Below are 57671 nucleotides of genomic sequence, written 5' to 3'. Positions count from 1 at the left end.
CAGCCGCACCCGCTGCTGCGTGATCGACGAGCCGAAGGTGTCGGCGTAGAAGGTCTGCTCCTTCATCGCGTGCAGCCCGGCCGAGACGTAGTCGACGCCGTCGGCGGCCATCAGCCGCCCGGAGTACTCGCCGAGCACCGCGATCTTGTCCGACGCCGCGACCGCGAACGGGTCGATGCGGTAGTCCGAAACCCAGCTGACGTCGGAGTACACCGGCTCGGGGGCCAGCTCGATGTGCTCGGCGTTCAACGGCTTCAGCGTCGCCGCCACGTGCACGGCCCGGCGGGCGGTCTCGGCGGCCGTGGCGGGGTCCAACGCGGCGTGGGAGGCGAAACCCCACGTGCCGTCGACGATCACCCGCACCGCCAGGCCGATCTCGCGGTTGACGACAGCGGCCTCCAGCTCGATGTCGCGCAGCTGGATGTGTTCGGTCGTGATCGCGTGAATTCGCAGGTCGGCGTAGCTCGCTCCGGCGGCCGTCGCCGCGGACAGTGCCGCATCGGCCAGCTCATGGCGCGGCAGCTCGAGGAAGTCGGCGTCGACTCGGCGTTGCGCTGTCACGCCACCACCGTAATAGCGGCCGTATCGACCCGCTTCAACGACTCAGGTCGTGACGGCGCTGGTACCCAGGATCGTGAGCTCCAGTGCGAGTGCGCCGCCACACACCGCGATCACGATCACGAACGCCCACAGGTCGATCATTCCCGGGCGTGACGGTGACGCCGAGATCTGACCCGCACCACCGCGGGCGGTGATGGCGTCGCCCATCTCGTCGGCCCTGCGCAACGCGACGGTGATCGCCGCCGCAAGCAGGTCGACGATTTCGAGCCAGACGCTGCGAAAGCGCCCGCGCCTGGTGATCGCCACGTCCTTCGGCCTCAGCCTGCGCGCCGCGTACAAGACACGGAACTCGTCGATCAGCATCGGGAAGGCGCGCAACGCCAATGCCAGGGCCACCGCCCATTCGTCGACCGGTATCCGCAGCACACGCAGCGGCCGCCCCAATTTGGCTACGGCGGGCGCGATTTCGGCGACGTTGGTCGTCCACGACACCATGGCGCCGAGGCCGAGCAGGACGATCGACAGCAAGGTGATCCGCAGGAAGTTGAAAAGACCTCCGAGGCCGATCTGGATCGAGCCGACGTCGATGACGGGGCTACCGCCCGCAAAGGTGGCGGTGAGGCCGCCGAAGAACGCCAGAATCCAGAGCCAGCCCGGAATCGAGGGCAGCGTGCCCCGCGGGATCCGCGCGATCCACGCGGCCACCAGGACCAGGAGGCCAACCGCTGCGATGGGAACCCAACCCGGATAGAAGGTCATCAGGACGCCGATGCCCGCCACCATAAGGAGTTTCGAGCCTGCCCACATGCGATGGACCACGCTGTCGCCGGGTACGGGCCGCAGCAGCACGACCGGCCTCCGTTGCCGCCGGTTCGCGGTCGGGGCGGTCACGACCTGCCTCCCGCCGTGGTCGGTATCGGTGCCAGTACCCCGTCCTGAAGATGCAGGATGCGGGGACACACCTCCTCGAGACCCGAGAAGTCGTGGGAGATCATGACCAGCGTCAGTCCGGCGTTGCTGCGCAATTCCGCCAGAAGTCGCAGCAGCCCACGCTGACTCGCCGCGTCCAGTCCGGCGAGCGGCTCGTCGAGGATGAGCGCGCGCGGCGAACGGGCCAGCAGCCCGGCGAGCACCACGCGGCGCATCTGTCCGCCGCTCAGTTGATCGATACGTCGCTTCGCCAGCGCCGAATCCAGGCCGACCATGGCCAGCGCTTCAGCGATCCGCCGACGGTCATGATGTGAGAACCCGGCCGCCGAGGCGATCTCCAGGTCGACGCGGCCGCGCATCAGCTGCAGCCGCGCAGCCTGGAACGAGATCGCCACGGCGCCAACCTGATCCGAGACCGGCGTGCCGTCGAGTAGGCAGCTGCCCGCGGTCGGGACGGTGAGTCCCGCCATGATCCACGCCAGTGTCGACTTTCCGGATCCGTTGAGTCCGTGGATCAGCAAGCCATCGCCCTCGTTGACGGTGAAGGTGATATCGCGCAGAGCCGTTGCGGCCCAGGGTGTCCCGCTGGCGTAATTGTGGTTGACGTTGTTCAGTTGCAGGACCGGCGTGTCGGAGTGGTGACCGTGCACCACTGTCGCCGCGGGCGCCGAGGCGGTCTCCACCATCTCCATGTTGTCGGCCGCGCCACCGTTGCCGGTGAGATTCACGGTGCGGTCGGCGGCGTCCGCCTCGTCGTTGTAGTGGGTGATGTGCACCAGCGACATGCTGTGATGCTGCGTCAGCCCGGACAGCACCGACATCAATGCGCCACGACCGTCCTGGTCGACCATGCTGGTGACCTCGTCGGCGATCAGCAGGGACGGCTCACGGGCCAGCGCCCCCGCCACCGCGAGGCGCTGCAGCTCACCACCGGACAGGCCGCCGGTGTCGCGCTCGGCCAGCCCGTCCAGGCCGACCTCACCGAGCAGCTTGTGGATGTCGGTGGTCGTGCCGGGCGGCAGACCCCACACCACGTCGTCGGCCACCCGCGTTCCCAGCACCTGACTCTCGGGATGCTGCATGACGACCGCCGTGCCACCCAGCCGGCCCAGCCCTGCGGCACCGGGCCGTTCGACAGTGCCTGCGGTGGGTTCGCGACCGGCGAGCATCAGCATCAGCGTCGTTTTGCCCGAGCCGTTCGCGCCGGTGATGGCGAGGTGCTCGCCAGGCTCGACGGTGAGCGACACCGGGCCCACCGCATCGTGATCGGCGCTGGGATAGCGGAAGCGGACGTCGTGCAGACGCATCGGGACGGGGGCGATCGTTCCCGTGTCGGCCGAGGAATCGAGCTTGTGCACATCGGGAATGCCGGCCAGTCGCGACAGCACACGCGACAACGCCCACCAGCCGATGAGGGTGACGATCGCGATCGTCACCGTCGAGTACGTGAAGAACAGATAGGGCCAGTAGTCGAGAGCGGTGGCGAAGTCGCGCTTGAGTTTTTCGGCAAGATGTTCCGCGTTGGGTATTCGCGCGATGATCGCGGCGAGTCCGTTGACGTTGGCGGTCACCGACTCGAAGATCAGGTGGCGCAGCCGCGACAGGCCGGCCAGCGCCCCCACGAACACCGCGCCCAGCAGCGCGCCAGCGACGAGCGAACTGAAGAAGACGGTGGTCGTACCACGTCCGCGGCGCTTCACGATGCCGGTCAGTCCACCGATGTAGGCACAGTTGATGACGACCATGAAGCCGCCGAGGCCGGCGATCAGAAACGCGATGATCGCGCTGGCCACCGTCGCGGTGAACAGCACGCGCACTCGGTAGCGGTAGGCCAGCAGGCCCATCGGAACCGTGCCGAGCAGCGAAAGAGCGCCGGCAAACGGGACGACGACGGAGATGATCGCCGTGGCGGCCGACATCGCCGCGATGACCGAGGCGTGGGCGAGTTCGGCCGGACTCAGCGAACCCGAACGCCGAGACATGCTCGAGTCCCCGGTCACGGTCATTGCACGATTCTGCCAGGCGCATCCTAAGAGGATTCTTTGCCTCGCTGCTACCAGCGAACAGTTTGAACTGCATAGTAAAACTATGTAATCTTGTGCCTATGACACAGACCCTCGGAGCTGACCTGCTGTCTGTGGTCGCCCGGATCAATCGACTCGCCACACAGCGCGCCCGGCTACCACTGCCGTTCGCCCAGGCTCGGCTGCTGTCAACCATCGAGGACGAGGGGGCCACCCGGATATCCGATCTCGCCGCGCTCGATCACTGCTCTCAGCCGACGATGACGACGCAGGTCCGCCGACTCGAAGACGCCGGTTACGTATCGCGCGCCGTCGACCCGGGCGATGCGCGGGCCGTCCTGATCCAGATCACGCCCAAGGGAGTCGAAACGCTGAGGCAGGTGCGAGTGGACCGTCGCGCCGCCGTCGACCCCTATCTCGAACGTCTTGACGAAGCGGATCGGCAGACACTCAGCGATGCCGTCCGTGTGCTGCGCGGCCTCCTCGCCGACGCCGCCGCTGCCCCCCGAGTGTGATTTCGGCGTGCTGAGTACCGCTGAGCGTGACTTTGCACGCCGAAACCACCGCAACAAGTAAAGGAGCACTCGCCCATATGTGGCGCCAACCCAAAGCTGTCTGGGCCGTTGCCTTCGCGTCTGTCGTCGCGTTCATGGGTATTGGTCTTGTCGACCCGATCCTCAAGCCGATAGCCGATAACCTCGACGCGACGCCGTCGCAGGTGTCGCTGCTGTTCACCAGCTATATGGCGGTGATGGGCGTGGCCATGCTCATCACCGGTGTGGTGGCGAGCCGGATCGGCCCGAAGCGGACGTTGCTGCTGGGCCTGGTGGTGATCATCGCCGGTGCGGCGCTGGCCGGCATGTCGGAGACCGTGTCGGAAATCGTTGGCTGGCGCGCACTTTGGGGATTGGGCAATGCGCTGTTCATCGCGACGGCGTTGGCGACCATCGTCAACTCGGCGCGCGGCTCGGTGGCACAGGCGATCATCCTGTACGAGGCCGCGCTGGGGCTGGGCATCGCCGTCGGTCCGCTGGTCGGTGGCGTTCTCGGGTCGATCTCGTGGCGGGGCCCGTTCTTCGGCGTGTCGGTACTGATGGCCGTGGCGGTCGTCGTCACCGCCTTCCTGCTGCCGTCCACCCCTCCCGCCGGGCGGGCCACCACGTTGGCCGATCCGTTCCGGGCGCTGCGACACCGCGGACTGCTGGGCGTGGCGATCACCGCGCTGCTGTACAACTTCGGCTTCTTCACGCTGCTGGCGTTCACGCCGTTTCCGTTGGACATGAGCGCGCACCAGATCGGGCTGATCTTCTTCGGCTGGGGTATCGCGCTGGCGTTTACCTCGGTGGTCGTCGCGCCACGACTGCAGCACCGCTTCGGCACGGTGCCAACGCTTTTGGTGAACCTTCTGGCGATGACGGCGACGCTGGTGGTGATGGCCGTCGGCACGGAGAACAAAGCCGTGCTCGCGACGTGTGTGGTGCTGGCCGGCCTGTTCATCGGCATCAACAACACGCTGATCACCGAGACCGTGATGAAGGCGGCACCGGTCGAAAGAGGTGTGGCCTCAGCGGCTTACAGCTTCGTCCGGTTCTCCGGTGCGGCGTTGGCGCCGTGGCTGGCCGGTGTGCTCGGCGAGCGGATCAATGTGCACGTCCCGTATTGGGTCGGCGCGGCGGCCGTGCTGCTGGCAACCGCTGTCCTGGCGCTCACTCGCTCGCACCTGACGGGCATCGACGATGAGGAAGAGGCCGACGAACTCAGCGAGGCGACGGCGATCACCGTCGGCAGCGACAGCTAGGGGGCGATTTCGGCGTGCTGGGTACCGCTGAGCGAGACTTGGCACGCCGAAATCACTAGATAGCGAACGCGTAGAACTGCGTCACCTGCTCCGCCGAGAAATTGTCATCGGTGACCAGCACCACGACCTGCCTGCCGTCCGGCAGCTTGGGGCCCAACGTGATTCCCTCGACGTTGTCCAGATGCTGCACCTCGGGCATCGTCGACAGGTCGGCGACCAGGCTCTTGGTCATCGCCGCAGGCGCCGCACCACTTAGCGACGGTCGGCCCAGCACATTATCGGCTCCTGCCGTGCTCGCCCGGTAGATGCGCGCGACATTGCGGGTACCGTGCGAGCGTTCGACCACCAGGAAGGTGTCGTCGTCGAGTGCCACCAGATCCGACAGCCCGTTCGCGCCGCCATTCGGCGCGGTGATCGGGTCGAGCGGGTAGGCGTACTGCGCAGTCGGCTTGCCCGTCGACACGTCGAACCGGGTGACGCGGGTGACGGCGCCGATGTCGGCCGTCGGCAGGCTGCCGTCGTTGAGGCCGGGGTCCTCCATACCTGCGAACAGAAAGCTGCCGCTCGGCGTCAACGTGAGACCTTCGAGAGCCTCGTTGGTCCGGGGCCCGGTGTCCCGCTGCGACATCGACAGCCCGGGCGGCAGCTCGAATTGGGCGCGGAACGCACCGTCGAGCCCCGCGACGCGGACCCACGGATCCGACAGCAGCGGCCGCTTCGGGTTCTTGACGTTCCGCTCACCCTCGCTGGACCAGTACAGCTGTTGACGGCGCTCGTCGAAGGCGATGCCCTCTGGATCCGGCGGTATCACCGGAGGTGTCGCGTCGGGCGACAGCGGCGGGAACGGCGCGCCGGTCCGATCCAGCAGTGAGGTGGTGTCGAGCCACTCGATACCGATAAGTCTGTTGTCTCCGAACGTGATTCGGACGGTGTAGAACCGTGCCGGGTTCTTCGCCGAGCGGTCGTCGCTGATCACGTAGTAGACCTGACGCCCCGGGTCGTAGCTGATCGCCGAAAGGCCGCCGACCGCAGTGTCATCGAAGACGTAGGTGGTCGGAAACTCGATCTGCCCCAGGTACGCCAGGTCCGTCGACTGGGTGGGCGCGGGACTGCAGGCGGCAATCAACAAAGCGGCGGCGAACAGGGTGCGCCGCAGTTTCACGTGATGACTGTATCGATCAACGTTCCGACTGCGTAGGTGGCGGCGATGGCGATGGCTCCGAATGTCAGCTGCCGCAACGCTGCAAACCAGATCGACCGCCTCGTGAAACGAGCGGCGATACCGCCTGCGACGAGCAGGCCGATACCGCCGCACAGCAGTCCGGCCCACAACGATTCGAATCCGAGCAGGTACGGGACCAGGGGGACGATCGCGCCGATCGTGAACATCAGGAACGACGATCCCGCCGCGACCCACGGCGAGGGCTTCTCGCGTGGGTCGACGCCGAGCTCCTGAATGAGGTGGAAGTTCAGCGCGCGACTCTCGTCACGGTGGACCTCTTCGGTGGCCTTGGTCGCGGTGTCGCGGGTCATCCCCATGTCCATCAGCATCGCCACCAGCTCGCTGCGCTCCGCCTGTGGATGCTTGCGGAAGGCGCGCTCCTCGACGAGGACCTCGGATTCGATCTGCTCGTTGGCGGTCTTCACCGACGTGTACTCCCCCAACGCCATCGAGAACGCGCCCGCCAACATCCCGGCCACACCGCTGACCAAGACCGTATGCGCACTGGCCGCTGCCGCGACACCGGCGATGAGGGCGGTGTTGCTGACGAGGCCGTCCATCGCCCCGAAGGTCGCCGCCCGCAGCCACCCGCCCGTCACGTCGGCGTGCCGATGACCGGCGGTGTGGGGCACACCGGTGGGTGCCGTCGATTTGGCCATGCCCGACTCTGTCACAGGGTCGATTCAACGTCACAGATATCGGCTGGTCTAGCTAGGTTTGGCTACGTTTGGCACATCACAGTTTCGACGAGCCTTCGAAAGGCTACGGTCGAGTTATGACCACCACTGCGGAGCATCTACGCAACACTCTTGACGGCCGTTGGCGCGACGTAAAGAACCGGATGCGGGAAGAACTCTCCAGCGAGGTGTTTCGTCCGCACTACACGCCCAACACCGTCATCGCCAGGACCAAGGTGGCCGAGCAGCTGAAGATCATGGCGTCTCAGGGGGCGGCTGAGGACGGCTTCAAGAAGGAGCACGGCGGCAACGGCGACGTCGGCGCGGCGGTCACCCAGATCGAGATGCTGGCGATGTCGGACCTTTCGCTGATGGTCAAGGCCGGCGTGCAGTGGGGGCTGTTCGGCGGCGCGATCGAGAACCTGGGCACCGAACGCCACCACGAGGCGTACGTCCAGAAGATCATCAACCTCGAGCTGCTCGGCTGCTTCGCCATGACCGAGACCGGCCATGGCAGCGACGTGCAGTCCCTCGAGACCACCGCGACCTACGATCCCGCGGCGCAGGAGTTCGTCATCGACTCCCCCACCCGTACGTCACGCAAGGACTACATCGGTGGCGCCGCCGAAACCGCGCGGGTGGCAGCCGTATTCGCACAGCTGATCACGCCCGACGGGGAGGGCCACGGCGTGCACTGCTTCGTCGTGCCGATCCGCGACCACGAGGGCAACGACCTCCCGGGCGTGACGACCACGGATTGTCATTACAAGGGTGGGTTGCCCGGCGTCGACAATGGGCGCATCCAGTTCGATCACGTGCGCGTCCCGCGCGAGAACCTGCTGAACAAGTACGCCGACGTCGCCGAGGACGGTACGTACTCCTCGCCCATCGAGAACCCCGGTCGCCGGTTCTTCACGATGCTTGGCACCCTGATCCGCGGCCGCGTCACCGTCGGAGGTAGCGCCGGCGGGGCCACGCGGGTGGCTCTCGACATCGCGACCCGGTATGCGTTGGAGCGCAGGCAGTTTGAGGCGCCCGGCGACGACAGCGAAGTGCTGATCATGGACTACCTGGTGCACCAGCGCCGGTTGTTCCCACTGATCGCGCAGTCTTATGCGCTGCAATTCGCGCAGAACGAGCTCGTCGCCAAGTGCCACGAGCTGCAGACATCGGAGAACCCCGACGTCGAGGAACAACGCGAGTTGGAGTCCCGCGCAGCGGGTCTCAAGGCGGCCAACACCTGGCATGCGACCCGCGCGATCCAGGAGGCACGCGAAGCCTGCGGTGGTGCGGGCTATCTCGCCGAGAACCGGCTCATCGCGCTGAAGGCCGACACCGATGTGTTCACCACGTTCGAAGGTGACAACCACGTGCTCACACAGTTGGTGGCCAAGGAGCTGCTGACCGCCTACGCCGACGACATCAAGGGCATGAGCCCCGTCGAGTGGGTGCGGTTCGCCGCCAACTTCGCAGGCGAGCGGGTGCTGAAACGCACTGCGGCGCAGACGATCATGCAGACGATCATCGACACCCGCCAGGACAACGAGGAAGAGGGCAGCCTCTTCAACCGCGGCACCCAGGTCAAGATGTTCGAGGACCGCGAGGAGTACATCGTTGCGTCGGTCGCGCGGCGGCTGCAGGGCAAGTCCAAGGAGATGTCGCCGTTCGATGCGTTCAACGCGGTGCAGGACCATGTGCTGCACGCCGCGCGCGCACATATCGAGCGGATCATCCTCGAGGCGTTCGTCGCGGGAATCGATTCCTGCGAGGACGACGAGGCCCGCGAGATCCTCAACATGGTCTGCGATCTGTACGCGTTGTCGATGATGGAGCAGGACCGCGCCTGGTTCATGGAACACCGCTTCCTGTCCACCGAGCGCGCCAAGGCCGTCACCCGCGGAATCAACGAACGCTGCCGCAATCTGCGGCCCCACGCCTTGACGCTTGTCGAGGGGTTCGGGGTTCCTGAGCAGCTGCGTTATGCCGAGATGCTGCACCCGGAGCACATCGTCGACACGTAAATGGTGCAGCTCGGCACAATCTGCCCGTTTATTAGCCCAGGATGGCCTAACCCTGACAAAATGCTGTGCGTTGAGTCCACGCAGACTTGCCAGGTTCGAAGGGGTAGTCGATGTCTCGCCGTCCCAAAGTAAATCTCTCGGCCGTCGCCGTGATCGCCGTCATCGCCGCAGTCGTGGGTGCGTTTGCCCCGCCGGCTGACGCGCTCCAGGTCCAGAACCACGATCGCATCACTCGCGATGCGCTCACACCGCTCGGCGTCGATCAGACGGCGATCGGGCAGATCCTGGTCGGTCCCCCACCGGGCGCAGGAGCGGTCGGCAGCGACGCGTTCTTCGCCGATGACTTCCGCCACATCGACAACGCCAACACCCCGGTCGCAATCTGCGATCTGACCCAGCAGGCGTGGAATTTCTTCACCCCGCTGATCCTTGCCGGTGCCCAACCTTCGGGTCCCGGTGGCAGCGACCTGGTCGACGGTCCGGGCGCGCGCGCCGCGTTCGGCGGGCTCGCACACGCTCTGCAGGACTTCTACTCTCACTCCAACTGGGTCGAAGACAGCATCGCGATCAATCAGCCCGACCGCATGCCGCCGCCGCTGATGCCCACCTGCGACCCGGCGACCTTCCCGCCGGGCCTGCACACCGGATTCTTCGAAGTCAGTGCCCACCACGACGATCCGCTGGCGGGCTGCCCTCCCGGAGGGCCGCCGCCGGGGTTCATCGAGTGCCATTCGACGTTGAACAAGGACAACTGGAACACGCCACGCGGCGGCATCATGGTGCCGTTCTCCAACCCGCCGATCAACAATTTCGAACTCGCCGCGCAGCTGGCCACCAGGGCCACCACCGATCTCTATTGGCAGATCCACGAGCTGGTGGCCGCCGATGCGGGACCGTGCGCCGCGGACAACCTGTTCCAAGCCGACCGGCATCAAGGCTGCTGGTAAGTCAGCTCACTAGTTGGGCGGTGGCATGCGCCACCGGCAGCGTCTCCCATGCGTCGAGGTCGGGTTCGAAGGCGTCGGCCAGCATTTCGACCATCGCCGTGAAGTAAGCGCTTGCGTCGGCCAGCGCGGTACCGAGGATTCCGGGTGAAGTGCGTCGTATCAACATGCGCTGAGACTCGGATATGGGCCTTGGAGATTGCTTGGAAGTGGTCATTCGGCGCTCCTTTCGGGCTTGGCCTCGGCCTTGTCGGAGACGGGCTTCGGCTGGGGCGCCGGTCGAGGTGCCTTGCGCTCTGCGGGAGCCTTGACGACGGCGTGGTCCGCAGGGCTCACCGTCTCTGCGGCGACCAGCGGTGTGGTGAGCCCCAGCGCACCGATCGCCAAAGCGCCTACGACGAACCCCCGAACGAGGTGACGATTTCGGGTCGATGCGGTCATGGTGTTCTCTCCTTCGTGCGGCGTGTTGAGAGAAATGATGCCGATCCACCAGGAGCGTCCGTAATCGCCCAGTAGCCAGATTCCGCCAATGATGCGATAGAAATTCCTATCCACCAGGCAAGGGTTCGGAGCACGGCTCGATAGCCCTGCGAACTGATGCGGAAGACCCTCTATATATGGCCGAAATGTGAGAACACTTGCTCCCCCGGCTGGACTCGAACCAGCAACCCTTCGGTTAACAGCCGAATGCTCTGCCAGTTGAGCTACAGGGGACGGCTCGCCCGCGATGTCATGTCAGCGCGGACCGAGGGATGACTTTAGCGCACCATCTGCTCGCGCCGCCAATGCACCGCCACCCCGCGCGCACCCAGGCAAGTGAGGCAGGATGGACAGGTATTGCACCGTCGTCCGGGAGGGGCCTTGTGATCCGGTATCTCGCCGTTTTGGGTGTCGGCTACGTGTTGGGCACGAAGGCGGGCCGACGCCGATACGAACAGATCGCGGGAACCTACAAGGCGGTCACCGAGAGTCCGGCGGCCAAAGGGTTGATCGACGCAGGCCGCCGCAAGATCGCCGATCGGGTATCGCCGGATCCGCCGATGGTCACGCTGACAGAAATCGACAACGGTACCGCTGTCGTCGGCCCTGAGGCCGCGCAGGAGAGCCGTCCGCGCTAGCCGATTCCGCGGTTGATGGTCGAGCCGGGCAGCATCGGCCCGGTGGTGACTCCGATGCCGCCGCCGGGCATGCTGCCGGAGTTCGGACCGTAGATGCCGACCGCAGGCGTTCCCATGTTGACGCCGTTGCCCTGGGAGTAGCCGAGGCAGTGGCCATCTTCCTGGTTGCCGAACCACGCCAGGCATCCCGGGGGAAGCGCCACGGCTTCAGAACCGGCGGAGGTGGTCAGGGCAGATGCAGCGAACGGCGCCGCGACTGCGGCGACTGCAAACGCGCCTGCGGCAATGAACCGCCGCGCCTGGTTCTTAGTCGATGTCACGAAGTTGCCTTTCCTACCGTTCCCCGACGGTTGATCGCGGACCTACCCTATCGCGTTACGCGTGTTCACGCAGTGAGGTCGTCGCCGCTGGCTTGTTCCAGCAGGCTGCGGCGATACGCCTCCATCGCGACAAGATCACCGAACAGTGCGTGGTACTCGTCGCCTTGTTCCACGGGTGACATTCGCTGCAGTTTCGACTTCACCTCGGCGATCTGCCGTCCGACCCACACTTCCTGCAGCCGGGCCAGCACACCGGCGATGTAGCGCGGCATCCTGTCGTCGTCGTCGACGTTGATGGCCTCCACGCCGAGCTCCATGACCAGGCCCGCGCCTGCCTCGGATGCCGCCTGCCCCCGCACCGCATCGATCCACTGGCCGCCCGAGTGGCCCGCGGCCGCACCGCCTGCCGCGCCGATCGCCGCCCGAACCGCGGCGTAGCCGGGATGGGTGAAACTCTCAACCGTCAGCGAGTCGAACACCGGCCCCGCCAGCGCCGGATACTGCAGAGCAGATTTCAGCGCTTCTCGTTGCGGCCACAGCGTCGGGTCGGCGGGATCGGGGCGGACGGTTTTGGGCGCGGCGGCCCGCGCCTGGCGCGGCGCACCGTGTTCTGCCGCCGCGGCGCGACGCCTACCGCCGCGCTCTGGCATGCCGCGCTTCTGCGCTTCCTCTCGCACCCTGGCGATCACCTGCGCGACGTCGGCCCAGCCGACCCAGCCCGCCACGCGGCGGGCGTACTCGTCGCGCAGCATGCTGTCCTTGATCCCGGCGACCATCGGCACGCACTGCCGCAAGGCGTTCACACGGCCTTCCGCGCTGTCGAGGTCATGTTCGGCGAGCGCCGTGCGAATGGCGAATTCGAACAGCGGGGTTCGTCGCGCCACCAGGTCCCGCAGCGCCCCGTCGCCGGACTTCAGCCGCAGATCGCACGGGTCCATCCCGTCGTCGGCCACCGCGACGAAGGACTGCCCCGCGAGGTTCTGTTCACCCTCGAAGGCCTTGACGGCCGCCGCGCGTCCGGCTGCGTCGCCGTCGAAGACGTAGATCAATTCTCCGCGAAAGAAGTTGTCGTCCATCATGAGTCGTCGCAGCATCGACAGGTGCTCGTCACCGAATGCGGTGCCGCAGGAGGCGACGGCGGTGGTCACCCCGGAAAGGTGCATCGCCATCACATCGGTGTAGCCCTCGACCACGACCGCCTGATGCCCCTTGGCGATGTCACGCTTGGCCAGGTCGAGGCCGAACAGCACCGACGACTTCTTGTACAGCACGGTCTCGGGCGTGTTGATGTACTTGGCTTCCATCTGGTCGTCGTCGAAGATGCGTCGCGCCCCGAAGCCGATGATTTCGCCGCCTGCGGCCCGGATCGGCCACAGCAACCGGCGGTGGAAGCGATCCATCGGTCCACGACGGCCCTCGCGCGACAGACCCGCGGCTTCGAGCTCCTTGAACTCAAACCCCTTGCGCAGCAGATGCTTTGTCAGCGTCTCCCACCCAGACGGGGCGAATCCGCAACCGAACCTCGCGGCAGCCTCTGCGTCGAAGTTGCGCGTGGTCAGGTACTCACGCGCCGGGGCGGCTTCGTCGGTTTTCAGCGCCTCTGCATAGAACTCCTGGGCGGCGGCGTTGGCCGCAAGCAGCCTGCTGCGGCTCCCTCGATCGCGCTGCACGTTCGTCGTCGAACCGCCCGTATAGGTGACGGTGTAACCCACACGGTCGGCCAGCAGCTCGACCGCCTCGACGAAGCTGACGTGCTCGATCTTCTGGAGGAACGCGTAGACGTCGCCGCCCTCGCCGCAGCCGAAGCAGTGGAAGTGGCCGTGGTTGGGCCGCACGTGAAACGACGGGGACTTCTCGTCGTGGAACGGGCAGAGGCCCTTCAGCGAGTCGGCGCCCGCCCGGCGCAATTGCACATAGTCGCCGACGATCTCCTCGATGCGAACGCGTTCACGTATGGCCGCGATGTCACGATCGGGGATGCGGCCGGCCACCGGGCCAGTCTAGAGCGCCCGGCGTTGGGCGCGGTCACACTGAAGCCGGTTCCAATCGCTCCAATCGCCCCTCTGTGAATGACGCGACCTGGTCGATGACGACCCGCAACCGGGCGCCGTCGGTGGCAGCGGCGTTGAACGACGGGACGAAGATCGGATCGAGTGTGGCGGGTGCGCCTGCGAGGGTCCACTCCACGACGCGGTGGACGCGGTCGCGCTGTTGCGCCTGAAGGTCCAGGTGTCGCGGGTCGGACATGATGAACTGCAGCGCGAGGATCTTCAGCACCGCCACTTCGGCCCGAACCAATTCGGGCACTCGAAGCTCGGTCCGGTAGCGCACCAGCGGACCGGTTCCGGCGACCTCCCGGGTCGCAGCGATGGCCGCGGACGCGAATCGCCCGACCAATTCACTGGTCAGCCGCTTGAGCGCGACGGACGCGGCGAGCGTGGCGTCGTACTTGCCGACGGCGGCGACGACGGGCAGGTCCGACAGCCGGCCCGCGGCGGCGACCAGATCGTCGGCGCACAATCCTGCGCCCATCCCGCTCGACTCGCCGAGCCGTCCCAGCTCGGCGGCCGCGTCGTCGTCGGCCAGCACGCGCATGTCGATCCGGCCGGAGACCACACCGTCCTCGACGTCGTGCACCGAATAGGCGACGTCGTCGGCCCAGTCCATGACCTGGGCCTCCAGGCACGGCCGCTCGGCGGGGGCACCGGACCGGACCCAGTCCGCGGCGACGGCGTCATCCTCGTAGAAGCCGAACTTGCGCTGTCGCTCACCCCGGCGCCAGGGGTACTTGGTCACCGCATCCAGCCCGGCGCGGGTGAGGTTCAGCCCGGCACTGTGTCCTTGGGGGTCAAGGACTTTGGGCTCCAGACGGGTCAAGATGCGGAAGTTCTGCGCGTTGCCCTCGAAGCCACCGTGGTCGGCGGCGACCTCGTCGAGCGCACGCTCGCCGTTGTGGCCGTACGGCGGATGCCCGATGTCGTGGGCCAGCCCGGCCATATCGACCAGGTCGGGATCGCAGCCGAGGCCGATCGCCATGCCACGTCCGATCTGGGCGACCTCCAGCGAATGGGTCAGCCGGGTGCGCGGGGTATCGCCCTGCCGGGGCCCGACGACCTGGGTCTTGTCGGCCAACCTGCGCAGCGCGGCGCAGTGCAGCACTCTGGCCCGGTCACGGGCGAAGTCGGTGCGGTGCTCGGTGTCGGTTCCCGGCAAAGCGGCACCCTTGCGCGGTTCGACCACCAGCCGCTCTCGGTCGAACTCGCTATACGGATCCTGATTCGCTGCCACCGCCGCACAGTCTGCCAGTACTAGATTGGCCAGCATGCGCATCGCCCGCTTGCTCAGCGTCGTGCTCGCAATGCTGGCCGCCGGCCTCCTGCTGGCTCCGGTCACGGCGGCCGAACCACCCTTCCGGGTGCCCGACTACGTGACCGACAGGGCCAATGTGCTGTCGCAGAGCCAGCTTGCACAGGTCGAGAGCGCCGTCGATGACTTGTACAACGAGAAGCGCGTTCGACTGTGGGTCGTCTACGTCGACAGCTTCGACCAGGATCCCGTCGGCTGGGCGCGCGTCACGATGCAGATCAGCAACTTCGGCGACTACGACGCGCTGTTGGCGGTTGCCACCGGTGAACGGTCATATGCATTCCTCGTGCCGACGGATGTGGCCAGCCAGTCCGAGGCGAGCGCTCTGCAGCGCGACACCATCGAACCCGCCCTGCGCCAGCGTGATTGGGCGGGGGCGGCCGTCGCCGCAGCTCAGGGTTTGGAAACACCCAGCGCGGCGGGCTCGTCGTCGGGCTCGGGCATCACCTGGTACGGCCTGCTGGCCGCACTGGCGGTTTTCGCCCTGATCATTCTGGGACTGTGGCTGTGGGCGCGGCGACGGCGTCACAAACGGCGCGAAGCCGAGTTCGCCGCGGCGAAGCGGGTGGATCCCGCCGACCCCAACGCGTTGGCCGCCGTCCCGATCGACGCGCTCGACGATCTCTCCAAGATGATGGTCGTCGATGTCGACAACGCGGTGCGGACCAGTGAAAGCGAATTGGCCTTGGCGGTCGACGAATTCGGCGCCACGCAGACCGAACCCTTCAGCAGGGCCCTCGGCAACGCCAAGACGACGCTGGCGCAGGCGTTCAACGTCCGTCAGATCCTCGATGACGCCGTACCCGAGACAATGCAGCAGCGCCGCGACCTGCTCACCCGCGTCGTGGTCGCCGCGGCCAAGGCCGACCGGGAGCTGGACGCGCAGTCGGAGGCCTTCGACAAATTGCGTGACCTCGTGATCAACGCGCCCACCCGGTTGGACAGCCTGACCCAGCAGATGGTCGACCTCACCGCCCGCCTCGGCCCGTCGGAGCAATCGCTGGCGGCACTGCACAGCCAATTCGACGCTGCCGCACTGACTTCGGTCGCCGAGAATGTCAACACCGCCAAACAGCGGTTGGGTTTCGCGGATCAGAACATCACCACCGCTCGTACGAGCGTCGCCCGCCCGGTCGGCCAGCAGATGGGTCTGGTCGACTCGATCCGCGCCGCGGAATCGTCGCTTGGGCAGGCCCGTTCGCTGCTCGATGCCGTCGACAGCGCGGGCGCCGACATCAATCGCGCCGTCGCGGCGTTGCCCGAGGCGATCGCCGACCTCCAGAACGGCGTCAATCAGGCCAATGGTCAACTGCAGCAGGGCAAGACGCCCCATCAGAGCGAACTCACCGCGGCTCGCGATCAGGCCGCGGCCGCCATCGCCGACGCCCAGAAGAACGGCAGCGCGGACCCGCTCGGGACCTTCACCCGCCTGACCAAGGCCGACGCGGACCTGGATCGACTGCTGGCCAGCGTGACCGAGGAACGCCAGGCCGCCGAACGCCTGAGCCGGGCGTTCGACCAGGCACTGTTCTCGGCGCAATCCCGCGTCCGGGGCGTCTCGGACTTCATCGACACCCGCCGCGGCAGTGTCGGGCCGGAAGCCCGCACCAGGCTCGCCGAAGCCGTCCGCCAACTGCAGGCCGCGCAGGACATCAGGGCGACGAACCTCAGCGAGGCGATCGCGCACGCCAACGGCGCCGACATGCTGGCCGGCCAGGCGCAATCGCTGGCCAGCAGCGATGTCCAGGCGGCGCAGCGGTCCTACACGTCCGGCTGGGGCGGGGGCGGCAGCGGATCCGACATGGGCGGGGTGATCGGCGGCATCATCATCGGCAACATCCTCAGCGGTGCATTGCGCGGCGGGTTCAGCGGCGGTGGCTTCGGCGGTGGCTTCGGCGGTGGGATGGGGATGGGCCGGACGACGTCGTTCGGCGGCTCGTCGCGTTCGTCGGGGCGCAGCTACAGCGGCGGCGGCGGCCGCTTCTAGGCGCCCTTGAGTCGGGCGGCCAGATAGTCGCTGACGGCGTCGAGCGCGACGCGATCCTGCGTCATCGCGTCCCGCTCGCGGATCGTCACCGCCTGGTCCTCCAGCGAATCGAAATCGACCGTGACACAGAACGGCGTGCCGATCTCGTCCTGGCGGCGGTAGCGCCTTCCGATGGCGCCCGCGTCGTCGAACTCGATGTTCCAGAACTTGCGCAGTTCGGCGGCGAGGTCGCGCGCTTTCGGTGACAGGGCCTCATTGCGCGACAACGGCAGCACCGCGGCCTTGACCGGAGACAACCGCGGATCGAGCCGCAGCACCGTGCGCTTGTCCACGCCGCCCTTGGCGTTCGGCGCCTCGTCTTCGTGATAGGCGTCGACCAGGAACGCCATCAGCGACCGGGTGAGGCCGGCTGCGGGTTCGATGACGTACGGCACGTAGCGCGTATCGGTCGCCTGGTCGTAGAACGACAGGTCGACACCGGAAGCCTTCGTGTGGTTGGTCAGGTCGAAGTCAGTGCGGTTGGCCACGCCCTCGAGCTCACCCCACGGGTTGCCCTGGAAGCCGAACTTGTACTCGATATCGACCGTGCGGGTGCTGTAGTGGGACAGCTTCTCCTTCGGATGCTCGAAGAGTCGAAGGTTGTCGCGGTCAATGCCGAGATCGACGTACCACTGCAGCCGGGTGTCGATCCAGTACTGGTGCCATTCGGCCGCCGTCGACGGCTCGACAAAGAACTCCATCTCCATCTGCTCGAACTCACGGGTGCGGAAGATGAAGTTGCCCGGCGTGATCTCGTTGCGGAAGCTCTTGCCCGTCTGGGCAATTCCGAACGGGGGCTTCTTGCGCGCCGTCGTCACCACGTTGGCGAAGTTGACGAAGATGCCCTGCGCCGTCTCCGGCCGCAGGTAGTGCATGCCCTCCTCGGTCTCGATCGGACCGAGGTAGGTCTTGAGCATCATGTTGAAGTCGCGCGGCTCGGTCCACTGGCCCTTGGTGCCGCAGTCCGGGCACACGATCTCGGTCATCGGCACCGAGTCGGGGTCGTCGAGTCCTTTCTTCTCGGCGTACGCCTCCTGCATGTGATCCTGCCGGTGGCGCTTGTGGCAGTTCAGGCACTCGACGAGCGGGTCGTTGAAGGTCTTGACGTGTTCGGAGGCAACCCACACCTCACGCGGCAGGATGACCGCGCTGTCCAGGCCGACGACGTCGTCGCGGCCGGTGACCACCGAGCGCCACCACTGGCGCTTGATGTTCTCCTTGAGTTCCACCCCGAGCGGGCCGTAATCCCACGCCGACTTCGTGCCGCCGTAGATCTCGCCGGACTGGAAGACGAGACCGCGACGCTTGGCGAGGTTGGCGATGGTGTCGATGATGGAAGCCACGACGAAACAGCCTAGCGACCTGCCGCACCGCATTGACATGCGGAAGTCTGCATGTATTCTGGCGCCATAATGAAAACGGTTTCCACTTTCGCCGGTAACGCGGGCTCTCCCGACGAGCATCAGGTTCCCGCCGAGGACGGACACGACCACAGCGGTGAGCCGTTTCCGGAGCTACCACCCCGCGACGTGCTCGACACCTCCGGCGACCTGCTCCGCGCGCTGGCCGCTCCGGTGCGCATCGCGATCGTCCTGCAACTGCGCGAATCGGCGCGCTGCGTCCACGAACTCGTCGACGCGCTCGCGGTCCCCCAACCGTTGGTCAGCCAGCACCTGCGGATCCTCAAGTCCGCCGGTGTCGTGGCGGGCGAGCGGTCCGGCCGCGAAGTGATGTACCGCCTTGTCGACCATCACCTTTCCGACATCGTCGTCTCGGCCGTCACTCACGCGGAGGAGGGCCACGCGTGACACCCCCCGCCACAGGCGTCCGCTCGACCCGGCAACGTGCCGCGGTCTCCGCGCTGCTGGACAAGCTCGACGACTTCCGGTCCGCCCAGGAGCTGCACGACGAATTGCGCAGGCGCGGTGAAGGGATCGGGCTGACGACCGTGTACCGCACACTGCAGCAGATGGCGGCGGCCGGTGTGGTCGACACACTGCGCACCGACACCGGCGAAGCGGTGTACCGGAGATGCTCCGACGATCATCATCACCACTTGGTGTGCCGTGCGTGCGGATCGACCGTCGAGGTGCAGGGCGGTCAGGTCGAGACGTGGGCAGCCGAAATCGCGCGCGAGCACGGGTTCTCCGATGTCAGCCACACCATCGAGATCTTCGGTCTCTGTGGCGCGTGCACGACAAGCTGACACGCTGTCAGGTCAGGGCGCGCCGCACATCAGAACCGGTGGCCAGCACCATCAGGATGAGCGTGCGTAACGCATCGTCGCTCAGCCCCGCAGCCGGAAAGTTGTAGCGCAGCAACACGTCCGCGGCCTTCTTCGAATTGCGCTTCGCCCCGGCTGCAACCTCCTTGTGGCCACTCTTCGCAGCAAGGGACACCGTGCCCAGCAGCGTGTTGTGCGCATGATCGGCCACCGCCGCTCGCAGTTTGGCGTCCAGCGGCAGATCCCAGGCAATGATTTGGGTGAGCGACACCAACTCCAGTCCCTCGGCGATGTCGACCACCCGCAGCGACGCGATGGTGCCGTCGTGGTGCACCGTGATCGCGCCGTCGTCTTCCCGCTTCAGCGGCAGAACCTCACCGAGAACCTCCGCCAGCCGCTCCTGCAGCGTCATCTAGGACCGACCGCTCAGGCACATCATTCGGCTCTGCCGAATCTGCGGTTGCGCTGTACATACTCCTCGCACGCCGCCCACAGGTCGCGGCGGTCGTAGTCGGGCCACAGCTTGTCCTGAAACACGAACTCGGCGTAGGCCGCCTGCCACAACAGGAAGTTGCTCGCCCGCTGCTCCCCTGACGTCCGGATGAACAGGTCGACGTCGGGAATGTCGGAGCGGTGCAGGTGCTTGGCGAACGCCGCCTCGCTGATCCGGGCCGGGTTGATCTTGCCGTCCACCGCCTGCTGCGCAAGCTCTCGCGTCGCCTCGACGATCTCGGTGCGGCCCCCGTAGTTCACGCAGTAGTTGATCGTGATGACGTCATTGTCGACGGTCATCTGCTCGGCGATGTCGAATTCCTTGATGACGCTGCGCCACATGCGGGGTCGCGATCCGACCCAGCGCATCCGCACGCCCATGTCGTTGAGGTTCTCGCGGCGCCGACGGACCACCTCGCGGTTGAACCCCATCAGGAAGCGCACCTCCTCGGTGCTGCGTTTCCAGTTCTCGGTCGAGAAGGCGTACACCGTCAGGTGCTTGATCCCGATTTCGATTGCTCCGCAGGTGATGTCGATGAGTACGGCCTCACCCATCCTGTGTCCTTCAGTGCGGTGCAGCCCGCGCTGGGTGGCCCACCGTCCGTTGCCGTCCATCACCACGGCGACGTGGCTGGGCACCTGGCCGGCCGGGATCTTCGGCGCGGCGGCCTTCGACGTGTGTTGGGGCGGCCGGGCGAACTTGCCGTTGCTGCGCGGTGTGAGCTCGGGGAAGACGACGGGCCAGCTCGACTTGTCCGGAAAGGTGGGATAGTCCTCAGGCGCCGGGGGCAGCTGCGGGTACCTCTCCTTGCCCCTCTTGGTAGCCATGGGCCACATCCTGCCCGACCAGCGACACTCTTAGGTCAGCGACTGTCTGATCGACCCGGTACATCCGCTCGACCAGCGGCAACGTCCGCAGCTGACGTTCCAGGTGCCACTGCAGATGTGCGGCGACCAGACCACTGGCCTGGCTGCGATGCGACGACGTCGACGTCTGCGCGTGCTCCCAGTCCCCGTCGTACAGCGCAGCCATCAGATCCAACACCGGCTGCGGCGGCGTCGCCGACCCCGACGGCCTGCAATGCACGCACACACTGCCCCCGGCCGCAACGTGGAACGCCCGGTGCGGACCCGGCGCCGCGCAGCGGGCGCATTCGGTCAGCGCCGGCGCCCAACCGGCGATTCCCATGGCGCGCAACAGGTAAGCATCCAGCACGAGTTCGCGGGGTCGGCTGCCGTCGGCCACCGCCCGCAACGCGGCGACGGTCAGCCGGTGCAGCGCGGGCATCGGCGCCCGTTCCTCACTCGCCAAGCGCTCGGCCGTCTCCAGGACCGCGCATGCACAGGTGTAGCGGCCGTAGTCGCTGACGATGTCGATGGCGAACGCATCGATGGCCTGGACCTGGGTGACGATGTCGAGGTTCCGGCCGGGATGCAGCTGAACATCGATGTGCGCGAACGGCTCCAGCCTGGCCCCGAACTTGCTGCGGGTGCGCCGCACACCCTTGGCCACCGCGCGCACCAGCCCATGATCGCGGGTGAGCAAGGTCACGATCCGGTCGGCCTCGCCGAGCTTGTGCTGACGCAGCACCACCGCTCGATCCCGGTACAGCCGCATCACAACAGTCTCCCATTGCGATCCGACAGATTCCGGTATGCAGCGCCGATATTCTTGTACGTGATGGCCCAACCTTTCCGATTCCCGACACTCACTCAGCAGCTCTTTCAGCTGGCGAGTGGTTCCGTCACGTCCGATGACCTGGTGCGTCGATCGCTCGACGCGATCGCGGCCAGTCAGCCCACGCTCAACGCGTTCCGGGTGGTGCTGGCCGACCAGGCGCTGGCCGCCGCCGCCGAGGCGGACCGCAAACGTGCAGCGGGTGAACAACTTCCGCTGCTCGGCATCCCCATCGCGGTGAAGGACGATGTCGATATAAAGGGCGTGCCCACCAGATTCGGCGCAGGCGGCCCGGGCCGGCCGGCCACTGCCGACGCCGAGGTCGTTCGGCGACTGAAGGCGGCGGGCGCGGTCATCGTCGGCAAGACCAACACCTGCGAGTTGGGTCAGTGGCCGTTCACCAGCGGGCCCGCCTTCGGTCACACCCGCAACCCGTGGTCGCGCGAGCACACACCGGGCGGATCGTCCGGCGGCAGCGCCGCGGCGGTGGCGGCCGGCCTGGTGGCCGCGGCGATCGGATCGGACGGCGCGGGCAGCGTCCGCATCGCTGCGGCGTGGACGCACCTGGTCGGCATCAAACCGCAGCGCGGCAGGATCTCCACCTGGCCATTGCCCGAAGCGTTCAACGGCATCACCGTCAACGGCGTGCTCGCCCGCACGGTCACCGACGCGGCGATCGTGCTCGACGCGGCATCGGGCAACGCTCCCGGTGATCTGCACAAGCCGCCGCCGGTACAGGTGTCGGACTACGTCGGTCAGGCGCCCGGTCCCCTGCGAATCGCGCTGTCCACCAAGTTCCCCTACACCGTGTTCCGGGCCAAGCTGCATCCCGAGATCCGCGCCTCACTCGAAGCCACGGCGGCGCAGCTCGAAGAGCTCGGGCACACAATCGTGTCCGCCGATCCCGGCTACAACCTGGCGATGTCGTGGAGCTTCCTGTCGCGGTCGACGTCGGGACTGATCGAGTGGGCCGACCGTCTCGGCAGCGATGTCGAACTGGACAAGCGCACGCGGGCCAATATCCGCACGGGCTGGCTGTTGTCGCAGAACACGCTGCGCAAGGCCCGCGCCCGTGAGGCCGCGTCACACCGTCGCATCGGGTGGATCTTCAATATCGCCGACGTCGTACTGGCGCCGACGACCGCGCAGCCGGCCCCGGAAGTGCACGATTTCGACACCCTCGGCGGCCTGGCCACCGACCGCGCCATGATCCGGGCCTGCCCCGTCACCTGGCCCTGGAACCTGCTGGGATGGCCGTCGATCAATGTGCCCGCCGGCTTCACCTCCGACGGCCTGCCGATCGGCGTGCAGTTGATGGGCCCGGCCAACAGCGAGCCGCTGTTGATCTCACTCGCCGCCGCGCTCGAGGCGATCAACGGTTGGTCGAACAAGCAGCCGCAGGTCTGGTGGACGCAGTCGATGGCACCGGATCCGGAGCCGACCGGCCCTCAAGACCAGCCCATTGAGGAGATCACGCCCGGCGAAGTGGCGTAATGTCATCGACCATGTCAGCGCGGAACTGGGCTTATGCTCTCCCGGCACTGGCCGTGGTGGGCGGCGGCATCGCCGCAATGCCGACGGCTCACGCCGATAACAAGCGCCTCAACGACGGCGTCGTCGCCAACGTCTACACGATGCAGCATCAGGCCGGGTGTACGACCGACATCAAGATCAACCCGAAACTACGGCTGGCCGCTCAATGGCACACCAACGATGTGCTCAACAACCGCGCCCTTAACGGCGACATCGGTTCGGACGGGTCCACGGTCGCCGATCGGGCGCGCAACGCCGGCTACGCCGGGGTGGTCGCCGAGACGACGGCGATCAATCCGGCGCTGGCCATCAGCGGCATCGAACTGATCAATCAGTGGTATCACCGGCCTGACTACAACGCGATCATGTCAAACTGCGCCAACGTTGACATCGGTGTGTGGTCAGCAAACTTGATCGACCGCACCGTCGTGGTCGCGGTCTACGGCACGGGTGATGGCGCACCTCCGGTGCAATCGCCAGGCAGGCCGTTCGGACAGCCCGGCGCCGGCGCTCCCGGCTAACTTCGGCGTTGCGCCGAAATCTTTGCCATCACGACGAAGAATGGGAAGTCCCTATTTAAATTCATGTCCTGCGGGGCTATCGTCGACTTGTCGTCGGGGCGTCGAATTTTTATTACCTGGGAGGACTAATGCGTACTACTTTCACGAGGGCCGTCGCACCGGCGTTGGCCGTTGCGGGCCTGCTGGCGGGCGTCAGCATGCCGACCGCATCGGCTCAGTCACGCGAAGTCGTGTTCGAGGTCACCGGATCGGGCACCGTGTACTCGATCGACCTCGACCCGGGCGGCCGCGTCCCGGAGGACACCGCGGCACCGTTCACTGCGACCCAGTCGATCGGCCCTGACGTGTCGCTGCTCCAGGTGGTCGTGGTCACCAAGAGCGGAAGCCAGGGGTGCCGCATCACGCTCGACGGCGTAGTGGTGGCCGAAGAGGCGCCGGGCGACGCCGCCCACTGCATCGCGTACCTGTAACCGGTCGCCGAGACTGCGTACAGATCGCGCGATCGCGAAATTTCGCGATCTGTCCGCAGTTTCGAACTCAACGGCGCTGAATTGCTCTTCGCGCAAGCGCTCAGAACCCCAGCCGGCCGAGCTGTTTGGGGTCGCGCTGCCAGTTCTTGGCGATCTTCACCCGTAGGTCGAGATAAACCTTTGTGCCCAAGAGCTTTTCGATCTGTGTGCGTGCGGCGGTGCCGACCTCACGCAGCCTCGCGCCGCCCTTGCCGATCACGATGCCCTTCTGGCTGTCGCGCTCGACGTAGAGGATGGCGTGGACGTCGATCAACTCGCCTTGTTCAGGTGTGCGTCCTTCGCGTGGCTCGACCTCTTCGATCACCACCGCCAGCGAGTGGGGCAGCTCGTCGCGCACACCTTCCAGTGCGGCCTCGCGGATCAGCTCGGCCATCAGCACTTCCTCGGGCTCGTCGGTGAGTTCGCCGTCTGGGTAGAACGCCGGCCCCGGCGGTAGCTGGGCGGCCAGCACGTCGGTCAGCACGTCGAGGTTCTCGCCCGTGGTCGCCGACACAGGAACGATCTCGGCGTCCGGACCGACCAGCTCGCTCACCGCCATCAGTTGGGCGGCAACGCGATCCCTTGGCACCTTGTCGGTCTTGGTGACGATCGCGACCAGCGTCGTCCTGGGCGCGATGGCCCGCACCTGTTCGAGGATCCACCGGTCCCCCGGGCCGATCCGCTCGTCGGCGGGAATGCACACCCCGATCACGTCGACCTCGGAGTAGGTGTCCTTCACGAGCTCGTTGAGCCGCTGCCCCAGCAGGGTTCGCGGCCGGTGCAGGCCCGGGGTGTCGATCAGGATGATCTGAAAGTTGTCGCGATGCACGATGCCGCGGATGGTGTGGCGCGTGGTCTGCGGCCGGTTGGACGTGATCGCCACCTTGGTACCGACCAGGGCGTTGGTCAACGTCGACTTGCCCGTGTTGGGCCGACCGATGAAGCAGACGAAGCCCGAACGGAACTCGCTCACTGCGGGTTGCCCGCCCGATCGGTGACGATCACCGTCGCATCCGCCGACAGTTCGCGCACCGCGGCGACGCCCGCATCGTCGACGGTGCCACCGACCAGAACGGCGGCCTCCAGTCCTGCCGCACCGCTGGACACCGCCGCGGCGACCGCCGCCTGAAGCGCGGTCAGCGCCAGCGAGTCCAGCGCCACGGGCGCGCCTGCGTAGGTACGCCCGTCGAGGTCGCGCACCGCCGCGCCACTGGATGCCTCGGCCCGCCCCATCGCGCCGCGCGCCAGCGTGACCAGCTTTGCGTCCTCGGCATCGAGCTCACTCATCGTCACCATCCAGGGGCTCGGTCGGACTCACAAGAACGGTGCCGACGCGGACACGCCCGCGGTGATCCCGCCCGCCCTCGGCGCGCAATCGCAGTCCGTCCCAAGTCACCTCGGCCCCCGGCAGCGGGACGCGACCCAGTTCGAAAGCGACAAGGCCGCCGACCGTGTCGACGTCGAAGTCCTCATCGAACTCGATGTCGTACAGCTCGCCGAGATCCTCGATCGGCAGGCGTGCCGACACCCGGTACCGCTGCTCGCCCAGCTCTTCCACCGGAGCGACTTCGTCGGTGTCGTACTCGTCGGCGATCTCGCCGACGATCTCCTCGAGCACGTCCTCGATCGTGACCAGCCCTGCGATCGCGCCGTATTCGTCGACCAGCAGCACCATGTGGACACGGTCGAGCTGCATCTCCCGCAACAGGGCGTCCAACGGTTTGGAGTCCGGCACGAACGCCGCGGGCCGCATCACGTCGGACACCTTGGTGTCGCTTCCACCGTTGTTCGAGGTATACGTCCGCTGGACAAGGTCTTTCAGATACACGACACCGACGACGTCGTCGACGTTCTCGCCGATCACCGGAATGCGCGAATGTCCGCTGCGCACTGCCAGCGACGTCGCCTGACCCGCGGTCTTGTCGCTTTCTATCCACACCATTTCGGTGCGGGGCACCATCACTTCACGGGCCGGGGTGTCGCCCAGTTCGAACACCGACTGGATCATCCGCCGCTCGTCGTCGGCGACCACACCCCGCTGCTGGGCCATGTCGACGACCTCACGAAGTTCGATCTCGGACGAGAACGGTCCGTTCCGGAAACCGCGGCCCGGCGTCAGCGCGTTACCGATCAACACCAGCAGCCGGCTCACCGGGGTGAGCACCACCGAAATGGCTTGCAGCGGAAGCGCGGCCAACAACGAGATGGTGTAGGCGTTCTGCCTGCCGATCGTCCTGGGACCGACACCGATCGCGACGAAGCTGACCACCGTCATGATCGCCGCCGCCGAGATGAGTCCCCAGCTGACCCCGGTGTAGTCGTCGAGGTAGGCCGCCAGCAGCACGGTCGCGCTAACCTCGCACGCGATTCTGAGCAGCACACAGAGGTTGATGAAGCGTGGCCGCTCGGCCATCACCCTGGCGAGTCGCACGGCACCGGGACGTTCGTCGCGCACGAGTTCCTCGACCCGGGCGATGGAGACCGTGCTGATGGCCGCATCGGTTGCCGCGAACAGACCGGCCACACCGACCAGGACGATCGCGCTGATCAACTGTCCGAGATTGTTCACTGTTCGTCGAAGAATCGGGACTTGTCCACCAACCGCCGGTCCTTCTCGGACTGACGATCCTGGTGATACGCCTCGACCTGATCGGCGACCCACTCCTCGAGCAGTTCTTTCTGCAGCGCGAACATCTCCTTTTCCTCATCGGGTTCGGCGTGGTCGTACCCCAGCAGGTGCAGTACCCCGTGCACCGTCAGCAACGCGAGTTCCTGTCCGAGCGAATGGCCCGCCGCGGCCGCCTGATCGGCGGCGAAGGGCGGGCACAGCACGATGTCGCCGAGCATCGACGGCCCTGGCTCCGGCGCGTCCGGCCGGCCACCGGGCTCGAGTTCGTCCATCGGGAAGCTCATCACGTCGGTGGGACCCGGCAGGTCCATCCACCGCATGTGCAGATCCGCCATCGCCGAGGTGTCGAGCAACACCATCGAGAGTTCGGCGGCGGGATTCACCTTCATCTTGCGGATGACGAATCGGGCGATGCTGATCAGTTCCTCTTCGGAAACGTCGATGCCCGATTCGTTGGACACCTCAATGCTCATCGTCGGATTCCGTTACCGCCGCGGCCGACTACCGGAAGCACGCCGTTGCGCCCGGTTCATCAGATCGGGCTCGTCGGACTTCGCGTACGCATCGACGATGTCGGCGACCAGCCGGTGCCGGACGACGTCGGCGCTGGTGAGCTCGGCGAAGTGGATGTCGTTGATGCCGTCGAGAATTCGCATAGCCGCATGCAGGCCCGACGTTGCGCCACCGGGCAGGTCCAGCTGGGTGATGTCGCCGGTGACGACGATCTTCGAGCCGAAGCCGAGCCGCGTCAGGAACATCTTCATCTGCTCGCCGGTGGTGTTCTGCGCCTCGTCGAGAATGATGAACGCATCCGAAAGGGTACGGCCGCGCATATATGCCAGGGGTGCGACCTCAATGATGCCCGCGTTCATCAACTTTGGGATCGACTCGGGATCCATCATGTCGTGGAGCGCGTCGTACAGCGGCCGCAGATACGGGTCGATCTTCTCGCTCAGCGTGCCGGGCAGGAAGCCGAGGCGTTCGCCGGCCTCCACCGCGGGGCGGGTCAGGATGATCCTGTTGACCTTCTTCGACTGTAATGCGTTGACGGCCTTGGCCATTGCCAGATAGGTCTTGCCGGTACCCGCGGGACCGATGCCGAACACGATGGTGTGCGCGTCGATGGCATCGACGTAGCGCTTCTGGTTCAGCGTCTTCGGGCGGATGGTCTTGCCGCGGCGCGACAGAATGTCGAGCGTCAGTACCTCCGCCGGTGATTCGTTGCCGCTTCCGGTGAGCATGGCCACGCTGTGCTTGACGGCATCAGTGGTGAGCCGCTGGCCGCTGGCCACGATCGCGATGAGTTCGGAGAACACCCGCTCGGCGAGGGCCACATCGGCGGGCTCCCCGGACAGGGTGAGCGCGTTGCCGCGGACGTGGATATCCGCCGCCAGGATGCGTTCGAGCGCGCGCAGATTTTCGTCGGCGGATCCAAGCAGGCCCATGACGAGGTCGGGCGGAACATCGATGCTGCTGCGAACGGTCGCGTCGGAGTCAGCGTTCGTCTCGCTGGGCGTCACGTGCGGTTTTCTGCCTGCTTTCTGGGTCCTGGCCTGGTTCTCGGCCTACAAGCCACCAGTTTACCGCTGGCCACCGTCGCGGCCCAACAGTTGACGCCTGAGCCCCTCAGCTGCGCTGGGCGGCGAATACGTACTGGTCCAGCAGCGACAGTGGATGTTCGGCGCTCGGCAGGGTCTGTACCGGCGTGAAGCCGCTCGCGGCGAGCTCGTGATGCCACTCGTCCTGGGTCAGGAAGATTCGGTCAGTGCCGGCCCGGACGTCGGTCAGACCCACCTGCGGCCGGTCCGGTGGCGGCGACATCAGGAAATACACCGAGGTCATGAACGAGCAGTGCGCCTTGCACACCTCGATGAACACGACCGCGCCGCCGGGGCGCAGCAGGTCATGGATCTCCCCCAGTGTCCGCCGGACGTCGTGGGCGTTGTGGACGACGTTGGACGCGACGACGATGTCGCACGGCGGCTGACGGCGCAGGTCCGCGTTCAGGTCGATGATGCCGAACCGCATCCACGGATGCTGCGCGAAACGTTTCTGCGCGGCCGTGAGGAAGAACGTCGAGACATCGGTGAAGTGGTAGTCGACAGGCAGACCGGTCAGCCCCGCGACGATGTCATCGGTCATGCCGCCGACGCCGGCACCCAGTTCCAGAATGCGCACGGGCGACCTGTCGACCGCCAGCCGCCGCACGGTGTCGGCGACGGCCGTGCGGGCGCCGAGATTCAGATAGCGGCTGATGGCGTTGTCGCGATAGAACGCGTCGGCGGTCGCCGTCGATCCGTTCGGGAACAGCAGCTCCTGCACGCTGACGCGGTCGGCAACCAGATCCGCCAGATGTCTGTTGCAGTCGTCGAGGAACTGACCGAAGGGCGGGAGGTAGCCGAGGTCCGTGCACACCGCGGTCAGGTCGGATCGGGCGGGGGGCAGCAGCTCTCGCGCCTTGCGGTATCCGCCGTCGTGGTCGATGAACGCGCGCGACGTCAATTCGGTCAGCCACTGTCGCAGCACCCAGCGGTGCCGTTCCGCGAATTGCAGGCCCTCGGCGATCTCATCGACCGTGTGGGCCTCTCCGTCGCCGAGCACGGGCGCGAGCAGACGCCAGATGGCGCCCAGCCCGAACAGATCCAGATCATCACGCGCGGAAGGGATCCTGCTCATGTCGAAGTCGGTTCGGACGGCGGCTTTCGGCGGTGGGATGCTCCCACCTGCCGACTCGTTCGCCCCGCTCTTCACCATCGCCACGACGTCACTCAGCGTGGCTCCGCTCAGCAGATCGGAAACCGCCACCTCACAACTGAACTCGGTCTTGACGCGGCGCCGCAGTTGCAGAGCGGTCAGCGAGTCCAAACCCAGCGCCACCAACGGCACAGTCGTATCCAACGCGTGGACGTCGTCGACTCCGATCACGTCGGCCAGCATCGCAAGCAGAACCTGTTCGACGCCCTCACCGGACGGGCGGCTGCGGGTGCCGAGCTCCGGGCCCGACTGCAACGTCGTCACCACCTCATCGATCGACATCCCGCCGAGCAGATCGGAAACTGCTACCTCACAATGGAACTCGGTCTTGATCCGCCTGCGCAGTTGCAGAGCGGTCAGCGAGTCCAGACCCAACGCGACCAACGCCGCGGTGGTATCGAGTGCCTGAGGATCGTCCGCGCCGACCACGTCGGCGAGCAGTTGCAGCACCCGCTGCGGGAGATTCGACGTCTGGGCCGGTATGACGACCGTTGGTCTGGTTGCCAGCTGTGAGAGCGTGGGGCCGTAGCCCAGCGTTCCGAGGACCGCGCGGGCCCGGTCCCAGTCGAACGCCGCCACCGCCGCGTTGACCGGTAACCCGCTGAGCCCCAGCGTGATCGCGTCTTCGGACCGCATCGGGACGTAGCCAACCGCCGAAAGGTTGGCGATGTCGGCGTCATCCTGACCCTGGTAGACCGTCCACTGGCCCCACTGAACCGACACACAGTCGCGGCCTTGGGCGCGCAGCTGCCGGGCGTGGGCGTCGAGCATCCGGTTGATCGCCGCGTACACGATCTTGCCGCGGCCTCCGAGCACCGATGCCGTCGACGAGCACATCAGCACGCGGCAGTCGTCGGCGAGGGCGATGGCGTCCAGGACGTGCGAGATGCCGACGACCTTGCCCGCCAGCGCCCTGCCGAAAGTCGCCTCGGTCAGGTCGGCGAGTTCCATGTCGGCGGCGCCGGCACCGTCCAGTGCGGCGTGGACGACGACGTCGACCCGGTCGATGTCGCCGGCCAATCGCCTGACATCGTCGGCGTCTGAGATGTCGCAGGCGATCACCCGGATATCGGTTGTGCCAGAAGCGATGAGGGGCCGCAGCCGCTCGGCGGTGGCGGGTGTCTCCCCCGACCGGTTCACCAGCGTGATCCGGCGAGCCCCGTCGTGTGCGGCGTACTCGCAGAACTCCATGCCGACGTTTCCGGTGCCGCCGGTGATCAGCACGTGGCGGCCCGTCAACGGCGATGCGGCGGGATTCGTGTCGGTGTCGACGAGACGTTTCGCGTACAGCCCGCCGTCGCGCAATGCCAGTTCGGGTTCCTCGGCGGTGTGCAGCGCCGCGATGATCGCCGCGACCGATTCTGGGCGCGCATGGTCGGGTGACAGATCGAGGTGGCGGAACGCGGTGTCCGGGTATTCGCCGCCGATGCACCGGAATCCAGCGCTGACCGCGGCGGCGACCGGATGCGGTGGGCCATCGGCGGGTACCGCTGGCTCACCGCCCACGGTGATCAGCCAGTACTCCTTCAGCGGTGTCTCCGGTGCGAACCACCACTGCCGGTCGGCGAAGAACCTCGTCACGTGCCGGGCAGCCTCGGCCTGGCTCATGGCGTCGAGTCCGGCCAGCACGACAACGAGGGATTCGACGCCAGCGGTCTCGTCACCCACACCGATCAATCGTGCGGACAGATCCTGGCTTTCGGCGTGCGCACACAATGCCGCGGCGAGGTCGTCGCCACCCGTGTGGCCGATGAAGCCGAGACGCCGCGGCGCAACCATCGAGCGTCGGGTCAGTGCGTGCCATTCCTCGACGATGACCTGGGGCCGTGGGGCGGCCGGCACGGGCGGCGCCACTACCGGCGCAGCGACCGGTGATGCGGAGCCGTGGTAGGGCAACCACAACGAGGTCTCGTTCATCTGCGTGTTCGGAAAGTCCAGCAGCGGAAGCGGTTTGGCTCCGACCGACTCCGTGCGCAGGACGTCCCATCGGTAGTCGATGTCGTTGACCGCCAGCACGGCGAGATTGCGGGTGAACTCGGTCAGGTCGCTCGCCTGTTTCGCGGACGTGCCGACCACCGTCGCGGACTGTGCGCCCAGCACGTCGAGATTCTCCTGCAGTGCGAAATGCAGCGTCGGATGCTCGGCAAGCTCGACGAAGGAGTCGACCCGACCCCTTACGGCCGCCGCCACGGCGCGGTCGAACCGTACGGTGTTGCGCAGGTTCCAGAACCAGTACTCCGCGACGCCGACGTCAGGTGTGACGGACTCTCCGAGAGTCGACCCGATGCAGTCGACATCACTGTCGAGGAACCGTGGGTTGCGTACGCGACCACGCACCGCCGTTTCGATCTGGTCGCGAAACTGGTTGACCATGCTGGTGTGCGCCGGATAGCGAACCGGGATGATGCGGGTGAACCTGCCACCCGCGTCGAGCACGTCCACCGTCGCCACCACGGTGGCGCGGTCCCCGGAAATACCCACCAGCCGTGGCGAATTGATCACCGACACCTGCGCCCACCCGGACTGGCGAGCGAGCACACTCTCGCACTCGTCGCGGTCGGCGGCCACGACCGCCATCGCGTAATCGTCAGAGGAGATGTTCTCGACCGCGCGCGCCCGGGTGCCGACGATCAGCACCGCATCGTCGAGGGTCATCTTTGCCGACAGGTACGCGCCGGCAATCTCGCCTTGACTGTGACCGACGACGGCGTCGGCGTCGACACCGACCGAACGCCACATCGCCCCGAGCGCAACCATCTGCATGAACAGCGCCGACTGCACCACCGTGGTGCCGTCGCCGATGTCACCGGTGCCCAGCAGGTAGCCCAGCGGCGATTCGCCGAACAGTTCTTCGAACAGCAGGTGGCAGCGGTCGGCCTCGGCTCGGAAGGCCGGAGCCGACTCGTAGAAGACGGCGCCCATCCCCGGCCGCTGCCCGCCTTGGCCCGGCAGGACGTACGCGAGACGGCGCGCCGCGGCGGCGCCGTCGCCACGGACCACCGCGGTGTGCTCGCGGCCGTCGGCCACCGATCGCAGGGCGGGCGCGAGGCCGTCACCGTCGGTCACCATCGACAGCGCGCGGTATCGTCTCGCCACGCGGGTCCGAAACAGCATGTCGGCCAGGCGTTCCGGCGGGACGGCAGGGTGATCGGCCAGGTATGTCAACAGGGCGGCGGCCTCGGCGCGCAGGAGATTCGGGGTGTCCGCCGACAGCAGCACCGGAACGGTCCCGTCGGGCAGCCGGTACTCAGAAATCGTCGTGCTCCTCTCGGACCGGCATGCTGATGATGGTGTGGGCGTTGACTCCATCCGCGCCGTACGACGACACCGCGCCGTATCGGTTTCCGCCCTTCGGCTGGAAGGGATGCAATTTGGTGGCCAAGCGCAGATTCGACGAGTCCCAGTCGACCTGTGTAGTGGGGTTGTCGGCGAACAGCGACGCCGGGACATGGCCGTGCCACCCGGCGAGCAGCACCTTGATCAGGCCGAGCATTCCGCCTGCCGCCTGCGCGTGGCCCAGGTTCGACTTCGCCGACCCCACGAACGCGGCGGAACCGGCTGCGCCGTACGTGTTCAGCAGCGCGGTGAGCTCGGCGCGGTCACCGGCTCTGGTCGCGGTGCCGTGTCCCTCGATCATTCCGACGTCCGCGGCGGCGATGCCCGACGTGTCGATGACGCGGCGGATCAGTTTCTCCTGCGCCTCCGAACGCGGCGTCAGGATCGGCTTGCCCCTGCCGTTGTGGTTGTAGTGGCTGGCCAGGATGCGGCCGAAGACGCGATGGCCGAGCCGCCGCGCCCTGGACTCGCGCTCGATCACGACGAATCCGGCGCCCTCGCCCCACAGCGTCCCGCTGGAGTCGTCGGCGTAGACGCGGCAGTGCCCGTCGACGGCCAGTTCGTTCTGTCTGGCGAAGTCGTAGATGATCGCCGGGGATCCCATCACGCAGACACCGCCTGCCAGCGCCCAGTCGCATTCGCCGTTGCGGACCGACGACGCGGCCATGTGCAGCGCGGTCAACGACGACGCGCAGCCGGTGTTCACGGTCGCGGACGGGCCGGCGAAGCCCAGACAGTGCGAGACCCGCCCCGCGATGCCTTCGGTGATGCGGCCGACGGTGCGATAGCCGGAGTACTCGTCGGCCTGACCCCCGGCGGGACCGTATTCGGTCGGATACGCGCCGACGAAGCAGCCCGCTTCTTCCTCGTCGAGCGCGGCGGGATTGATCCCGGTGTTCTCCAGCGCTTTCCACGCCACCCGCATGGCGAGGCGGATCTGCGGACTGGTGACGGCCGCCTCGCGCTGGCTGATCTTGAAGAAGACGGGATCGAACGCGCCGGGGTTCTGCAGAAACCCTCCGACATCGCACGCGTCGGCCCATCCTTCGAGCCGGGACAAGGACAACATGTCGTCGACCGGCCATCCGCGATCGCGCGGGAGCGGGCTGATCAGCTCGCGTGACTCACTCAACGCGGTCCAGTACTCGGATGGAGTGCGCACACCGCCGGGCGCCTCCACCGACATTCCCGATATGACGATCGGGTCGGTGTCGGGCATCGAGGACACCATCAATGAGGTCCGTTTTCGGACAACAGCTCTCTGATGCCATCGAACTGATCGAGCAGGAAGAAGTGGCCGCCGTCGAACATCGTCACGTCGACGTCATCGCTGTGCTCGCGCCACCCGTTCAGATCCGCCATCGAGACGATCGGGTCCTGGTCGCCACCGATCACCTGGATCCTGGCGGCGATGCGTGCGCTTCGGTCGCACGAATATGTCTCTGCGGCAAGGTGATCGGACTTGATGACGGGGAATGTCAGCGTCGCCAGTTCCGGATCGGCAATCACGTCGGCATGCGATCCCCCGAGCCACCGCAGATGGTCGAGCAGACCCTGGTCATCCTTCGGCGCGGCGGGCTTGTCTGCCGCCCGGTGCGGAGCGACGGCCGCCAAGATGGTGAGTTGACGCACTTTCACCCCGGCGGCCTCGGCGATCCTGGCGAATTCGAACGAGACCAGCGCGCCCATGCTGTGGCCGAGGGTGGTGATCGCGTCGCTGCGGTTGAACTCCGATTCGGCGAATTCGGCGAATGCGCCCGCGGCGATGTCCTGCAGGGAGGTCAGCGGCGCTTCGGCGGCCCGATCCTGACGGCCGGGGTACTGGAGCGCGACGACTTCGAAGTCGTCGCTCAGCACCTTCGAGAACTGCCGGTACCACGAGGCGCCGGCTCCGGCATGCGGGAAGATCAACAGCGTCGGTCGATCGGTCGAGTCCCGATTGTGGAATTTCCTCATCCATACCGGACTAGGTTGCATCGATCTCAACCTGCGGGTTTCCGGCGGCATCTCGGGTCAGCACGGTAGGTTAATTTAGCCTAACCTCGCTTGCTGGCGTGGTCTCCCTATGTGCGCGCGTACGGCGCGATCCCCGAACCCGGGGCGGCCCACCGATTCGTGAGCGCGCCGAGCGCGCCCAACGCAACGGCCGCGGCTGTCGACGTGCGCAACACCGTCGGCCCGAGCCGCACCACCGTCGCACCCGCACCGGACAGCGCGGCGATCTCGTCGTCATCGATACCCCCTTCGGGCCCGATGACGAGGATCAGTGATTCGGCCTCGGCGACCGGCACCTCGGTGATCGGCTGCACGGCGGATTCATGCAGGACGAGCACCGGCGTCGAGTCGATGTCGCGTACCCGCTCCACCAACTCGCGCGTCGACACCACCCCGCTGACGGTGGGGATGTGCGCGCGCCGCGATTGGCGCGCCGCCGAGCGGGCCACCGCCCGCCACCGACGCAAACCCTTGTCGACGCGGGGTCGTCCGTCCCAGCGCGCCACGCAACGCGACGACTGCCAGGCGACGAAGGAGTCGGCACCGGCCTCCGTCGCCAGCTCGATGGCCAGTTCAGAACGGTCCGACTTCGGTATGGCCTGCACGACCGTGATCGTTGGTACGGGTGGCGCGACGGCCCGCAGGTCCAGCACCCGGGCGGTCAGCGTGCCCTTGCCGGCGTCCTCGATGACACAGCGCGCAATGCCGCCTGCGCCGTCGCCGAGATCGAGTTTCTCGCCGGGCCGGATCCGCCGCACATTCGCCGCGTGGAAGCCCTCGTCGCCGTCCACCACGACGAGCTCACCTACTGAGGGCAGCGCGTCGACATAGAAGAGCGCTTCGGTCACGGGTTCTAGCGACCGGTGAATGTCTCGCGCAGCCTGCTGAACAGTCCGCCGCCGGAGGAGTTCGAATGCGCGGTCCGCACCTCGGCGATGTCGCGGCTGCGCTTGTCCTTGAGCTTGCGCAGCAATTCGATGTCCTCGTGGTCCAGCCGTGACGGCACCACCACATCGATGTGGGCGTGTAGGTCTCCCCGCACACCGGATCGTAGGTGCGGCATTCCGTGCCCGCGCAGCGTCGTGACCTGACCGGGCTGGGTGCCCGCCGCGATGGTGATCTCGGTCGGGCCGTCGAGGATCGCGTCGACGGTGACAGAGGTGCCCAGCGCAGCGTCGACCATCGGCACGGAGATCGTGCAATGCAGGTCATCGCCGTCGCGGACGAAGATTTCGTGGGCCTTCTCGTGTACTTCGACGTACAGGTCGCCCGCCGGTCCGCCACCGGGGCCGACCTCGCCCTGCGCGGCGAGCCGCACGCGCATACCGTCGCCGACGCCCGCGGGGATCTTCACGCTGATCTCGCGTCGGGCGCGCACCCGACCGTCGCCGCCGCAGCGATGACACGGATCGGGGATGACCTCGCCGACCCCACCGCACACCGGACAGGGACGTGACGTCATCACCTGGCCGAGCAGCGAGCGCTGCACGGTCTGCACCTCACCGCGGCCGCCGCAGGTGTCACATGCGACCGGGGCCGACTTGCCGTGGGTGCCCTTGCCCTGACACAGGTCGCACAGGATTGCGGTGTCGACGGTGACCTGTTTGGTCACGCCGGTCGCACATTCCGAAAGGTCCAGCCGCATCCGCAGCAGAGAATCCGAACCCGGCCGAACGCGGCCGATCGGTCCGCGCGAGGTGGCTCCGCCACCGAAGAACGCCTCGAACACGTCGCCGAGGCCACCGAATCCGCCGAATCCGTTGCCCGCGGCGCCGGCCGATTCCAGCGGATCACCACCAAGGTCGACGATGCGGCGCTTCTCCGGATCGTTAAGCACTTCGTATGCGGCGCTGATCTCTTTGAACCGCGCCTGCGCGTCCTCATCCGGGTTGACGTCGGGATGCAGTTCGCGGGCCAGTTTGCGGTATGCGCGTTTGATCTCTGCATCACTCGCGCCCTTGCTCACACCGAGCAGCCCGTAATAGTCGCGTGCCACGCTGACCTTGCCTGACCTTTCGTGCTTGTTCGTGCCTGTTGGCACCGGGTTTATCGGCTACCCAGGACTTCGCCGATATAGAGAGCAACCGCGGCGACATTGGCGATAGTTCCCGGATAGTCCATCCTTGTCGGTCCCAGCACACCCATGCCGCCGTATACCTTGCCCGAACTTCCGTACGCAGTGCTAATCACGGACGTTCCGGCCATCGCCTCGGCCTCGGTTTCGTGGCCGATCCGCACGGTGATCTTGCCTGCCTCCTGCTGCGCCGCGAGCAGTCGCAGGACCACCACCTGTTCCTCGAGCGCCTCGAGCACCGAGCGAAGCGACCCGCCGAAGTCCGCGGTATTGCGGGTGAGGTTGGCGGTGCCACCGAGCATCAGCCGTTCCTCGCTGTGCTCGACAAGCGTCTCCACCAGCATCGTTGCCGACCTCCCGACCGCGTCGGCGAGTCCGCCCTTGCCGTTGAGCCCGGACGCGAGGTCGGCCACCGCGACCGATGCGGCGGCCAGCGGCTTGCCTTCCAGCGCCTGTCCCAGCAGATCGCGCAGCTTGGCGACGTCGTTTTCACCCAGGGCGTCACCCAGTTCGACGATGCGCTGGTCGACGCGGCCGGTGTCGGTGATCACGACGAGCAGCAGCCGCGCCGGCGTCAACGCGACCACCTCCAGGTGTCGCACCGATGACGTCGACAGCGTCGGGTACTGCACGATGGCGACCTGACGGGTCAGCTGGGCAAGCAGGCGCACCGCACGGCGGAGCACATCATCGAGGTCGACGCCCGATTCCAGGAAGCCGAGAATGGCGCGCCGTTCGGCTGACGACAGCGGTTTGACGTCCGCCAGCCGGTCGACGAACTCGCGGTAGCCCTTCTCGGTCGGCACTCGACCCGAGCTGGTGTGCGGCTGAGCGATGTAACCCTCGGCCTCCAGGACCGCCATATCGTTGCGGACGGTCGCACTCGAGACACCGAGATTGTGGCGCTCCACGAGCGACTTGGAACCGATCGGCTCCTTGGTGGACACGAAGTCGGCCACGATGGCGCGCAGCACCTCGAATCGACGATCATCGGCGCTACCCATGCGTTCACCTACCCTTCGTACCGTGTTGGGATTCATTTTACGGCCATCATCAGCGGCGATAGCGCGCGAGCGGCTGTCGGCGGTGCGCATGGGGCGTTTGAGATAGCCTCTGCAAGGTGATGCGTTTGCCTCGGGGGACGACGCTGGGGATGGATACCGCATGATCTTCAAAGGGGTTCTCGACGGACGGCCCTACCCGGAGCACGGCCTGTCCCACCGGCAGTGGGCGCAGATTCCGCCCCGCCAGATCCGGCTGGACGAACTGGTGATGACCACGACGGTGCTGGCACTCGATCGGCTGCTTTCGGAGGACTCCACGTTCTACGGCGACCTCTTCCCCCACGCAGTGAAATGGAAGGGCGACGTATATCTGGAGGACGGCCTCCACCGCGCCGTGCGCTCGGCGTTGCGTAACCGGATCGTGCTGCACGCCCGGGTGTTCGACATGGATGTGCCTATGTCCGAACAGGTCTCGATCTAGGTCCGTTCGGGCACGTTGCCGAAGAGCGACCCCAGACCTTCGGCCATCGTCGGGTGTGCCAGCACTGCATCGCGCAACACTTGATACCGCATCCCGCCGATCATCGCCATCTGCACGACGGCCATCACCTCGCCGGCCTCCGGGCCGAACATCGTGAACCCGACTATCAGGTCGTCGGCACCCACTAGGGCCTTCATGAAACCCCTTGTCTCCCCCGTGGTTTGGGTGCGTAATACCGCGCTCATCGGAAGTCGCGCCACCCGGACCTCCACACCGTTGCGCTGCGCCTCCCGTTCGGTCAGCCCGACGCGCGCAAGCTGCGGATCGGTGAACATGCAGCTCGGGACCAGCCGAGCGTCGGCGGAGCGATCTCCCCCGGCCAGGTTGTCCCGCAGGATCCGGTAGTCGTCGAACGAAACATGGGTGAATTGCTCATGGCCTGCGCAACATTCGCCGATCCCCCACACGCCGGGCGCGGTGGTCTCCAGCCGGTCGTCGACGTCGAGGAAACCCCGGTCGTCGACCCGGACGCCCGCGATGTCCAGACCGATGCCCGCCGTGTTCGGCACCCGCCCGGTGGCGATCAGCAGATCGCTGCCCTCGATCCGCCGGTCACCCGATGGCGTGCGGACCTCGACGGTCACCTCGCTGCCGGTGCGCCCGCGCACGGCGACGGTGTCGGCCGATTCGACGACTTCGACGCCCTCGTCGGCGAACAGACGTCGCAGTTCGTCGGCAACGTCCCCGTCCTCGTTGGCGGCGATCTGCGCGCCGTGCTGCACGATCGTCACGCTGCTGCCGAACCTGCGGTACGCCTGTCCGAGTTCCAGGCCGACGTAGCCGCCGCCGAGGACGATCAGATGGGCAGGCACATAGTCCAGCTCGAGCAACTCGATGTTCGTCATCGGCGCCGCTTCGGCGAGCCCGGGAACGTCGGGAATCGCTGCGTGCGTGCCGAGGTTCAGAAAGACACGGTCTGCGGTCAGCGTGCGAGCACCGCCGTCGACGAGTTGCACCTCGATGGTCCGTGGCGCGACGAAACGCCCACTGCCCATGACGAGTTCGGCGCCGGTGTTCTCGTACTGCTTGCGGGTGCCGTCGACCATGTAGTCGACCATGTCGCGTTTGCGCTGTCTGACCCTTTCCATGTCGACGGCGACGGGACCGGTGTCGAGGCCGAACGTCGCAGCATGACGTGCGAGGTCGGCGACCTTGGCGCTGGCGATCTCGTTCTTCGTCGGTAGGCAGTTGATGTTGGGGCAGGAACCACCGATCCATCGACGTTCCACAACTGCGGTCCGCTGCCCCGATTGCGCAAGGTGCCAGGCGAGATACATTCCGCCGTTTCCGCTGCCGAGGATCAGGGCGTCGAATTGTTCGGTCATCGCGAGAATCCCCTTGTGCGCTGGTGTCTCACCAGAATCGAACGCACCGGAGGCGCTGTCTCCCCAGCTAGCCCCCATCGGTGTACCGGTCAGCCGGTACGCCGGTACGCTATCGTGCGTCGAGGAAGGCGAGCACCGCGAGAACTCGGCGATGGTCCTCACCCGTCTCGGGCAGACTCAGTTTGTTCATGATGCTGCGGATGTGCTTTTCGACCGTGCCTTCGGTCACCCAAATGCGGTGCGCGATACCGGCATTAGACCGGCCCTCGGCCATCAGCGCCAGCACCTCGCTCTCGCGCTCGCTCAGCACGCTCAGCGGATCGTCTCGTCTGCGTGCGGATACCAGCTCGCGCACCAGTGCCGGATCGACCACCGAGGCCCCCCTGGCGACCCGTTCGAGCGAATCGATGAAGTCGGCGACATCGGTGATGCGGCTCTTGAGCAGGTAGCCGATGCGATCACCGGCTGCCAGCAGGTCCATCGCATCGTCGACGGCCACGTGCGCCGAAAGCACCATGATCGCCGTATCCGGTAATTCCTGCCGGATCAGCCTGGCCGCGTCGAGACCCTCACTGGTGTTCGTGGGCGGCATCCGGATGTCGGTGACCACGAGGTCCGGCGTCATGGCACGAACCAGGCTGAGCAGCTGCTCGCCGTCGCCCGCCTGACCGACGACCTCGAATCCCGCGCCTTCGAGCAGACTGGCCAAGCCCGCCCGCAGCAGGACGTCGTCGTCGGCGAGCACGACTCGCGTTGTCTCAGCCATCAACCCACTCCTTCCGCGTGCGGTGCCACCACATCAAGGCGGGGTCGGATCAACAGCACGATGCCGGTGAAAAACTGCCACACCAAGATCGTGTACACGCAGCCCCGCTCGACGAGGCCGAGGTGCACGAAGTCGCCGGCCCACTTGCTGTAGGTCTGCAGCATCGCGGCGATCACCAAACCCGCCACCCCGATCATCACCCCGATCGGCCGGTACCAGCGCGTCGACACACCACGGCCGATCACCACCGACCCCACCACGATGGCGACGTTGCCGCCGCCTATCGCCAAGAACGCACCGAAGCCATGCAGCCATTCGTAGCCGTCGTTCCACAGCGGCGAGAAGCCGTGCACGAGGCCGATCAGGAAGTTTCCGACGGCGTTGATCGCCGTCAACAGCACAAACGCCACGCCTGCCCAAGCTCCGCCGACAGCGCGGACGGCCCCGATCGCGCCGCCGAGAAACAGCACACCCTGCAGGTAGAAGGCCCAGTTCATCAGCGATGCGCGCGGAGACCATTCGGGGACGCCGAGCACGCTGATGTATTGGGCGACGTAGCTGTAGGACGGGACGGCGGCCGCGGCGATCGCCTCGAAGGCCACGAAGATGACGGCTGCACAGATCCACGCAGCGGCGACGACAGTGAGTCGACGCTTCGAAGTCGTCATCGCCACAACGGTAGAGCAGTGCGTGCATCCCGGAAGCGACGTGACCTGTGGGCGCGATCTCAGGTTAGGCTACGCTAACTAACTGCATCCGCCGAGCAGAGGACTGTGTACATGGGAAGAGGCTTGCAGGGTGCGCTGCTGCGCGGCTTCGGGGGGCGTGACCACGAGGCCACCGTCACCGAGGTCTCGCGGGTGGCGCCGCACTTCGTGCGGATCACCATGTCTTCACCGACCGTCTTCGAAGACGTCACCGTCGAGCCGACGGCCTTTCTGCGCTTCTGGTTTCCCGACCCCGCGGGCAGCGACAGCGAGTTCCAGCGCGTGTACACGATCGTGTGGGCCGAACCGGACACCGGCCGGTTCGCAGTGGACGTGGTGCTGCACGAACCGTCCGGTCCCGCGAGCCACTGGGCGGCGAGGGCCGAACCGGGCATGACCCTTCCGGTCGTATCGCTGGGTTCGCGAGGGTTCCATGTACCCGACGAGTTGCCCGCCGGATTCCTGCTCGTCGGCGACTCGGCGTCCATACCGGCCATCAACTCGATCCTCGACGTGCTCCCGGCCGACGTCGACGTCGAGGTGTACCTGGAACGGCACACCGCCGACGACGACCTCATCCCGATCACCGATCATCCGCGCCGGAATCTGCACTGGGTGGACAGGACCGACGAGCTCGCACTGGCCACCGCCATCGAGGACCGGGACTGGTCGAACTGGTACGCATGGGCAGGCCCAGAGGCCAACTCGCTCAAGGTTCTTCGCAAACGCTTGCGCGAGGTGTTCGGATTCCCGAAGTCCGACCTGCATGCGCAGGCGTACTGGAATCAGGGCCGCGAAATGGGCAGCCGTCGCGACAGCGACGACAAGACACCCGACACCGTGGCGGCGACTCCCGAAACCACCGAGGCGAATGTCGCGTCCGTGACCGAGGCGAACGCGCCCAAGGGCCAGTGGCGGTCGCAGGCCGCCAAAGGCCTTCTGGCTCCGGTGAAGCCGCAGCTGATCGCGACCGGTGTGCTCGAGGTGCTGATCACCTTGCTGCAGCTGGCGCCGTTCGTCGTGCTGGTCGAACTGGCCAGGCAACTGCTGTCGGGGTCCGGCGAATCGCTGCGGGGCACGTTGGTCGTGTTCGTGGTGCTTCTCGGCGCGGGCACCGTCTTCAGCGCGGCGCTTTTGTTGTGGCTGCACATCGTCGACATGCGCTTCAGCGCGACGATTCGGCGACGACTGCTCGACAAGCTCGCGCGGGTGCCGCTGGGGTGGTTCACCCAGCGCGGGTCGGGTGCGGTCAAGAAGCTGATTCAGGACGACACCCTGTCGCTGCACTACCTCGTCACCCACGCGGTGTCGGATGCCGTTGCCGCCGTGGTCGCACCGATCGCGGTGCTGGTGTACCTGTTCATCGTCGACTGGCGGCTGGCGCTGATCCTGTTCATACCGATCGTGATCTACATCCTCACGACGTGGACGATGGTGTACCAGAGCGGACCGAAGATCACCGAGGCATCCCGGTGGAGCGAGCGGATGAACAGTGAGGCCGCCGCGTATCTCGAAGGGCAGCCGGTGATCCGGGTGTTCGGCGGTGCGGCAGCCTCGTCCTTCAGGCGCAGCCTGGACGACTACATCGAGTTCCTGAATGTCTGGCAGCGTCCGTTCATCGGCAAGAAGACGTTCATGGACCTGGTCACACGTCCGTCGACGTTCCTGTGGCTCATCGCCTCGGCGGGAACCCTTTTCGTCATTTCCGGTTCGATGGCGCCCACCACCCTGCTGCCGTTCCTGATTCTCGGAACCACATTCGGCACCCGCCTGTTGGGCATCGCGTTCGGATTCGGCGGACTCCGCGAAGGCATGCAGGCCGCCCGCCGCATCGCGGTCGCCCTCGACGAGGACGAACTGGTCACCGGCGACACGCACGGCGCGGCGTCGTCGGCTCCGCCCGGCACCGTCGCCTTCGAGAACGTCGGCTTCGGTTACCGCCCAGGCGTTCCGGTCATCGACGACGTCAGCATCACCCTGCGACCGGGAACCGTGACGGCACTGGTCGGGCCGTCGGGCTCCGGGAAGTCGACGCTGGCATCGCTGCTCGCGCGGTTCCACGACATCGACAGCGGCGCGATCCGGATCGGCGGCCGCGACGTGCGGGCGCTCACGCCCGACGAGCTGTACACCCAGGTCGGTTTCGTGTTCCAGGACGTCCAGCTGGTCAACGGAAGTGTGCGTGACAACATGGCGCTGGCCCGGCCGGAAGCCAGTGCCGCCGAGGTCGAGGCGGCCGCGCGCGACGCACAGATCCACGAGCGGATCATGCGGCTGCCGGACGGATATGACACCGTGCTCGGTGCCAGCAGCCAGCTTTCGGGAGGTGAACGGCAGCGATTGACGATCGCCCGGGCGCTGCTGGCGGATACCCCGATCCTGATTCTGGACGAGGCGACCGCGTTCGCCGATCCAGAGTCGGAATACCTTGTGCAACAAGCGTTGGGCCGTCTCATCCGCAACCGGACGGTGCTCGTGATCGCTCACCGCCTGCACACCATCACCGAGGCCGACCAGATCGTCGTCCTCGATCGCGGGCGGATCGCCGAAATCGGCAGTCACGCCGAGCTGCTCAACGCCGACGGCCGCTACCGGCAGCTGTGGGACAGCAGAGGAGGCGACGCCCGCACATCCGGCGGCGTTCTCGCCGGCGAGGCCACCCGATGATCGGCAATCTGCTCCGCCTGATCCCCGCCGGACACCGTGGCGTGCTCATCGCCTATGCCGTGCTGTCATTCATCTCGGTGATCCTGCGCGCCGCGAGCGCGTTGCTGCTGGTGCCGCTGCTCGGCGCGCTGTTCAGCTCCGTGCCCACCGACGCCCTGACGTGGCTCGGCACCCTCACCGCAGTCACCGGGGGCGGGTGGGTCGTCGACATGATCTTGGCGCGCATCGGTTACCGCATCGGGTTCGCGCTGGTGAACGACACTCAGCACCGCATGGCCGACCGGCTGACCGACATCCCGCTGGGCTGGTTCACCACCGACAACACGGCGATGGCACGCCAGGCGATCGCCACGAGCGCTCCTGATGTGGTCGCGTTCGTCGCAAACCTGCTGACACCGTTCCTCGGCGCCGTGCTGCTGCCCGCCGCGATCTCGGTCGGATTGTTCTTGGTCTCTTGGCAACTCGGCGTGGCGGCGGCGATCACACTGCCGCTGCTGCTTGGTGCCCTGGTAGCGAGCCAGCGGATCGTGCGCGCCGCCGACGCCGCCGACTCTCGCGCGCACAACGCGCTCACCGAACGCATCCTCGAGTTCGCGCGCACGCAGCAGGCCCTGCGTGCCAGCAGGCGAGCCACGGCGGCGCGCAGCACGACCGGTGAGGCCGTGACCTCGGCGCAGGGGGCCACGATGAGGCTGTTGCTGTTCCAGATTCCCGGGCAACTGTTGTTCAGCGTCGCCAGCCAGATCGCGCTCATCGTGCTGGCAGGCACGATCACCACCCTGGCGGTGCGCGGTCAGATCGGCGCGCCCGAGGCCGTCGCGCTGCTGATCGTCCTGGTGCGGTTCCTCGAACCCTTCACGGTCCTGGCGGACCTGTCGACCGCCGTCGAGAATTCCCGCGGGGTGCTGGCGAACCTGCGGAGCATCATCGACGCCCCCCGCACATCGCAGGCCACCGACGGCGCGGCGCCAAGCGCGCGAACCCATTCGCCCCGTATCGAATTCCGTGATGTCAGTTTCCGTTACGACGGCTCCGACGCGGATGTCCTGGCCGGCCTCGACTTCGCCCTCGAACCGGGCACCACGACCGCGATCGTGGGACCGTCGGGGTCGGGAAAGAGCACGATCCTCTCGCTCATCGCGGGTCTGCACACCACCGATCGCGGCCACATCCTGGTCGACGGAACCGATATCGGCGATCTCGACGCGGCCGCGCGCCGCGCGCTGGTGAGCATGGTGTTCCAGCATCCGTATCTGTTCGACGGCGCCATCGAAGACAACGTCCGGGCCGGCCATCCCGAGGCCGACGACAGCGATGTGCGGCAGGCGATGTCACTGGCCCGTGTCGACGAGATCGTCTCGCGCCTACCCGACGGCGAGTCGAGCCGGGTCGGCGAGGCAGGCGCCGCACTCTCCGGCGGTGAGCGTCAGCGGGTCAGTATCGCGCGGGCGCTCGTGAAACCGGCGGGAGTGCTGCTGATCGACGAAGCGACCAGCGCACTGGACACCGAGAACGAGACGTCCATCACCGATGCGATCACAGACGATCCACGCGGGCGCACCCGTGTCGTCATCGCGCACCGGCTCGGCGCGATCCGCAATGCCGACCAGGTGTTGTTCGTCGCCGACGGCAGGATCGTCGAGCAGGGCACGATCTACGAACTGACCCAGCGGGGTGGGTATTTCGCGGAGTTCTGGCGTCAGCAGGAACAGAGCACCGGGTGGCGGATCGCCGCAGCAGAACCGGCGTGAGCCTTCGACTCTAGCCCAGGGCGGCGCGGAAGCTCAGTGGGCGGATATCCGCCCACTTCTCTTCGACGTAGGCAAGGCAGTCTGCGCGCGAGCTCTCCCCGAAGCCGACGCGCCAGCCGCCGGGCACAGCGGCGAACGCCGGCCACAGGCTGTGCTGTCCCTCGTCATTGACCAGCACGTAGAACGTGCCCTTTTCGTCATCGAATGGATTCGTGCTCATCGCTTCTCTCCAATGAAAGATCGGTTGCCGCTTTCAGGTCAGCACCGAGTACCCGGTCTGACAACAGCCCGAGGCAGGACAGGTTCGGAAAGCCGGGGCCCTGGGTGAGTCCGGACAAGCCGGGCAGGAACAGTTTTGGCGTGACGTCGGTGACGGCCAGATCGTCTCCGATGGATTCCTGCACCGATTCACCGGTGAGCTGACCGCCGAGGCCGAGTTCCAACAGATCCAGTGCGTCCTGACCCAGCAGCGGCACGAACCACAAGGCGTCGGCGCCCGATCCGTCGATCACCAGATCGAACCCGTGCACCGTCTCGAGGTTCTCGCCGCCCTGATTGGTGCTCAGCGTCAGGCGGATTCGGCTGTCGCGCGCCACCGCGTGGGCGACGCGGCCCCGCAGGTGCCGGATGCGATCGTCGGCAAGCAGTGCATCCTGCACGCGCGCGGAGAAGACTCCTCGGTCGGTGCGGGCCAGCGCATCGCGCCGTTCCGCGAGGGTGAGTCCGCTCCAGCCGGTCGGATCCGAGAACAGCGTGTTCTCGAAGAATCCCTCGCCACGGGTGAACAGAGTGACCCCGGGAGAAATGACGGTGATCGTCGAAACCCTATGCCGGAAAAGCTCATTGAGCATCGAGGCGGCGGTTTCGCCTCCCCCGATGACCGCGACGCGCTCGGCCGAGAGGTCGCTGCGCGCTGCGCGGTGCCAGAACTGCGCGATCGACAGCACCCGGGCGTTACCCGGCAGGATCGAGCGCTCCGGTTGTCCCGGCCCGGTGATCATCACACCATCGGCGAGCACCCTGCGCTCAGGGGTGTGCAGCGCCCAACGCGGCGCGTCGGCGCCGTTGTCGACGGAGATCCGGGTGACTTCGCCGCCGACGATCTCCATCCCGCAATTGCCCGCGACCCAGCACAGGTACTGGCTCCACCGACGGTGAGTGGGCGCAGGCCGGCCGCGGTCCACCCATTCGGCGAACTGCCCGGTGCCGATCAGATACGCCTGCCAGCTGTGCCGCGTCATACGTTCGTCGAGTTCGGCGTTGCGACGCGGCACCAACGACGAGCGGTAGGGAAAGCCGACGTCCTTCTCGGGACCCGTTCCGAGCCGGTGCCGGCCGTCGGTCCAGCCGCCCTCGGCCTGCCAGTTGGCGGCAACGCCCGTGCGTTCCACCGCAACGACTTTGGGCACATCGACGCCCATGTCGTGGAGTTCGGCCGCCTTGGCTGCCACGGCGACGGCCTTGGCACCTGCGCCGACGACGGCGAGGGTGGGCCTCATGGTGCAACCTCTCGCAAGGAGTCCTGCCACATCGACTGCAGGGTGGCGACGTCGTCGGCAGAGAAGATGTCCGGAAGCGTGCGCCACTGCGTGCCGAGCACCTGGTTATCCCCTTCGCCGATCACCGCCGCCAGGATGGTCAGCTCGTGTCGCACCGCGAGGTCGGGCTCCGGGAGCGGCGAGACGTTCGCGAGCAGTGCGCGATCCGGTCGCAGCTCGCCGCCCACCGCGACGTGGATCCGGCCAAGGAAGTTCAGCAGCACCTGCGGTTCTGCATAGGACCGCAGCCGCTGCGAGGTATCGGGTCTCAGATAGCGCAGCAGGCCGTAGTCGATCCCGTCGCCAGGCACCGCGTCGATGCCGGCACCGGCGCGGATGCGCAATGGATAGATCGCGGTGAGCAGGCCGACGGTGTCGGAGGTATCGGCACCCTCGACCAATGCGTCCGCGCGACCGTGGGTTTCGAGGGCCAGCAGCGGCGTCGTGAGGTCCTGCCCACGGTGCCTGCGCCACCGGGTGACGGTCCGCGCGGCCGCGACCGCGAGCAGGTTCTGCGTGGGCTCGGCGGCGTTGAGCAGGCGCTTGGACACCCCGGCATCGGTCAGCGAAATGGTGACGACGACGTCGCCTATCCGGTCGGTCTGCGGTCGAACGCGACGGGTGCCCAGGATCGGGTCGTCACCGTCGAGTTGTGCCGCCCAGAAGTCACACGTGTCGAGGTCGGCCGCACGCTCGGCCAGCAGCCGCGTCCAGCGCCGATAGCTGGTGTGCTCCACTGTCGGCACCGGATCGCGCCCCGACGCAAGAGTGTGCCAACCCGCGTCGAGTTCGCCGAGGAGGATCCGCCATGACGCCGGATCCATTGCGAGGACGTGTGCCGTCAGCACGAGTACACCCGGACCGTCGGGCTGCCGCAGCCACACCGCGGACAGCAGCGATCCTTGTTGCGGATCAAGACGTTCCACAGAATTGTGGGTCTGCTCGGCGACCGCGTCGGTGATATCGCCGTCGACCCACACCTCGGTCAGGATGTCCCGCGGGTCGTGTTCGACCAGGGTCATGGTGGCGCGGTCGAGGCGGCGCCGCAGGACCTCGTGACCGTCGACGACGGCCGCCAGCATGCGGTCAAGGTGTGCCCTGGTGATGCCGTCCGGCAGCCGGATCGCTTCGGTCTGCGCCAGGCGGCGCGGTTCGCCCTGCTCGAACAGCCAGTGCACGTTGGGCAGTACCGGGATCGGGCCGCTGTCCTCCTCGTCGCGACGGTCCACGGTGACCGACTCACTGTCGATCGCCGCGGCGAGCTCGCGGACCGTCGCACATTCGAGCATCAGCCGCGCCCGCAACGGGATACCGCGCCTGCGGGCACCCTGCACCACGGACAGCGCGACGATGCTGTCGAGCCCGAGCGACAGGAACTCCGCGGTGACGTCTATCTCGGCACCGTCGAGCAGATCGGCCAGCACGGCGGCGAGCGCGGACTCGGTCTCGGTTTCGGGTGCGGCCGACGGACCGTCGTCGACGGAGATGGCGGCGAGCGCGGTTTCGTCGATCTTGCCGTGCGATGTCAGCGGCATCTGGTCGACGATCACGATGCTCTGCGGAACCATGTAGCGCGGCAACCGCTTCGACAGCATCGCGCGCAGTTCCGAAACATCGGGTGCCGGTTCGACGGCGACGTAGGCGATCAACCGGGGTCCACCCCGGACCCTCTCCCGAACCGCGACGTGGGCATGCCGCACCGCGGGGTGGGTGTGCAGCACCGCCGCGATCTCGGCGGGCTCGACGCGGAATCCGCGGATCTTGACCTGCGCGTCGGACCGGCCGAGGAACAGCAAGGCACCGTCGGGCTGGCGTCGCACGACGTCGCCGGTCCGGTACATCCGCTCGCCGTCGATGAACGGGTCCGCGACGAACCGGGCCGAAGTCTCGCCGGGCCTGCCAAGATAGCCGCGGGTCAGCTGGTGCCCCGACAGGTAGAGCTCCCCCGCCACGCCGTCGGGCGCGGGACGCAGCCACGAATCGAGCACGTACGCGCGCGTCGACATCGTGGGCCGCCCGATCGTGGGCCTCTCGTGTTCGGCGATCTCGGCGACGACGGCTTCCACCGTGGATTCGGTTGGGCCGTAACAGTTGTAGGCCGACATACCGGTGCGTGCGCATTCGTCGCGGATCTGATTCCACGCCGGAAGACCGATCGCCTCGCCGCCCAGGGCAAGCACACCGAGAGGCACCGTGGTCAGCAGGCCGACGGCGTGCAACTGGGCGAACATCGACGGCGTGGTGTCGATCATGTCGATGCCGTGCCGCGCGATCGTCTCGACCAGCGCCTCGGCGTCGCGTTGGACGTCGTTGTCGACGATGTGCACCGCGTGGCCGTCGAGCAGCGCAACGAGTGGCTGCCATGCGGCGTCGAACGTGAACGACCAGGCGTGCGCCACGCGCAGCGGGTGGCGCAGGCGGGCCGCCGCCGGGCGCAGGACCGCGACCGCGTGGTCCTCGGCGTACGCCAGCAGCGCCTGATGAGTCCCGACGACACCCTTCGGTCGCCCTGTCGTACCGGACGTGAAGACCACATACGCGGCCTGGCCGGGACGGGCAGCAACCGGCTGGAAGCCGTCCAACGGCTCCGGTGCGCTGTCTGACATCAGCGCATCGTCGACGACGACCGCGGGCGTGCACTGGCCGAGGATGTCCGCGACGCGGTCGGTCGGCATCGCGGGGTCGAGGGGAACCATCACTGCGCCCGCCTTGAGCACGCCGAGCATCGCGATCACATACTGCGGACCGCGCGAAAGGCTGATCGCCACCGGGTCTTCCACCCGCACGCCGCGCGACACCAGCACGGCGGCCAGCCGGTCGGCGGCCTCGTCCAGTTCGCGGTACGTGAGTGCGCCGTCGGACCAGCTGAGCGCAGGCGACGCGAGCTTCGTGTAGGCGATCTCGGTGAACTTGGTGTGCACACCCGTATCGCTGGGCGCCGGAATCGATTTCGCGGCCGCCGCCGGCGCCTCACCGTCGAGCAGGACGCTGACATCGCGAAGCGGGCCGTCCCATCCGGCGATCAGTCGCCGCACCGTTTCCAGCAGGCGTTCGCCGAGCGATTCGGGGCTCATCGATCCCAGCGCACCGTCAATGACCTCGACCAGCACCGTGAGCTGATCGTCGACCATATGGGCGGCGATGGTCACCGGGAAGTGCGAAAGGCTCTCCAGCGACGCAGGCCGGAACGTGGCGCCGTTGGCCGTGAACTCGCCACCACCGACCAGTTCGCCTGGCGGAAAGTTCTCGTAGACCAGCAGACTGTCATACATTTCGCCGACGCCGCCGAGCGAGCGGATTTCGGAGTGGGCCAGATAGCTGTGGTCGCGCAGCCTGGCCGCTTCGCCCTGCAGCGCAAGACATTGCGTTCCGACGCCCGCGGCGGGATCGAGCCGCACCCGCAGGGGCACGGTGTTGATGAACAAGCCGATCATCGCCTCGACGCCCGCGAGTTCACTGGGCCTGCCGGACACGGTGACGCCGAATACCACGTCGCTGCGGTCGGTGAACGCCGACAGCAGCATCGCCCACGTCATCTGGACGAGGGTGTTGACGGTGACGCCCCGCGACCGTGCGGCGTCGGCCAATCGGGCAGTTGTATGCCGGTCCAGTTTCAGTTCGGTGCGGCGCGGCGAACCTGTCGGAGCTTCACCTGAGGTCAGCGAGGGCGTCACCAGCGTCGGGCCGTCCAGGCCGCCGAGGTGATCCCGCCACAGCTGCCGACTGACGTCCTGGTCGCGTCCCGCGAGCCACCCGATGTAGTCGCGGTAGGGGCGCGGGGGCGGTGGCAGCACCGCCGTGTCGCCGCCGACGCGGTACAGCGTGATCAGTTCGCCCATGAACAACGGCAACGACCACCCGTCGATCAGGATGTGATGCGCGACGATGACGAAGCGCCAATGCGATTGGGGCACCTCGATGATCACGAACCGGATCGCGGGTCCGCGTTCGAGGTCGAACGGGCGCAGCCGCTCGTCGGTGTCGAGCGCGTCCACCTCGTCCGCCGTCGCTGTGACCGTGCGCCATGGCGGCTCCACCCGAGTGGGGACCACCTGCACCGGCCGGCTGAGGTCGCCGTGGAAGAAGCTGGCGCGTAAGTTCGGATGGCGTTCCAGAAGCGCTGCGGCGCATTCGCGCAACAGGTCCGGGTCGAACGCACCGACGACGTCGGCCGACATCGCGATCACATACGGGTCAGCTGCGCCGTCGTCTCCTCTGCTCAGCCTCGACAGCGAGAACAGCCCCTGCTGCAGTGGGCTCAACGCCATCACATCCTCGACGGCGACCTTCGTTTCGGTCGCGGTCACGGCTCACCGTTCTGGGACGACGAGAACAGGGCCGTCACGGTCGCGAGTTCGTCCGCCGACAGTCCCGATGCGGCCATCGGCTCGTGATGGGAATCGTCTCCTTGCGGTGCCGCACCGGCATCATCGACGGTCGCCGCCAGGTCGTGAATCGTCGGATGCTCGAACACCATTCGCGCGGTCAGGGCAATTCCGGAATCACGCGCTCGCGCGGCGAGTTGGACCGCGAGGATGCTGTCACCGCCGAGGCCGAAGAAGTTGTCGTTCCGCCCGACCTCGGTTAGTTCCAGTGCCTCGGCGAGCATGGCCGCGAGCGTGCGTTCCGTCTCGGTGCGGGCAGGTTCGGAGGGACCGACTCGTGTAGCAGGTGCCGACGGTGTCTGCTCTTCGGCCTCGATGACGTCGAGGCGGCCGTCCTGCGTCCAGCGGGCTCGCGTTCCGTTGGCGCGCAGGAGGGTGGCCTGATCGTCGTCTTCGTGGGTGTACACATCACCGATGACGCCCACCGCGACGGCATCTCGCCAATGGTCGAGCACGCTGACGCGCGCCGCGGTGCTGAACGTGTAGACCTGCTGTCGTTCTTCGCGATCGGCGATCTGGACGTCCCGCAGTCTCTGGTCCGGATCGTCTGCGAACGCCGAAAGGACCCGGCCCAGCCACCGCACCATGCGTTCGGCCGTCGTGCGCCGGTACAGGTCGGTGCGGTAGATGACGTGACCCCGATAGCCGTCGTCGGTCGCGAAGAAGTTGACCGACAGGTCGGCGTGCGCGACGTCGAACGGTGGCTCGAGCGCGGTGAACAGCGTATCGCCGTCGTCGCCGGACTCCACGAGATGGCCGGTCGGCAATGCTTCGCGTACGTGTACGACGACATTGAAAAGTGGGTTGCGCGAAAGCGATCGCGTCGGTTTCACCGCGTCGACGACGTGGTCGAACGGGAGGTCCTGGTTGGCGTATGCCTCCAGAGCGGTGTCGCGTGCACTGCGCAACACCTCACGCAGCGACGGGTTGCCGCTCAGATCGTTGCGCAGCACCACGATGTTGATGAAGAACCCGACAAGCGCGTCAAGCACCGTCTCGGTGCGCCCGGCCACCGGGGTGCCCAGCGGGATGTCAGATCCCTCCCCCGCCTTGTGCAGCGCGATGGCGACCGCCGATTGCAGCAGCATGAACTCGGTCACGCCGAGTTCGCGGCTCAGGTCGGCGAACTTCGCGCGGGTGGACGCGTCGATGACGAACTCGACGGCGTCGCCCTCACCGCTCAGCACCGCGGGACGCGCGAAGTCCGGTGTCAGGCCTGCAGTCTCGGGCAGCCCAGCGAGTTGCTTGCGCCAGTAGTCGCGCTGCGCCGCAACGGGTCCTTCGGTGTCGGCCAGCAGCGCGGCCTGCCACGCGGCGTAGTCCGCGTACTGCACCTGCATGGGTGTGAACTCGGGTGCCTCACCGGAGCGGCGGGCACGGTAGGCGTTCAGCAGATCGTTGAACAGCACCATGGCCGACCAGTGGTCGGCGGCGATGTGATGGACGACCAAGGACACCACGTGCGCATCGGACGTGGACAGCAACGCGGCCCGGATCGGCAGGCTGCGTTCGAGGTCGAACAGGTGACGCCGTTCGTCGTCGAGTTCGGTCTGCAGCCACACCTCGTCGTCACCGCGGGCTCGCCGCACGGCAACATCGTCTGCCTCGTCGATGATCTGGTACGGCATGCCGTCGATCTCGCGGTAGGTCGTTCGCAGCACCTCGTGGCGGGATACGACATCACGCATCGCCTGCACGAACGCGTCGGTGTCGCACGGACCGGTGAGCCTTGCGGCGAAGGGGATGTTGTTGACGGTGTTCGGCCCGTCCACCCGGTACTGGAACCACATGCGGAGCTGTGGGGCCGACAACTGCAGCGGACCCCCGCGAGGGATGGCGACCAACCGCGGGCGGCGGGTCCCGGCCGCCGACTCCGCATCGATGCGCTCGGCCAGTCCCGCGACGGTGCCGAGTTCGAACACCTCACGGACACCGATGTCGACGTTGCACTGATCTCGCACCTCCGCAACCAGTTTGGTCGCCAGCAGTGAGTGGCCGCCGAGATCGAAGAACGAATCGTCGGCGCCGACACGGTCACGTCCGAGTAGCTCGGAGAACAGGTCCGCGATGTGTCGCTCGGTTCCCTCGGCGGGCTCACGGTATTCGGCACCGGTGCCGACGTCCGGCTCCGGCAGTGCCCTGCTGTCGATCTTGCCGTGCGCCGTGATCGGGATCTCAGCGAGCACAACGTATGCCGCAGGATTCATGTATTCCGGCAGCGCTGCGGCGACCCGCGCCCGGATACGTTCGACGTCGACGTCCTCGACGTCGTCGGCCGGCGTCAGGTATCCGACCAGGCTCTTGCCGAGGTTCGGCAGATCGCTGACCACGACGACCGCCTGGCCCACGCTGGGATCGACGGAGATCGCCGCGGCGACCTCGCCGAGTTCGATCCGGAAGCCACGGATCTTGACCTGCTCGTCGGCGCGGCCGACGAACTCGATGTCGCCGTCGGCGTTGCGGCGGGCAAGATCGCCCGACCGGTATACCCGGCCGCCCGGCGTGAAAGGGTCCGCGACGAACCGCTCGGCGGTGAGCCTCGGCCGACGGTGATAGCCCTGCGCGACATGGGTTCCGCCGATGTAGATCTCGCCGATGACGCCGACGGGTACCGGCTTGAGTGCATCGTCGAGCAGGTGGATCTGGGTGTTGATCTTCGGCGTGCCGATCGGGACGATCTTCGTGCCCTGCTTGCCGTCGACCTTGTACCGGCTGGCGTTGATGACGGTCTCGGTCGGGCCGTAGAAATTGTGCAGCAGCGCATCGAAGGTGGCGTGGAACTTGTCGGCGAGCTCGCCGGGAAGCGCCTCCCCGCCGATCGGCACCCGCTGCAGTGTCCGCCACTGGCTGACGCCGGGGAGCGACAGGAACAGGCCCAGCAGCGAAGGGACGAAGTGCATCGAGGTGATGCCCTCGTCGCGCAGGAGGTCGGTGAGGTAGCCGATGTCCCGCAGCCCGTCGGGGCGCGGAATCACCAGCCGCCCACCGCATCCCAGCATGCCGAAGATCTCCCCGATGGAGACGTCGAAGCTCGGTGACGCCACCTGCAGCAGACGCTCCCCCTCGTCGATCCCGTAGTCACCCTTGAACCAGACGAAGTACTCGGCAACGGGGCGGTGTGGCACGGAGACGCCCTTGGGCAACCCGGTCGAACCCGACGTGTAGATCAGGTAGGCGGTGCTTTCCGGGTTCAGCGGACGAACCCGTTCGGTGTCGGTCGGGTTCTCACCGGAGAAGCTGTCGAGATCGGTGACGGGCTCACGCAGAACAAGTTTCGGGTCGGAGTCGGACAGGATGAAGCGCAGCCGATCCGCCGGGTAGGTCGGGTCGACCGGCAGGTATACCGCGCCCGCCTTGATCACCCCGAGCGCGGTGATCACCAACTCCGGCGAGCGGTCGAGGAGCACCGCGATGCGATCCTCGGTGCCGATCCCCTGACCGATCAACCAATGCGCGAACCGGTTCGCCGTTTCGTTGATCTCACGGTAGGTGTAGTGGCGGCCTTCGTAGACCACCGCCACGTCGTCCGGCGCACGAGCGACCTGAGTTTCCACCAGAGTGGCCAATGTCTGTGCCGGGGTATCGAATTTCTCGCCCGTCGACACGCGATGCAGCCAGTCGAGGTCGGCGGGCCCCATCACGTCGAGTTCACCGACGGGCAGGTCGGGGGTTGCCAACGCGCTGTCCAGTAGCACCGCGTAGTGCTCCAACAACTGCCGCGCGAGCGCCGCGTCGAGAATCTCGACGAGATACTCCGCTTCCACCACCACGCCGGATTCGCCGAACTCGACCATGAATCCCAATGGCAGCTGGGTGAACTGGGCGCGCAGGTCGGCCCGCTCGCAGGTGATACCCGGCGGGTTGAAGCCCGCGCCGTCTGCGCCACGCGACCCGAACGTCACCCGGGTCATGCGCTCCGCGCCGTGACGGCGGTCGGGATTGAGCTCGCGGACGATGCGATCGACGTTCACCCGCTGATGTGCGAACGCGCCGACAGCCGCGTCGCGGGCCTGCGCGAGCGTTGCGCGGAAGGTCTGGGTTCGTTGCGGGCGCAGCCGCATCGCGACGGTGTTGCCGTAGTACCCGATGACGTTCTCGAGGTCTGCGGTGCGATTGAGGACCGGCGCGGCCACCAGGAAGTCATCGGAATGGGTGTATCGGTGGATCAACGCCGAAAACGCTGCCAGTAACACCATGTACGGCGTCGCGCCGGACTCCTTGGCCAGCATCGTCACACGTTCGACCGTCGCGTCGGGCAGTTGCAGCGTGGTGCGCGCTGACCGCCAATTTGTCGGGATCGCAGAACCGTTGGGCCCCGGAAGCTCAAGTGGCTCCGGTGGATTCGCCATCGTCGTGCGCCAGTACTCAAGGTCTTCGGCGGGCGGATCGCTCGCATGGGCGGGAACGGGCACGGGCGTGCCGAGCCGCTCGCCGCTGTACGCCCGCGTGAGATCGGCGAAGAACACCCGCCAGCAACCGTCGTCCCACGCGATGTGATGGGCGACCAGCAGCATGATGTGCTCGTCGGTTCCGGTGCGGACCAGAGTCAGGCGCAGCGGCGCGTTTGCACTGAGGTCGAACGGGGCGCTGAACTCTCTCTGCGCCAGCACTTCCAGGCGCAACCTGCGCGAGTTGTCGGAAAGGTCGGACAGGTCATGTGCGGACCAGCCGGGCCGCAGATCGTCGTGAACGGTCGGTTGCGGTTCACCGTCGGCATCCGCTGCGTAGGTGGTGCGTAGCAGCTCATGCCGCGCCGCCACGGCGTTGACGGCATCGCGCAATCTCGCGATGTCCAGCGCTCCGGTGATGCGATACGACAGAGAGACGTTGAGGATCGCACCGGTGGGGTCGGCGGTCTGGACGAACCACATGCGGCGCTGCCCGTCGGACATGCCAGCGGCGCCGGGTGATACCGCCGTCTCGGCGGTCGACTTGAGCCCACGCTCGGCCAGCTTGCGGCGCAGTAACTCCAGCCGGCGCTCATCAAGCTCCTCGCGGGTATCGGCGATGTCAGTCACGCGTCGGCTCCACTTTCTCTGATCGGTCCGGGGCGTCGAGGCCGGTGCGCGGAGGATGCAAATTAGCGCAGGCTGTCCTAAGTTTGTGAGGTTACCCTAAATCAGCTTGTCGAAGACCCGTACATCCGGGGTGTGAGACGTGGCATGGACCAGCCGTCGTAGCGTGAGCGGGTCGGCACTGGGAAAGGATCACCGGATGGATCTGGCAGGCGTTGGTGTGTGGAGTTCGCAGTTGCGCTACGGCGATGCCGGCGAGGCCGCCCAAGCCGCGGCGGAGCTGGAGGAACTTGGGTTCACCGCACTGTGGATCCCCGACGTCGGCGGACCCGTGTTCGATTCGGTGGCGCAACTGCTCTCGTCGACCAAGCAGGTGGTGATCGCCACCGGAATCCTGAATCTGTGGATGCACGAGCCCGCCGATGTCGCGGCGTCCTACGCGACGCTGACGGCGAAGCATGGTGAGCGCTTCCTGCTGGGCATCGGGGTGAGCCACGCACCGCTCATCGATTCGAAGGAACCCGGTCTCTACCGCAAGCCGCTGGCCGCGACACGCGCCTACCTGGATGCGATCGACGCGACCGAACAGCCCGTGCCCGTCGCCAACCGGGTGCTGGCCGCGCTGGGCCCGAAGATGCTCGAACTGTCCGCAACGCGGTCCCGCGGCGCGCACCCGTACCTCGTCACGCCCGACCACACCCGCTACGCCCGCGAGCACCTCGGCGACGGTCCGCTTCTTCTGCCCGAGCAGACCGTGTTGCTCACCTCGGACAGGGATGAGGCCCGCGCCGTCGGGACGGATTGGCTGCGGTCCTATCTGGCGCTGCCGAACTATGCGAACAATCTGCTGCGCTCCGGCTTCTCGGAGGAAGACGTGTCGTCGGTGAGCGACCGCCTCTTCGACGCAATCATCGCGTGGGGTGACGAGGACGCCGTGCTGGCCCGGGTGAACGAGCATCTGGCCGCCGGTGCCGACCACGTCTGTGTCCAGGTGCTCACCGCGGATCCGAGGGAATTCCCGCGCGAGCAATGGCGCAGGCTCGCGGCCGCGCTGAACTAGCCGTCACCTCTTCAGGCGGCGTTGGGTTCTGGTCCGCCGGGTTCGTGCGTGTCGTTGTCTTCGGCTGATGGTTTGTCGTCGTCGGGTGGGTGGAGTCGTTCGGGGCGGTGGTAGTCGTTGACGCGGGCTTGGCCGGTGTCGAGGTGCTTCGGTGGTAGCC

At 66.9% G+C, this 57671-nt stretch carries 47 protein-coding genes and 1 tRNA gene (1 of these 48 running past the window's edge); 15 read left to right on the top strand and 33 right to left on the bottom strand.

All coding sequences use genetic code 11. From position 1 onward, the window contains the following. The 3 genes in view from AB4Z42_RS27515 to AB4Z42_RS27505 are tightly spaced (at most 42 nt apart) and all read right to left on the bottom strand, a layout consistent with a single transcriptional unit that may run on beyond the window. A protein-coding gene (locus tag AB4Z42_RS27515; RefSeq protein WP_442012420.1) for a TldD/PmbA family protein crosses the window boundary here: on the bottom strand, positions 1–561 show its 5' end (the start). 957 nt of this gene lie to the left of the window's left edge; 561 of the gene's 1518 nt are visible here — the first part of the coding sequence; the start codon lies at positions 559–561; its stop codon lies off the left edge, out of view. Positions 562–603: 42 nt separating this feature from the next. Further along, positions 604–1452 (bottom strand): CbiQ family ECF transporter T component, encoded by an 849-nt coding sequence (locus AB4Z42_RS27510; RefSeq protein WP_442012419.1) that lies wholly within the window; start codon positions 1450–1452, stop codon positions 604–606. Further along, positions 1449–3497, bottom strand: coding sequence for an ABC transporter ATP-binding protein (locus AB4Z42_RS27505; protein ID WP_442012418.1), 2049 nt, complete (start codon positions 3495–3497; stop codon positions 1449–1451). The genes AB4Z42_RS27510 and AB4Z42_RS27505 overlap by 4 nt, the downstream gene beginning before the upstream one ends. A gap of 98 nt (positions 3498–3595) precedes the next feature. Here AB4Z42_RS27505 and AB4Z42_RS27500 point away from each other — a divergent pair, with 98 nt between their 5' ends. Both AB4Z42_RS27500 and AB4Z42_RS27495 read left to right on the top strand, forming a co-directional pair. Next, on the top strand, positions 3596–4030 hold the full coding sequence (locus AB4Z42_RS27500; RefSeq protein ID WP_442012417.1) for a MarR family winged helix-turn-helix transcriptional regulator: 435 nt from the start codon (positions 3596–3598) through the stop codon (positions 4028–4030). 77 nt (positions 4031–4107) lie between these two features. Then, the gene (locus AB4Z42_RS27495; RefSeq protein ID WP_442012416.1) at positions 4108–5313 is read left to right on the top strand and encodes an MFS transporter; all 1206 of its coding nucleotides are present in this window, start codon (positions 4108–4110) and stop codon (positions 5311–5313) included. A 55-nt stretch (positions 5314–5368) separates the two neighbouring features. Here AB4Z42_RS27495 and AB4Z42_RS27490 read toward each other — a convergent pair whose 3' ends face one another. Further along, positions 5369–6475: an esterase-like activity of phytase family protein gene (locus tag AB4Z42_RS27490; RefSeq protein ID WP_442012415.1), complete on the bottom strand. Its 1107-nt coding sequence runs from the start codon at positions 6473–6475 to the stop codon at positions 5369–5371. After that, positions 6472–7194: a VIT1/CCC1 transporter family protein gene (locus AB4Z42_RS27485; protein WP_442012414.1), complete on the bottom strand. Its 723-nt coding sequence runs from the start codon at positions 7192–7194 to the stop codon at positions 6472–6474. The genes AB4Z42_RS27490 and AB4Z42_RS27485 overlap by 4 nt, the downstream gene beginning before the upstream one ends. A 116-nt stretch (positions 7195–7310) precedes the next feature. Between AB4Z42_RS27485 and AB4Z42_RS27480 the strand changes: the two genes are divergently transcribed. Further along, entirely contained in the window at positions 7311–9233 is a 1923-nt protein-coding gene (locus tag AB4Z42_RS27480) for an acyl-CoA dehydrogenase family protein (RefSeq protein ID WP_442012413.1), read from the top strand. 110 nt (positions 9234–9343) lie between these two features. After that, the gene (locus AB4Z42_RS27475) at positions 9344–10180 is read left to right on the top strand and encodes a hypothetical protein (RefSeq protein ID WP_442012412.1); all 837 of its coding nucleotides are present in this window, start codon (positions 9344–9346) and stop codon (positions 10178–10180) included. A gap of 1 nt (position 10181) precedes the next feature. Here AB4Z42_RS27475 and AB4Z42_RS27470 read toward each other — a convergent pair whose 3' ends face one another. The 3 genes from AB4Z42_RS27470 to AB4Z42_RS27460 all read right to left on the bottom strand — a co-directional run bounded on the left by AB4Z42_RS27470 (position 10182) and on the right by AB4Z42_RS27460 (position 10891). Further along, the gene (locus AB4Z42_RS27470) at positions 10182–10394 is read right to left on the bottom strand and encodes a thiazole synthase (protein ID WP_442012411.1); all 213 of its coding nucleotides are present in this window, start codon (positions 10392–10394) and stop codon (positions 10182–10184) included. Then, positions 10391–10732, bottom strand: a complete 342-nt coding sequence (locus tag AB4Z42_RS27465) for a hypothetical protein (RefSeq protein WP_442012410.1) — start codon at positions 10730–10732, stop codon at positions 10391–10393. The genes AB4Z42_RS27470 and AB4Z42_RS27465 overlap by 4 nt, the downstream gene beginning before the upstream one ends. An 86-nt stretch (positions 10733–10818) precedes the next feature. Beyond that, positions 10819–10891, bottom strand: a tRNA-Asn gene (locus tag AB4Z42_RS27460). A 149-nt stretch (positions 10892–11040) separates the two neighbouring features. Here AB4Z42_RS27460 and AB4Z42_RS27455 point away from each other — a divergent pair. Next, positions 11041–11295, top strand: a complete 255-nt coding sequence (locus AB4Z42_RS27455) for a hypothetical protein (RefSeq protein WP_442012409.1) — start codon at positions 11041–11043, stop codon at positions 11293–11295. Here the strand turns inward: AB4Z42_RS27455 and AB4Z42_RS27450 are convergent. The 3 genes from AB4Z42_RS27450 to AB4Z42_RS27440 form a co-directional block, all read right to left on the bottom strand. Beyond that, the gene (locus AB4Z42_RS27450; RefSeq protein ID WP_442012408.1) at positions 11292–11615 is read right to left on the bottom strand and encodes a DUF7155 family protein; all 324 of its coding nucleotides are present in this window, start codon (positions 11613–11615) and stop codon (positions 11292–11294) included. The genes AB4Z42_RS27455 and AB4Z42_RS27450 overlap by 4 nt on opposite strands. Positions 11616–11680: 65 nt before the next feature. Beyond that, positions 11681–13606, bottom strand: coding sequence for a DNA primase (dnaG, locus tag AB4Z42_RS27445; RefSeq protein ID WP_442012407.1), 1926 nt, complete (start codon positions 13604–13606; stop codon positions 11681–11683). Positions 13607–13640: 34 nt separating this feature from the next. Then, entirely contained in the window at positions 13641–14939 is a 1299-nt protein-coding gene (locus AB4Z42_RS27440; RefSeq protein WP_442012406.1) for a deoxyguanosinetriphosphate triphosphohydrolase, read from the bottom strand. Between AB4Z42_RS27440 and AB4Z42_RS27435 the strand changes: the two genes are divergently transcribed. Beyond that, positions 14938–16968, top strand: a complete 2031-nt coding sequence (locus AB4Z42_RS27435; RefSeq protein ID WP_442012405.1) for a TPM domain-containing protein — start codon at positions 14938–14940, stop codon at positions 16966–16968. The two genes, AB4Z42_RS27440 and AB4Z42_RS27435, sit on opposite strands and share 2 nt — an antisense overlap. Here the strand turns inward: AB4Z42_RS27435 and AB4Z42_RS27430 are convergent. Further along, a complete protein-coding gene (locus tag AB4Z42_RS27430; RefSeq protein WP_442012425.1) occupies positions 16965–18383 on the bottom strand; it encodes a glycine--tRNA ligase in 1419 nt (472 codons plus the stop codon). The genes AB4Z42_RS27435 and AB4Z42_RS27430 overlap by 4 nt on opposite strands. A gap of 36 nt (positions 18384–18419) precedes the next feature. Between AB4Z42_RS27430 and AB4Z42_RS27425 the strand changes: the two genes are divergently transcribed. Further along, complete coding sequence (locus AB4Z42_RS27425) at positions 18420–18815, top strand: ArsR/SmtB family transcription factor (protein WP_442012404.1); 396 nt, start codon at positions 18420–18422, stop codon at positions 18813–18815. Further along, complete coding sequence (locus AB4Z42_RS27420) at positions 18812–19213, top strand: Fur family transcriptional regulator (RefSeq protein WP_442012403.1); 402 nt, start codon at positions 18812–18814, stop codon at positions 19211–19213. The genes AB4Z42_RS27425 and AB4Z42_RS27420 overlap by 4 nt, the downstream gene beginning before the upstream one ends. A gap of 7 nt (positions 19214–19220) precedes the next feature. Here the strand turns inward: AB4Z42_RS27420 and AB4Z42_RS27415 are convergent, their stop codons facing one another. From AB4Z42_RS27415 to recO, 3 genes are read right to left on the bottom strand one after another with little or no spacing between them, the layout of a single operon-like run. Further along, entirely contained in the window at positions 19221–19643 is a 423-nt protein-coding gene (locus AB4Z42_RS27415) for a hypothetical protein (protein WP_442012402.1), read from the bottom strand. 23 nt (positions 19644–19666) lie between these two features. Beyond that, the gene (locus AB4Z42_RS27410; protein WP_442012401.1) at positions 19667–20551 is read right to left on the bottom strand and encodes a decaprenyl diphosphate synthase; all 885 of its coding nucleotides are present in this window, start codon (positions 20549–20551) and stop codon (positions 19667–19669) included. After that, positions 20499–21341, bottom strand: coding sequence for a DNA repair protein RecO (gene recO / locus AB4Z42_RS27405; protein WP_442012400.1), 843 nt, complete (start codon positions 21339–21341; stop codon positions 20499–20501). The genes AB4Z42_RS27410 and recO overlap by 53 nt, the downstream gene beginning before the upstream one ends. A 63-nt stretch (positions 21342–21404) precedes the next feature. Between recO and AB4Z42_RS27400 the strand changes: the two genes are divergently transcribed. From AB4Z42_RS27400 to AB4Z42_RS27390, 3 genes are all read left to right on the top strand, one after another. Then, on the top strand, positions 21405–22895 hold the full coding sequence (locus AB4Z42_RS27400) for an amidase (protein ID WP_442012399.1): 1491 nt from the start codon (positions 21405–21407) through the stop codon (positions 22893–22895). A gap of 11 nt (positions 22896–22906) precedes the next feature. After that, positions 22907–23455, top strand: coding sequence for a CAP domain-containing protein (locus tag AB4Z42_RS27395; protein ID WP_442012398.1), 549 nt, complete (start codon positions 22907–22909; stop codon positions 23453–23455). Positions 23456–23583: 128 nt separating this feature from the next. Continuing rightward, positions 23584–23925, top strand: coding sequence for a hypothetical protein (locus AB4Z42_RS27390; RefSeq protein WP_442012397.1), 342 nt, complete (start codon positions 23584–23586; stop codon positions 23923–23925). Between the two features lie 100 nt (positions 23926–24025). On the opposite strand, the gene era is transcribed toward AB4Z42_RS27390, so the two are convergent. From era to hrcA, 11 genes are all read right to left on the bottom strand, one after another. Then, the gene (gene era, locus AB4Z42_RS27385) at positions 24026–24937 is read right to left on the bottom strand and encodes a GTPase Era (RefSeq protein WP_442012396.1); all 912 of its coding nucleotides are present in this window, start codon (positions 24935–24937) and stop codon (positions 24026–24028) included. Continuing rightward, positions 24934–25260 (bottom strand): cytidine deaminase, encoded by a 327-nt coding sequence (locus tag AB4Z42_RS27380; protein ID WP_442012395.1) that lies wholly within the window; start codon positions 25258–25260, stop codon positions 24934–24936. The genes era and AB4Z42_RS27380 overlap by 4 nt, the downstream gene beginning before the upstream one ends. Continuing rightward, complete coding sequence (locus AB4Z42_RS27375; RefSeq protein WP_442012394.1) at positions 25244–26533, bottom strand: hemolysin family protein; 1290 nt, start codon at positions 26531–26533, stop codon at positions 25244–25246. Before AB4Z42_RS27375 ends, AB4Z42_RS27380 begins: the two co-directional genes overlap by 17 nt. Continuing rightward, the gene (gene ybeY, locus AB4Z42_RS27370) at positions 26530–27066 is read right to left on the bottom strand and encodes an rRNA maturation RNase YbeY (RefSeq protein WP_442012393.1); all 537 of its coding nucleotides are present in this window, start codon (positions 27064–27066) and stop codon (positions 26530–26532) included. The genes AB4Z42_RS27375 and ybeY overlap by 4 nt, the downstream gene beginning before the upstream one ends. 12 nt (positions 27067–27078) lie before the next feature. After that, the gene (locus AB4Z42_RS27365) at positions 27079–28113 is read right to left on the bottom strand and encodes a PhoH family protein (RefSeq protein ID WP_442012392.1); all 1035 of its coding nucleotides are present in this window, start codon (positions 28111–28113) and stop codon (positions 27079–27081) included. Between the two features lie 106 nt (positions 28114–28219). Beyond that, positions 28220–32656 carry a nocobactin polyketide synthase NbtC gene (gene nbtC / locus AB4Z42_RS27360; protein WP_442012391.1) on the bottom strand — a complete coding sequence of 1479 codons (4437 nt, stop codon included), beginning with the start codon at positions 32654–32656 and terminating at the stop codon, positions 28220–28222. Next, a complete protein-coding gene (locus AB4Z42_RS27355; protein WP_442012390.1) occupies positions 32595–33902 on the bottom strand; it encodes a polyketide synthase in 1308 nt (435 codons plus the stop codon). Before AB4Z42_RS27355 ends, nbtC begins: the two co-directional genes overlap by 62 nt. 11 nt (positions 33903–33913) lie before the next feature. Then, positions 33914–34639 carry a thioesterase II family protein gene (locus AB4Z42_RS27350; RefSeq protein ID WP_442012389.1) on the bottom strand — a complete coding sequence of 242 codons (726 nt, stop codon included), beginning with the start codon at positions 34637–34639 and terminating at the stop codon, positions 33914–33916. A gap of 107 nt (positions 34640–34746) precedes the next feature. Continuing rightward, the gene (locus AB4Z42_RS27345) at positions 34747–35526 is read right to left on the bottom strand and encodes a 16S rRNA (uracil(1498)-N(3))-methyltransferase (protein WP_442012388.1); all 780 of its coding nucleotides are present in this window, start codon (positions 35524–35526) and stop codon (positions 34747–34749) included. A 5-nt stretch (positions 35527–35531) separates the two neighbouring features. After that, positions 35532–36674: a molecular chaperone DnaJ gene (dnaJ, locus tag AB4Z42_RS27340; RefSeq protein WP_442012387.1), complete on the bottom strand. Its 1143-nt coding sequence runs from the start codon at positions 36672–36674 to the stop codon at positions 35532–35534. Between the two features lie 50 nt (positions 36675–36724). Next, positions 36725–37756, bottom strand: coding sequence for a heat-inducible transcriptional repressor HrcA (gene hrcA, locus AB4Z42_RS27335; RefSeq protein ID WP_442012386.1), 1032 nt, complete (start codon positions 37754–37756; stop codon positions 36725–36727). A gap of 160 nt (positions 37757–37916) precedes the next feature. Here hrcA and AB4Z42_RS27330 point away from each other — a divergent pair, with 160 nt between their 5' ends. Beyond that, positions 37917–38237: a type II toxin-antitoxin system VapB family antitoxin gene (locus tag AB4Z42_RS27330; protein WP_442012385.1), complete on the top strand. Its 321-nt coding sequence runs from the start codon at positions 37917–37919 to the stop codon at positions 38235–38237. Here the strand turns inward: AB4Z42_RS27330 and AB4Z42_RS27325 are convergent. The 3 genes from AB4Z42_RS27325 to AB4Z42_RS27315 all read right to left on the bottom strand — a co-directional run bounded on the left by AB4Z42_RS27325 (position 38234) and on the right by AB4Z42_RS27315 (position 41056). Continuing rightward, positions 38234–39622, bottom strand: a complete 1389-nt coding sequence (locus AB4Z42_RS27325; RefSeq protein ID WP_442012384.1) for an FAD-dependent oxidoreductase — start codon at positions 39620–39622, stop codon at positions 38234–38236. The two genes, AB4Z42_RS27330 and AB4Z42_RS27325, sit on opposite strands and share 4 nt — an antisense overlap. A gap of 109 nt (positions 39623–39731) precedes the next feature. Next, entirely contained in the window at positions 39732–40388 is a 657-nt protein-coding gene (locus AB4Z42_RS27320) for a response regulator (RefSeq protein WP_442012383.1), read from the bottom strand. Beyond that, positions 40388–41056: a DUF998 domain-containing protein gene (locus AB4Z42_RS27315; protein WP_442012382.1), complete on the bottom strand. Its 669-nt coding sequence runs from the start codon at positions 41054–41056 to the stop codon at positions 40388–40390. Before AB4Z42_RS27315 ends, AB4Z42_RS27320 begins: the two co-directional genes overlap by 1 nt. Before the next feature lie 111 nt (positions 41057–41167). Here AB4Z42_RS27315 and AB4Z42_RS27310 point away from each other — a divergent pair, with 111 nt between their 5' ends. Together AB4Z42_RS27310 and AB4Z42_RS27305 are read left to right on the top strand one after the other, a co-directional pair. Continuing rightward, on the top strand, positions 41168–43762 hold the full coding sequence (locus AB4Z42_RS27310; protein ID WP_442012381.1) for an ABC transporter ATP-binding protein/permease: 2595 nt from the start codon (positions 41168–41170) through the stop codon (positions 43760–43762). Continuing rightward, a complete protein-coding gene (locus tag AB4Z42_RS27305; RefSeq protein ID WP_442012380.1) occupies positions 43759–45513 on the top strand; it encodes an ABC transporter ATP-binding protein in 1755 nt (584 codons plus the stop codon). Before AB4Z42_RS27310 ends, AB4Z42_RS27305 begins: the two co-directional genes overlap by 4 nt. A gap of 10 nt (positions 45514–45523) precedes the next feature. Here AB4Z42_RS27305 and AB4Z42_RS27300 read toward each other — a convergent pair whose 3' ends face one another. From AB4Z42_RS27300 to AB4Z42_RS27285, 4 genes are read right to left on the bottom strand one after another with little or no spacing between them, the layout of a single operon-like run. After that, the gene (locus AB4Z42_RS27300; RefSeq protein WP_442012379.1) at positions 45524–45733 is read right to left on the bottom strand and encodes an MbtH family protein; all 210 of its coding nucleotides are present in this window, start codon (positions 45731–45733) and stop codon (positions 45524–45526) included. Then, the gene (gene mbtG, locus AB4Z42_RS27295; protein WP_442012378.1) at positions 45711–47012 is read right to left on the bottom strand and encodes an NADPH-dependent L-lysine N(6)-monooxygenase MbtG; all 1302 of its coding nucleotides are present in this window, start codon (positions 47010–47012) and stop codon (positions 45711–45713) included. The genes AB4Z42_RS27300 and mbtG overlap by 23 nt, the downstream gene beginning before the upstream one ends. Continuing rightward, positions 47009–51358: an amino acid adenylation domain-containing protein gene (locus AB4Z42_RS27290; RefSeq protein WP_442012377.1), complete on the bottom strand. Its 4350-nt coding sequence runs from the start codon at positions 51356–51358 to the stop codon at positions 47009–47011. Before AB4Z42_RS27290 ends, mbtG begins: the two co-directional genes overlap by 4 nt. Further along, positions 51355–56454 (bottom strand): amino acid adenylation domain-containing protein, encoded by a 5100-nt coding sequence (locus tag AB4Z42_RS27285; protein ID WP_442012376.1) that lies wholly within the window; start codon positions 56452–56454, stop codon positions 51355–51357. Before AB4Z42_RS27285 ends, AB4Z42_RS27290 begins: the two co-directional genes overlap by 4 nt. 196 nt (positions 56455–56650) lie before the next feature. Between AB4Z42_RS27285 and AB4Z42_RS27280 the strand changes: the two genes are divergently transcribed. Continuing rightward, positions 56651–57511, top strand: a complete 861-nt coding sequence (locus AB4Z42_RS27280) for an LLM class F420-dependent oxidoreductase (RefSeq protein WP_442012424.1) — start codon at positions 56651–56653, stop codon at positions 57509–57511. Positions 57512–57671: the final 160 nt, after the last annotated feature.

Source organism: Mycobacterium sp. 2YAF39, from assembly GCF_052114565.1.
GTDB lineage: Bacteria > Actinomycetota > Actinomycetes > Mycobacteriales > Mycobacteriaceae > Mycobacterium.
The sequence above is the reverse complement of the archived record's forward strand: the minus strand, read 5'-3'. Positions and strand labels throughout refer to the sequence as shown.

Coding starts and splice junctions, on each gene's coding strand:
- AB4Z42_RS27300 (WP_442012379.1), bottom strand. CDS start 45,733: ATGAGCACGAATCCATTCGATGACGAAAAGGGCACGTTCTACGTGCTG.
- AB4Z42_RS27430 (WP_442012425.1), bottom strand. CDS start 18,383: ATGCGGTGCGGCAGGTCGCTAGGCTGTTTCGTCGTGGCTTCCATCATC.
- AB4Z42_RS27425 (WP_442012404.1), top strand. CDS start 18,420: ATGAAAACGGTTTCCACTTTCGCCGGTAACGCGGGCTCTCCCGACGAG.
- AB4Z42_RS27320 (WP_442012383.1), bottom strand. CDS start 40,388: ATGGCTGAGACAACGCGAGTCGTGCTCGCCGACGACGACGTCCTGCTG.
- nbtC (WP_442012391.1), bottom strand. CDS start 32,656: ATGGAGTCAACGCCCACACCATCATCAGCATGCCGGTCCGAGAGGAGC.
- AB4Z42_RS27505 (WP_442012418.1), bottom strand. CDS start 3,497: ATGACCGTGACCGGGGACTCGAGCATGTCTCGGCGTTCGGGTTCGCTG.
- AB4Z42_RS27400 (WP_442012399.1), top strand. CDS start 21,405: ATGGCCCAACCTTTCCGATTCCCGACACTCACTCAGCAGCTCTTTCAG.
- AB4Z42_RS27355 (WP_442012390.1), bottom strand. CDS start 33,902: ATGCCCGACACCGACCCGATCGTCATATCGGGAATGTCGGTGGAGGCG.
- ybeY (WP_442012393.1), bottom strand. CDS start 27,066: ATGAGCATTGAGGTGTCCAACGAATCGGGCATCGACGTTTCCGAAGAG.
- AB4Z42_RS27410 (WP_442012401.1), bottom strand. CDS start 20,551: ATGGCTACCAAGAGGGGCAAGGAGAGGTACCCGCAGCTGCCCCCGGCG.
- AB4Z42_RS27475 (WP_442012412.1), top strand. CDS start 9,344: ATGTCTCGCCGTCCCAAAGTAAATCTCTCGGCCGTCGCCGTGATCGCC.
- AB4Z42_RS27310 (WP_442012381.1), top strand. CDS start 41,168: ATGGGAAGAGGCTTGCAGGGTGCGCTGCTGCGCGGCTTCGGGGGGCGT.
- AB4Z42_RS27435 (WP_442012405.1), top strand. CDS start 14,938: ATGCGCATCGCCCGCTTGCTCAGCGTCGTGCTCGCAATGCTGGCCGCC.
- AB4Z42_RS27485 (WP_442012414.1), bottom strand. CDS start 7,194: ATGGCCAAATCGACGGCACCCACCGGTGTGCCCCACACCGCCGGTCAT.
- AB4Z42_RS27380 (WP_442012395.1), bottom strand. CDS start 25,260: ATGGTGACGATGAGTGAGCTCGATGCCGAGGACGCAAAGCTGGTCACG.
- AB4Z42_RS27415 (WP_442012402.1), bottom strand. CDS start 19,643: ATGACGCTGCAGGAGCGGCTGGCGGAGGTTCTCGGTGAGGTTCTGCCG.
- AB4Z42_RS27305 (WP_442012380.1), top strand. CDS start 43,759: ATGATCGGCAATCTGCTCCGCCTGATCCCCGCCGGACACCGTGGCGTG.
- AB4Z42_RS27500 (WP_442012417.1), top strand. CDS start 3,596: ATGACACAGACCCTCGGAGCTGACCTGCTGTCTGTGGTCGCCCGGATC.
- AB4Z42_RS27330 (WP_442012385.1), top strand. CDS start 37,917: ATGATCTTCAAAGGGGTTCTCGACGGACGGCCCTACCCGGAGCACGGC.
- AB4Z42_RS27315 (WP_442012382.1), bottom strand. CDS start 41,056: ATGACGACTTCGAAGCGTCGACTCACTGTCGTCGCCGCTGCGTGGATC.
- mbtG (WP_442012378.1), bottom strand. CDS start 47,012: ATGAGGCCCACCCTCGCCGTCGTCGGCGCAGGTGCCAAGGCCGTCGCC.
- AB4Z42_RS27390 (WP_442012397.1), top strand. CDS start 23,584: ATGCGTACTACTTTCACGAGGGCCGTCGCACCGGCGTTGGCCGTTGCG.
- AB4Z42_RS27495 (WP_442012416.1), top strand. CDS start 4,108: ATGTGGCGCCAACCCAAAGCTGTCTGGGCCGTTGCCTTCGCGTCTGTC.
- AB4Z42_RS27280 (WP_442012424.1), top strand. CDS start 56,651: ATGGATCTGGCAGGCGTTGGTGTGTGGAGTTCGCAGTTGCGCTACGGC.
- hrcA (WP_442012386.1), bottom strand. CDS start 37,756: ATGGGTAGCGCCGATGATCGTCGATTCGAGGTGCTGCGCGCCATCGTG.
- AB4Z42_RS27480 (WP_442012413.1), top strand. CDS start 7,311: ATGACCACCACTGCGGAGCATCTACGCAACACTCTTGACGGCCGTTGG.
- AB4Z42_RS27395 (WP_442012398.1), top strand. CDS start 22,907: ATGTCAGCGCGGAACTGGGCTTATGCTCTCCCGGCACTGGCCGTGGTG.
- AB4Z42_RS27325 (WP_442012384.1), bottom strand. CDS start 39,622: ATGACCGAACAATTCGACGCCCTGATCCTCGGCAGCGGAAACGGCGGA.
- recO (WP_442012400.1), bottom strand. CDS start 21,341: ATGCGGCTGTACCGGGATCGAGCGGTGGTGCTGCGTCAGCACAAGCTC.
- AB4Z42_RS27350 (WP_442012389.1), bottom strand. CDS start 34,639: ATGAGGAAATTCCACAATCGGGACTCGACCGATCGACCGACGCTGTTG.
- AB4Z42_RS27440 (WP_442012406.1), bottom strand. CDS start 14,939: ATGCTGGCCAATCTAGTACTGGCAGACTGTGCGGCGGTGGCAGCGAAT.
- AB4Z42_RS27470 (WP_442012411.1), bottom strand. CDS start 10,394: ATGACCACTTCCAAGCAATCTCCAAGGCCCATATCCGAGTCTCAGCGC.